The 54,796-nt window shown below is 53.5% G+C and carries 64 protein-coding genes, 1 tRNA gene and 1 other RNA gene (2 of these 66 cut by a window edge); 38 read left to right on the top strand and 28 right to left on the bottom strand.

From position 1 onward, the window contains the following. Positions 1-767: the 5' portion of a pirin family protein gene (locus AUC60_RS12000; protein ID WP_087267218.1), read on the bottom strand. 118 nt of this gene lie to the left of the window's left edge; only the first 767 of its 885 coding nucleotides appear in the window; the start codon lies at positions 765-767; the stop codon falls past the left edge of the window. 142 nt (positions 768-909) lie between these two features. Here AUC60_RS12000 and AUC60_RS11995 point away from each other — a divergent pair, with 142 nt between their 5' ends. Beyond that, complete coding sequence (locus AUC60_RS11995; protein WP_087267215.1) at positions 910-1,806, top strand: LysR family transcriptional regulator; 897 nt, start codon at positions 910-912, stop codon at positions 1,804-1,806. Between the two features lie 30 nt (positions 1,807-1,836). Here AUC60_RS11995 and AUC60_RS11990 read toward each other — a convergent pair whose 3' ends face one another. Further along, positions 1,837-2,766, bottom strand: coding sequence for an alpha/beta hydrolase (locus AUC60_RS11990; RefSeq protein WP_087267395.1), 930 nt, complete (start codon positions 2,764-2,766; stop codon positions 1,837-1,839). Between the two features lie 273 nt (positions 2,767-3,039). Further along, positions 3,040-3,966 carry a LysR family transcriptional regulator gene (locus tag AUC60_RS11985; RefSeq protein ID WP_087267212.1) on the bottom strand — a complete coding sequence of 309 codons (927 nt, stop codon included), beginning with the start codon at positions 3,964-3,966 and terminating at the stop codon, positions 3,040-3,042. Between the two features lie 129 nt (positions 3,967-4,095). Here AUC60_RS11985 and AUC60_RS11980 point away from each other — a divergent pair, with 129 nt between their 5' ends. Then, positions 4,096-4,359, top strand: a complete 264-nt coding sequence (locus tag AUC60_RS11980) for a DUF2798 domain-containing protein (RefSeq protein ID WP_087267209.1) — start codon at positions 4,096-4,098, stop codon at positions 4,357-4,359. 80 nt (positions 4,360-4,439) lie between these two features. Then, complete coding sequence (locus tag AUC60_RS11975) at positions 4,440-5,834, top strand: hypothetical protein (RefSeq protein ID WP_087267206.1); 1,395 nt, start codon at positions 4,440-4,442, stop codon at positions 5,832-5,834. Positions 5,835-5,984: 150 nt separating this feature from the next. Here AUC60_RS11975 and AUC60_RS11970 read toward each other — a convergent pair whose 3' ends face one another. Further along, on the bottom strand, positions 5,985-6,620 hold the full coding sequence (locus AUC60_RS11970; RefSeq protein WP_087267203.1) for a LysE family translocator: 636 nt from the start codon (positions 6,618-6,620) through the stop codon (positions 5,985-5,987). Positions 6,621-6,891: 271 nt separating this feature from the next. Between AUC60_RS11970 and AUC60_RS11965 the strand changes: the two genes are divergently transcribed. The 3 genes from AUC60_RS11965 to AUC60_RS11955 are packed head-to-tail and all read left to right on the top strand — an operon-like array spanning position 6,892 to position 8,204. Beyond that, complete coding sequence (locus AUC60_RS11965) at positions 6,892-7,197, top strand: NIPSNAP family protein (protein ID WP_087267200.1); 306 nt, start codon at positions 6,892-6,894, stop codon at positions 7,195-7,197. 38 nt (positions 7,198-7,235) lie between these two features. Beyond that, positions 7,236-7,754 (top strand): P-loop nucleotide/nucleoside kinase family protein, encoded by a 519-nt coding sequence (locus tag AUC60_RS11960; RefSeq protein ID WP_087267197.1) that lies wholly within the window; start codon positions 7,236-7,238, stop codon positions 7,752-7,754. 15 nt (positions 7,755-7,769) lie between these two features. Next, entirely contained in the window at positions 7,770-8,204 is a 435-nt protein-coding gene (locus AUC60_RS11955; RefSeq protein WP_087267194.1) for a GFA family protein, read from the top strand. Between the two features lie 4 nt (positions 8,205-8,208). Here AUC60_RS11955 and AUC60_RS27855 read toward each other — a convergent pair whose 3' ends face one another. Continuing rightward, complete coding sequence (locus tag AUC60_RS27855) at positions 8,209-8,679, bottom strand: GNAT family N-acetyltransferase (RefSeq protein ID WP_087267191.1); 471 nt, start codon at positions 8,677-8,679, stop codon at positions 8,209-8,211. Positions 8,680-8,890: 211 nt separating this feature from the next. Further along, positions 8,891-9,772 (bottom strand): alpha/beta fold hydrolase, encoded by an 882-nt coding sequence (locus AUC60_RS11945; protein ID WP_087267392.1) that lies wholly within the window; start codon positions 9,770-9,772, stop codon positions 8,891-8,893. 285 nt (positions 9,773-10,057) lie between these two features. Here AUC60_RS11945 and AUC60_RS11940 point away from each other — a divergent pair, with 285 nt between their 5' ends. Both AUC60_RS11940 and AUC60_RS11935 read left to right on the top strand, forming a co-directional pair. Next, positions 10,058-10,969, top strand: a complete 912-nt coding sequence (locus tag AUC60_RS11940) for a LysR family transcriptional regulator (protein ID WP_087267188.1) — start codon at positions 10,058-10,060, stop codon at positions 10,967-10,969. 140 nt (positions 10,970-11,109) lie between these two features. Beyond that, on the top strand, positions 11,110-11,700 hold the full coding sequence (locus AUC60_RS11935) for an NADPH-dependent FMN reductase (protein ID WP_087267185.1): 591 nt from the start codon (positions 11,110-11,112) through the stop codon (positions 11,698-11,700). A gap of 39 nt (positions 11,701-11,739) precedes the next feature. On the opposite strand, the gene AUC60_RS11930 is transcribed toward AUC60_RS11935, so the two are convergent. The 3 genes from AUC60_RS11930 to AUC60_RS11920 are packed head-to-tail and all read right to left on the bottom strand — an operon-like array spanning position 11,740 to position 12,635. Continuing rightward, positions 11,740-12,000 carry a hypothetical protein gene (locus AUC60_RS11930; protein WP_087267182.1) on the bottom strand — a complete coding sequence of 87 codons (261 nt, stop codon included), beginning with the start codon at positions 11,998-12,000 and terminating at the stop codon, positions 11,740-11,742. 31 nt (positions 12,001-12,031) lie between these two features. Beyond that, a complete protein-coding gene (locus AUC60_RS11925) occupies positions 12,032-12,376 on the bottom strand; it encodes a type II toxin-antitoxin system RelE/ParE family toxin (RefSeq protein ID WP_158099115.1) in 345 nt (114 codons plus the stop codon). After that, positions 12,363-12,635, bottom strand: a complete 273-nt coding sequence (locus AUC60_RS11920) for a type II toxin-antitoxin system Phd/YefM family antitoxin (protein ID WP_087267176.1) — start codon at positions 12,633-12,635, stop codon at positions 12,363-12,365. The genes AUC60_RS11925 and AUC60_RS11920 overlap by 14 nt, the downstream gene beginning before the upstream one ends. Before the next feature lie 317 nt (positions 12,636-12,952). Between AUC60_RS11920 and AUC60_RS11915 the strand changes: the two genes are divergently transcribed. From AUC60_RS11915 to AUC60_RS11905, 3 genes are all read left to right on the top strand, one after another. Continuing rightward, complete coding sequence (locus AUC60_RS11915; RefSeq protein ID WP_087267172.1) at positions 12,953-13,744, top strand: N-acetylmuramoyl-L-alanine amidase; 792 nt, start codon at positions 12,953-12,955, stop codon at positions 13,742-13,744. Between the two features lie 482 nt (positions 13,745-14,226). Further along, entirely contained in the window at positions 14,227-15,399 is a 1,173-nt protein-coding gene (locus AUC60_RS11910; RefSeq protein ID WP_158099114.1) for a dsDNA nuclease domain-containing protein, read from the top strand. Continuing rightward, positions 15,396-17,117: a hypothetical protein gene (locus tag AUC60_RS11905; RefSeq protein ID WP_087267165.1), complete on the top strand. Its 1,722-nt coding sequence runs from the start codon at positions 15,396-15,398 to the stop codon at positions 17,115-17,117. The genes AUC60_RS11910 and AUC60_RS11905 overlap by 4 nt, the downstream gene beginning before the upstream one ends. Before the next feature lie 396 nt (positions 17,118-17,513). On the opposite strand, the gene AUC60_RS11900 is transcribed toward AUC60_RS11905, so the two are convergent. The 4 genes from AUC60_RS11900 to ffs form a co-directional block, all read right to left on the bottom strand. Continuing rightward, positions 17,514-18,281: a hypothetical protein gene (locus AUC60_RS11900; RefSeq protein ID WP_087267161.1), complete on the bottom strand. Its 768-nt coding sequence runs from the start codon at positions 18,279-18,281 to the stop codon at positions 17,514-17,516. Positions 18,282-18,774: 493 nt separating this feature from the next. Then, on the bottom strand, positions 18,775-19,155 hold the full coding sequence (locus AUC60_RS28555) for a HEPN domain-containing protein (RefSeq protein ID WP_420800734.1): 381 nt from the start codon (positions 19,153-19,155) through the stop codon (positions 18,775-18,777). 24 nt (positions 19,156-19,179) lie between these two features. After that, positions 19,180-19,644 (bottom strand): hypothetical protein, encoded by a 465-nt coding sequence (locus AUC60_RS28015; RefSeq protein ID WP_193441857.1) that lies wholly within the window; start codon positions 19,642-19,644, stop codon positions 19,180-19,182. Between the two features lie 309 nt (positions 19,645-19,953). Beyond that, positions 19,954-20,050, bottom strand: an RNA gene (gene ffs, locus AUC60_RS11885) — signal recognition particle sRNA small type. 453 nt (positions 20,051-20,503) lie between these two features. On the opposite strand from ffs, the gene AUC60_RS11880 reads away from it, so the two are divergent. Continuing rightward, a complete protein-coding gene (locus AUC60_RS11880) occupies positions 20,504-20,779 on the top strand; it encodes a hypothetical protein (protein WP_087267156.1) in 276 nt (91 codons plus the stop codon). A gap of 52 nt (positions 20,780-20,831) precedes the next feature. Further along, a complete protein-coding gene (locus AUC60_RS11875) occupies positions 20,832-21,317 on the top strand; it encodes a GNAT family N-acetyltransferase (protein WP_087267389.1) in 486 nt (161 codons plus the stop codon). Between the two features lie 231 nt (positions 21,318-21,548). Here the strand turns inward: AUC60_RS11875 and pyrF are convergent, their stop codons facing one another. Beyond that, positions 21,549-22,250 carry an orotidine-5'-phosphate decarboxylase gene (gene pyrF, locus AUC60_RS11870; RefSeq protein ID WP_167384334.1) on the bottom strand — a complete coding sequence of 234 codons (702 nt, stop codon included), beginning with the start codon at positions 22,248-22,250 and terminating at the stop codon, positions 21,549-21,551. Positions 22,251-22,531: 281 nt separating this feature from the next. Between pyrF and eat the strand changes: the two genes are divergently transcribed. After that, positions 22,532-23,896: an ethanolamine permease gene (eat, locus tag AUC60_RS11865; protein ID WP_087267150.1), complete on the top strand. Its 1,365-nt coding sequence runs from the start codon at positions 22,532-22,534 to the stop codon at positions 23,894-23,896. 85 nt (positions 23,897-23,981) lie between these two features. Next, complete coding sequence (locus tag AUC60_RS11860) at positions 23,982-24,149, top strand: DUF2897 family protein (RefSeq protein WP_087267147.1); 168 nt, start codon at positions 23,982-23,984, stop codon at positions 24,147-24,149. Positions 24,150-24,188: 39 nt separating this feature from the next. Here the strand turns inward: AUC60_RS11860 and AUC60_RS11855 are convergent, their stop codons facing one another. Both AUC60_RS11855 and AUC60_RS11850 read right to left on the bottom strand, forming a co-directional pair. Then, entirely contained in the window at positions 24,189-25,013 is an 825-nt protein-coding gene (locus tag AUC60_RS11855) for a substrate-binding periplasmic protein (RefSeq protein ID WP_087267386.1), read from the bottom strand. A gap of 86 nt (positions 25,014-25,099) precedes the next feature. Continuing rightward, positions 25,100-25,723: a TetR/AcrR family transcriptional regulator gene (locus AUC60_RS11850; RefSeq protein ID WP_087267383.1), complete on the bottom strand. Its 624-nt coding sequence runs from the start codon at positions 25,721-25,723 to the stop codon at positions 25,100-25,102. Between the two features lie 233 nt (positions 25,724-25,956). On the opposite strand from AUC60_RS11850, the gene AUC60_RS28550 reads away from it, so the two are divergent. The 3 genes from AUC60_RS28550 (at position 25,957) to ppnP (ending at position 27,157) form a co-directional block, all read left to right on the top strand. Next, positions 25,957-26,193 carry a biotin/lipoyl-containing protein gene (locus tag AUC60_RS28550; protein ID WP_405622852.1) on the top strand — a complete coding sequence of 79 codons (237 nt, stop codon included), beginning with the start codon at positions 25,957-25,959 and terminating at the stop codon, positions 26,191-26,193. A gap of 51 nt (positions 26,194-26,244) precedes the next feature. Then, a complete protein-coding gene (locus tag AUC60_RS11840) occupies positions 26,245-26,787 on the top strand; it encodes a 3'-5' exonuclease (protein ID WP_087267142.1) in 543 nt (180 codons plus the stop codon). An 88-nt stretch (positions 26,788-26,875) separates the two neighbouring features. Next, complete coding sequence (ppnP, locus tag AUC60_RS11835) at positions 26,876-27,157, top strand: pyrimidine/purine nucleoside phosphorylase (protein WP_087267139.1); 282 nt, start codon at positions 26,876-26,878, stop codon at positions 27,155-27,157. 103 nt (positions 27,158-27,260) lie between these two features. On the opposite strand, the gene AUC60_RS11830 is transcribed toward ppnP, so the two are convergent. The 5 genes from AUC60_RS11830 to AUC60_RS11810 all read right to left on the bottom strand — a co-directional run bounded on the left by AUC60_RS11830 (position 27,261) and on the right by AUC60_RS11810 (position 32,527). Next, positions 27,261-28,271 carry a lysylphosphatidylglycerol synthase domain-containing protein gene (locus AUC60_RS11830; RefSeq protein WP_087267136.1) on the bottom strand — a complete coding sequence of 337 codons (1,011 nt, stop codon included), beginning with the start codon at positions 28,269-28,271 and terminating at the stop codon, positions 27,261-27,263. After that, positions 28,268-29,551, bottom strand: coding sequence for a cardiolipin synthase ClsB (clsB, locus tag AUC60_RS11825; protein ID WP_087267133.1), 1,284 nt, complete (start codon positions 29,549-29,551; stop codon positions 28,268-28,270). Before clsB ends, AUC60_RS11830 begins: the two co-directional genes overlap by 4 nt. Continuing rightward, positions 29,548-30,333, bottom strand: coding sequence for an endonuclease/exonuclease/phosphatase family protein (locus tag AUC60_RS11820; RefSeq protein ID WP_405622856.1), 786 nt, complete (start codon positions 30,331-30,333; stop codon positions 29,548-29,550). The genes clsB and AUC60_RS11820 overlap by 4 nt, the downstream gene beginning before the upstream one ends. After that, on the bottom strand, positions 30,330-31,247 hold the full coding sequence (locus tag AUC60_RS11815) for a DUF72 domain-containing protein (protein ID WP_087267128.1): 918 nt from the start codon (positions 31,245-31,247) through the stop codon (positions 30,330-30,332). The genes AUC60_RS11820 and AUC60_RS11815 overlap by 4 nt, the downstream gene beginning before the upstream one ends. Positions 31,248-31,396: 149 nt before the next feature. Then, positions 31,397-32,527: a hypothetical protein gene (locus AUC60_RS11810; protein WP_087267124.1), complete on the bottom strand. Its 1,131-nt coding sequence runs from the start codon at positions 32,525-32,527 to the stop codon at positions 31,397-31,399. 728 nt (positions 32,528-33,255) lie between these two features. On the opposite strand from AUC60_RS11810, the gene AUC60_RS11805 reads away from it, so the two are divergent. Then, on the top strand, positions 33,256-33,795 hold the full coding sequence (locus tag AUC60_RS11805; RefSeq protein WP_087267121.1) for a cytochrome b: 540 nt from the start codon (positions 33,256-33,258) through the stop codon (positions 33,793-33,795). 107 nt (positions 33,796-33,902) lie between these two features. Here AUC60_RS11805 and AUC60_RS11800 read toward each other — a convergent pair whose 3' ends face one another. Together AUC60_RS11800 and AUC60_RS11795 are read right to left on the bottom strand one after the other, a co-directional pair. Continuing rightward, positions 33,903-34,460 (bottom strand): cysteine hydrolase family protein, encoded by a 558-nt coding sequence (locus tag AUC60_RS11800; RefSeq protein ID WP_087267117.1) that lies wholly within the window; start codon positions 34,458-34,460, stop codon positions 33,903-33,905. 24 nt (positions 34,461-34,484) lie between these two features. Continuing rightward, complete coding sequence (locus AUC60_RS11795; RefSeq protein WP_087267114.1) at positions 34,485-35,408, bottom strand: LysR family transcriptional regulator; 924 nt, start codon at positions 35,406-35,408, stop codon at positions 34,485-34,487. A 119-nt stretch (positions 35,409-35,527) separates the two neighbouring features. On the opposite strand from AUC60_RS11795, the gene AUC60_RS11790 reads away from it, so the two are divergent. The 10 genes from AUC60_RS11790 (at position 35,528) to AUC60_RS11745 (ending at position 44,171) form a co-directional block, all read left to right on the top strand. Then, entirely contained in the window at positions 35,528-36,277 is a 750-nt protein-coding gene (locus AUC60_RS11790; RefSeq protein WP_087267111.1) for a 3-oxoacyl-ACP reductase family protein, read from the top strand. 222 nt (positions 36,278-36,499) lie between these two features. After that, positions 36,500-37,078: a DUF6538 domain-containing protein gene (locus tag AUC60_RS28335; protein ID WP_338014027.1), complete on the top strand. Its 579-nt coding sequence runs from the start codon at positions 36,500-36,502 to the stop codon at positions 37,076-37,078. Then, positions 36,961-37,959, top strand: coding sequence for a tyrosine-type recombinase/integrase (locus AUC60_RS11785; RefSeq protein ID WP_238599564.1), 999 nt, complete (start codon positions 36,961-36,963; stop codon positions 37,957-37,959). The genes AUC60_RS28335 and AUC60_RS11785 overlap by 118 nt, the downstream gene beginning before the upstream one ends. Before the next feature lie 514 nt (positions 37,960-38,473). Continuing rightward, positions 38,474-38,902 (top strand): hypothetical protein, encoded by a 429-nt coding sequence (locus AUC60_RS11780; RefSeq protein ID WP_087267106.1) that lies wholly within the window; start codon positions 38,474-38,476, stop codon positions 38,900-38,902. A 19-nt stretch (positions 38,903-38,921) separates the two neighbouring features. Continuing rightward, on the top strand, positions 38,922-39,434 hold the full coding sequence (locus tag AUC60_RS11775) for a hypothetical protein (RefSeq protein WP_087267103.1): 513 nt from the start codon (positions 38,922-38,924) through the stop codon (positions 39,432-39,434). Then, positions 39,431-39,655 carry a hypothetical protein gene (locus AUC60_RS11770; RefSeq protein ID WP_087267099.1) on the top strand — a complete coding sequence of 75 codons (225 nt, stop codon included), beginning with the start codon at positions 39,431-39,433 and terminating at the stop codon, positions 39,653-39,655. The genes AUC60_RS11775 and AUC60_RS11770 overlap by 4 nt, the downstream gene beginning before the upstream one ends. After that, positions 39,652-40,032 (top strand): hypothetical protein, encoded by a 381-nt coding sequence (locus tag AUC60_RS11765; RefSeq protein WP_087267095.1) that lies wholly within the window; start codon positions 39,652-39,654, stop codon positions 40,030-40,032. Before AUC60_RS11770 ends, AUC60_RS11765 begins: the two co-directional genes overlap by 4 nt. Further along, complete coding sequence (locus AUC60_RS11760; protein WP_087267091.1) at positions 40,032-42,206, top strand: tape measure protein; 2,175 nt, start codon at positions 40,032-40,034, stop codon at positions 42,204-42,206. The genes AUC60_RS11765 and AUC60_RS11760 overlap by 1 nt, the downstream gene beginning before the upstream one ends. Further along, positions 42,206-42,493, top strand: a complete 288-nt coding sequence (locus AUC60_RS11755) for a hypothetical protein (protein ID WP_087267088.1) — start codon at positions 42,206-42,208, stop codon at positions 42,491-42,493. Before AUC60_RS11760 ends, AUC60_RS11755 begins: the two co-directional genes overlap by 1 nt. Positions 42,494-42,941: 448 nt before the next feature. Then, on the top strand, positions 42,942-44,171 hold the full coding sequence (locus AUC60_RS11745) for a hypothetical protein (protein ID WP_144443253.1): 1,230 nt from the start codon (positions 42,942-42,944) through the stop codon (positions 44,169-44,171). 203 nt (positions 44,172-44,374) lie between these two features. Here AUC60_RS11745 and AUC60_RS11740 read toward each other — a convergent pair whose 3' ends face one another. Together AUC60_RS11740 and AUC60_RS11735 are read right to left on the bottom strand one after the other, a co-directional pair. Next, the gene (locus AUC60_RS11740) at positions 44,375-44,794 is read right to left on the bottom strand and encodes a hypothetical protein (protein ID WP_087267080.1); all 420 of its coding nucleotides are present in this window, start codon (positions 44,792-44,794) and stop codon (positions 44,375-44,377) included. A 61-nt stretch (positions 44,795-44,855) separates the two neighbouring features. Beyond that, entirely contained in the window at positions 44,856-45,722 is an 867-nt protein-coding gene (locus AUC60_RS11735) for an AbiJ-NTD4 domain-containing protein (protein ID WP_087267078.1), read from the bottom strand. A 345-nt stretch (positions 45,723-46,067) separates the two neighbouring features. Between AUC60_RS11735 and AUC60_RS11730 the strand changes: the two genes are divergently transcribed. The 3 genes from AUC60_RS11730 to AUC60_RS11720 all read left to right on the top strand — a co-directional run bounded on the left by AUC60_RS11730 (position 46,068) and on the right by AUC60_RS11720 (position 48,084). Further along, complete coding sequence (locus AUC60_RS11730) at positions 46,068-46,283, top strand: hypothetical protein (RefSeq protein WP_087267075.1); 216 nt, start codon at positions 46,068-46,070, stop codon at positions 46,281-46,283. A 143-nt stretch (positions 46,284-46,426) separates the two neighbouring features. Then, positions 46,427-47,047 (top strand): recombinase family protein, encoded by a 621-nt coding sequence (locus AUC60_RS11725; protein WP_087267071.1) that lies wholly within the window; start codon positions 46,427-46,429, stop codon positions 47,045-47,047. Positions 47,048-47,379: 332 nt separating this feature from the next. Further along, positions 47,380-48,084, top strand: a complete 705-nt coding sequence (locus AUC60_RS11720; protein WP_087267068.1) for a hypothetical protein — start codon at positions 47,380-47,382, stop codon at positions 48,082-48,084. Between the two features lie 163 nt (positions 48,085-48,247). Here the strand turns inward: AUC60_RS11720 and AUC60_RS11715 are convergent, their stop codons facing one another. Beyond that, complete coding sequence (locus AUC60_RS11715; RefSeq protein WP_144443252.1) at positions 48,248-48,583, bottom strand: hypothetical protein; 336 nt, start codon at positions 48,581-48,583, stop codon at positions 48,248-48,250. A gap of 218 nt (positions 48,584-48,801) precedes the next feature. Continuing rightward, positions 48,802-48,891, bottom strand: a tRNA-Ser gene (locus AUC60_RS11710). A 642-nt stretch (positions 48,892-49,533) separates the two neighbouring features. Between AUC60_RS11710 and AUC60_RS11700 the strand changes: the two genes are divergently transcribed. The 4 genes from AUC60_RS11700 to AUC60_RS11685 all read left to right on the top strand — a co-directional run bounded on the left by AUC60_RS11700 (position 49,534) and on the right by AUC60_RS11685 (position 52,389). Next, positions 49,534-49,827 (top strand): DUF6388 family protein, encoded by a 294-nt coding sequence (locus tag AUC60_RS11700; RefSeq protein ID WP_087267380.1) that lies wholly within the window; start codon positions 49,534-49,536, stop codon positions 49,825-49,827. A gap of 7 nt (positions 49,828-49,834) precedes the next feature. After that, positions 49,835-50,497 (top strand): class I SAM-dependent methyltransferase, encoded by a 663-nt coding sequence (locus AUC60_RS11695; RefSeq protein ID WP_087267059.1) that lies wholly within the window; start codon positions 49,835-49,837, stop codon positions 50,495-50,497. 109 nt (positions 50,498-50,606) lie between these two features. Further along, complete coding sequence (locus AUC60_RS11690) at positions 50,607-51,299, top strand: crotonase/enoyl-CoA hydratase family protein (protein WP_087267056.1); 693 nt, start codon at positions 50,607-50,609, stop codon at positions 51,297-51,299. Between the two features lie 118 nt (positions 51,300-51,417). Beyond that, entirely contained in the window at positions 51,418-52,389 is a 972-nt protein-coding gene (locus tag AUC60_RS11685; RefSeq protein ID WP_087267052.1) for a magnesium and cobalt transport protein CorA, read from the top strand. 120 nt (positions 52,390-52,509) lie between these two features. Here the strand turns inward: AUC60_RS11685 and AUC60_RS11680 are convergent, their stop codons facing one another. Beyond that, positions 52,510-53,229: an amidotransferase gene (locus AUC60_RS11680; RefSeq protein WP_087267048.1), complete on the bottom strand. Its 720-nt coding sequence runs from the start codon at positions 53,227-53,229 to the stop codon at positions 52,510-52,512. Positions 53,230-53,939: 710 nt separating this feature from the next. On the opposite strand from AUC60_RS11680, the gene AUC60_RS11675 reads away from it, so the two are divergent. Both AUC60_RS11675 and AUC60_RS11670 read left to right on the top strand, forming a co-directional pair. Further along, positions 53,940-54,311: a rhodanese-like domain-containing protein gene (locus AUC60_RS11675; RefSeq protein WP_087267044.1), complete on the top strand. Its 372-nt coding sequence runs from the start codon at positions 53,940-53,942 to the stop codon at positions 54,309-54,311. A gap of 13 nt (positions 54,312-54,324) precedes the next feature. Continuing rightward, on the top strand, positions 54,325-54,796 hold the 5' portion of the coding sequence (locus tag AUC60_RS11670) for a cytochrome c (protein ID WP_087267377.1). 335 nt of this gene lie beyond the right edge of the window; only the first 472 of its 807 coding nucleotides appear in the window; it begins with the start codon at positions 54,325-54,327; its stop codon lies off the right edge, out of view.

Raw genomic sequence — 54,796 nt, 5'->3', positions numbered from 1 at the left:
ACCGAGTAGTAGCCGAGTTTCAGGTCATAAGGATGAGGCGCGGCCGAACCGAGGACAAAGGTCGCACCTGCTTGCCCGGCCTCAAGCGTAACGACCTGGCTGCCTCGCTCGAAAATCACCATTTCGCCTGCCACGATTGGATCTGGCGAGCTGACCGAGCCGCGACTGAGGCTCATCCAGAGCGACTCATGTCCCTGCGGCGGCGTGTAGGTCCAGGACTCACCGGCAGGAATAGTCACCAGCAAATAGTTGATGCCTTCAGGCGCGCGAACCGGACTCTGCACGCCTTCGTACTGGCCCACAATCACCCGCGCCAGACCCGAAGTGGGCATTGCGTCGGCTTCCAGGTACTGGCTATCAACAGAACCGTTTTCAAGTTCCGGCCCCAACGCGAGCCAGAGCTGGAAGCCTTGAATCCGATCTGAAGTGCCTGCCGACATTTCTTTGCCGTGCCACACGCCGCCACCGGCACGCATCCATTCAACCCCACCGTAGGCAATCGTTCCGCGGCCTGCCTCAGGATCATCAAAATGCACATTGCCCTCAGTGATCACGGTGACCGTGGCAATACCGGAGTGCGGATGCATTGGCATGCTGCCGAGGAACGACTTCGGACCTTCAACCAAATCCAGAAAAACAAACGGCTTGATCAGTTGCCCATAGTCCGACGGGCTCATCAGCCGGACGATCGGACCATGGCCAGTACCCGTGGTGCGATGGCTGATCGGACGAGGAGTGACTGCGTTAACGACCGATGATGCATTCATGTAATTGACTCCTTGAATATGAGTGAACGTTGCTCCGCCCGGACAGGCAGCAACTGTTTGCGTGCGCTCATGGTAGGGAGTCGGCATCCCGCTGATTAGTCGCTACAATCGATTTGGACTCATCCATTTTTGGCTTAATACAATAATCGACCTGAACGATGTGGCAATTTTCATCCAAGTAGTCGATGCCGGGAGCATCGCTGGCGCAGCACGGCGTATCGGCGCACCGTCAAATACACTCAGCCGTCGCATCAAGCAGTTGGAGGAAAACCTGGGGGCCAGGCTGCTTCATCGATCAACCCGCAAATTGACACTGACCGATGCGGGCAAATCCTTGTATGAGCAAAGCGCCGCGCAGATCACCCAACTGATAGAGATCAGCAGCGAGCTGCTCAACGGCAGCCAGGAGCCTGCCGGTAGAGTCAGGGTCGCGGCACCCGCAGATTTTTTCGAATTGTTCGACATGAATTTCGTGGCGGATTTTCTGGCTCGATACCCCAGGGTCCAACTGGACTTCCTGCTGGGCGATCAACGCAATGACTTGATCGCTGAAGGCATCGATCTGGCGTTCAGGGCCGGCGCTATGCCTGACTCAAGCCTTGTTGCCCGAAAGGTCAAAACAGGTCGCCGCCTGCTCGCGGCAAGCCCCGCTTACCTCGCGGCTCGGGGAGTGCCGCAGGACATTCATGCACTGGGGCATCATGACTGCGTGTGCTTCCCTCACCCCTCCGGCCAGACATCATGGAATCTGGCCAGCGCAACCGGGCCAGCGCGAGTCGATATCGTGGGAAGACTCTGTGCGAGCACCGCACAAGCTCAGTTGAAAGCAACGCTCGCAGGCTTGGGTATCTGCTTTTTGCCCGAATCGGTCCTGCGCCAGAGTTTGAAAAGTGGCCGCCTGGTAGAAGTGCTACCGGACTACGGCCAGCAAAACAACGACCTGTTCATCGTCTTCCCCAGCCGCAAGCAAATCCCCCTCGCCGTCAGCACCTTCGTTGATGAAGCCGTGGCGCATTTACAGCAAGTCCTCTCAGCGTAAGGGCCTGCCAAGCCAGACGCGGGCAGGTACTCAGTTACCGGTCACCGCGCCGATCCGGTCCGTGATCCACTGATGGCTGCGCGCAAGAACACGTCCCGTCATCGCCGTCGGAAAATGAATAAACCCATGCGCACAAATCGGTGTCACGTGAACTTCAACATCCGCCGACTTCGCCCATCGATCAGCCATCTGCACGGTGTCGTCCAGAAGCGGATCCAGTTCACCGGCAAACATCAGCGCCGGCGGCATGTCCGTGAGGTCGCCGTACAGAGGCGATAGCGGTGGCTGACGGCGCTCCTCGTCGCTGATATCAGGCGTAAGCAGACGCAATGCATCGACCATTCCCGGGCCATCCAGCACCAGCGTTTCAGGGCCTGCGGCCCTCACACTCGCAGTGCCCGTCAGATCGTAAACGCCGTAATACAAAACTGCCCCGCTTACCCGCCGAAGCAAATCCGGCCAGGCTTTTAGCCGCAACAGCGTCGCCGCCGCCAGATGCCCGCCCGCCGACTCACCGATGATGATCACGGGTAAATCAGCAAATTCTTCATTGGCAGCACTCAATAGCCAGCGCGCGGCAGAAAGACAGTCATCCATCAAGCCTTCAACAGGCGTTGATACCGCAAGGCGGTAGTCCACCGAAACCACCGCGACATCGCACGCCTTCACCAGGGCGAGGTTAAGGTCGTCGTTCATTTGCGCGTTGCCGATAACCCAGCCACCACCATGGATATCAAACACCACGCCTTTTGCCTGGCCTTTGGGCCTTAAGATCCGCACGGGCACCGATACGCCGTCGACACCCACCGATCTTTTTTCAGCCTGCTGCCCATGCTTGGCCAGCTTGCTCGCGCCGCCGATTTGCCCCGCTCGCAAGAGTGTTTGAATTACACGAGGCATCAAGCGATTACGGATTCGAAAACGCGGTAACCAGCCGAGCTTTTTATTGAAGCGTCGCATTTCTGCGACTTCATGCTCGGTAAAAGCCTGAAGCTCGTGGTGATCCAATGTGTGGCCTCCTGTCGAACGATGCATAGTCTTCGGTTTGAAATACGTGACCTGTAGGGGTGAGCCTGCTCGCGATAGCATTACGTCAGTCGATAACTTATCAACAGAAAAAACCCGATCGCGAGCAAGCTCACTCCTACAGGTCACGTGTTTACCGCACGCCAAAACGCTTGGCGGGAAATGAGTAGAACGCCACATTTATTACGAGTTCTGATCACCCAACTTTCATTTACTCGTAGTCGAGCCACCTTGCAGCGCGCCCTCAAGAAACTCAATGAACGCACGTACCTTCGCATTCAATGCCGACCGTTCTGTGACACATGCATAAATATCCATCGGTTCAGACTCAGCCGCCGCAGCGCCGCGGCTTTCTGACTCGAACAGCGGCAGCAGTCGGCCGCTGGCGATATGCGGCTGCGCAATAAAGCTGGCCAGTCGCGCAATGCCGCCGCCATTCAGGGCGATCTGCGTGAGCATGTCGATGTCATCACAGACAAAACCCGGATTGACCTTCGCCTCGAAACGCTTGCCCCCGAGTATGAAATTCCACGGCAGAAAACGCCCGTCGGTGGGATAGCGAAACACCAGGCAGGCGTGTGCTTTCAAATCGTCAGGCGTGACAGGCACTCCGGCGCGATCAAGATAAGCGGGCGATGCACAGAAAACAAAAGGCAGCGAAGCAATATGGCGGGCAACCAGCTGATCACTGAGTTGCGCCTGGATTCGGATACTGACGTCCACACCTTCCAGCCGATGATCGACACGCCGGTCGGCACTGATCAACTCGACACTGATACGCGGATAGGCGGCCTTGAACGCGGGCATCAGCGGCGCCAGTACATGACGTCCAAACGCCGCCGTGGTTGCAATACACAGCCGCCCTTGAGGTTCGGTGGCAACGGCTGCGGCTTGCGACGCGAGTTCGATATCGCGCGGGATGTGCCGCACCTTTTCGTAGTAACGCGTACCGCTTTCGGTGAGTGCCATCCTGCGCGTGGTGCGCGACAGCAGTCGCGTGCCCAGATGTTTTTCCAGCCGGGTAATGCTCTGGCTCGCTGCGGCGGCGCTCATCCCCTGGGCACGTGCTGCCGCGGCGATGCTGCCCGCTTCCACCACGCGGATGAAGGTATTAATCAAACCCAGAATATCCATCGAATCTTTGGCGCCCTATTCGTTGACTTTACTTATGAGTGATTCAAGCGCCGCTTGGCTACCCGCATATTCCGCCGCTTGTTAGGTTAGCGGCTCCGGCTACCGCCAGACTATCCAAGAGGTTAACCGATGACAGCTCGAACGAGCCAAACCAGCCTGCGTCTTCGCTTTCCAAAACGCGCAACGCCTTACGTTTTTGCGCTCTACATGGCAACTATCATGGCGTTCCTGATGTGCCTGGTGATCACCCTGGCGGAGTTTGGATTCGACGAAGATTACCTGAGGAATGTGATGAATGCCTATCGAGTGGCAATGCCCGCAGCCTTCGTCTGCGTGCTGGTTGTAAGGCCGATGGTTGCCCGGCTGGTCGCATGGACCGTGCATGGACACTGAGCCTGACAGCGCTTATCACTTGAAGAATTGTGCTGCCCCATCGACACTGCAACATCCCGAATGGAATCTGAGAGATAGCCGTGCGTTTTATTGCTCAAGTCATGCTTGTCTGTGGCGTCGTCAGCCTGGCAGGTTGCGCCACCAACTCCCATAACGCCGAACGTGGGCTGCAAGCCACCATGGGTCAGCCGCTGATACAGAACAGCATCATGCGTGAAGGCGATGCGTTGACCTTTCAGGTTGCCGTGCCGCAGTCCATTAACACGGTGCCTGTTACCGGTATGTTCGAGGCAGCATGCTCGTCGCCCACGCTCTATTTTCTGTATGTGCATGGCACTCAACGCGCGTATCCGGCGGGGTCCGTCAACTACAGCGCAGCCAGACAGTTATCGCCGACGCTGTATCCTTCGCTCGCGGCCAACCCGACGTTCACGCAGGCCTGCGCACAGACACCCAAACCCGACTGGCGCGTGGTGAAAACCAACGACCGCGAAGACTGGACATTGCTTGACCGCAATAGCGTGAAAACAGTCAACGGCGAAGTGCGCTTTTGGGCCGCCTTCGATAGCCCCACCGTACTCACTGACGTGCCCTATGACGCCCCTTATGCGCAGAAGCGCGAGCAGTTTGCAGTGTCCTGCGCGGCGGGCACCTACAAAATGCTTGCGGGTTACGATCTGGACGCAAACAACCGGGTGACCGATGGGCGGGTGACTGCATCCCCCGCCGCCGAGCAGATCGTAGGCAGCAATGCTGACTATCAGGCGTTGTTCGCCCTGGCGTGTGGCAACGCGGAAAAAACCGCCGCGCTGGATACCTTCAAGCCGCGCCAGAAGGCTCCTTTGGTGATCAAGCTGGAAGCCGTGCAGCCATCCGTACTGAACGCGATCAAACAACTTGATCTTGGCCAACCCCGGCAAACGCTCAACTACGTGCGCACCCAAGGCACCACAAACTTCGAGGGCAAAAGCGGCACCGCCAGTGAAGAGCGCTTTATCAGCACCGATAAGTCGAGTGGTCAATTGAGCATCAACTCACGCGCTGAAGGCTATGACAACCAACAAGTCAGCTGGCGCGGTCTGCTCCCACTGGTGTCCAAAACAAACTTCACCGTTAATGGTGCAAGTGACAGCAGATCCACCAGCCAACTCAGCTTCAGCGGCAACTGGAAAACCCTGCCGGTCGGCGAAACCGTTAGCCACACCTCCACCCAGACAACGGTCAGCAGCCTGGTCGGGAAATACGGGGGCAAGCCTCAAACCACCCACTGCAAAGTCGAACGCGAACTGAATGCCAGCGAACTCAACGCCGCCCTTTCCGGTACAGCCAAAGCTTTGTCCTGCAGCACAGAAGGGGATCAGTACAAGCGGGTTAACCACGTTTACTACCTGAACGATTACGGGTATTTCTTCCAGGCCAGTACAGACAAGAACCGGTTTTATTACAGCGATTATCGGATTGAGTCGGTGAAGTAAGAACGCGGCAGGAGCTGTAGGAGCTGTAGGAGCTCACCGAGGGTACGAGGCCAGCGATAGCGGTGTGTCAGACAAACCGTCATCGCTGGCCTCGTACCTTCGGTGAGTTCCTACAGAACTGTATTCAGCTTTGAAGGCTGCGCGGCTACTTTACCGCCGCCCATCAATTAACATCCGCACGGCAAGGCCCATCAGTACCGTGCCCATCAACCAGCGCTGTACCACCTGCCAAAAAGGCCTGCCCACGAAAAACGCAGCGATTGAACCCGCCGTTATGGCAATCATTGCGTTGACGCTCACGCTAATAAATATCTGCGTAAAACCCAGCACTAAAGATTGCGTCAGCACACTGCCGTGATCAGTCGGGTCAATGAACTGGGGCAGCAACGACAAATACATGACCGCCACTTTGGGATTCAGAAGATTGGTGACGAAGCCCATCATGAACAACTTTCGTGGGCCGTCCATGGGCAAATCTTTGACCTGGAATGCAGAACGGCCACCCGGTTTGACCGCTTGCCAGGCCAGGTACAGCAGATACAACGCGCCGCCGATTCGCAGGGCGTCGTACGCATAAGGAACGGCCATAACCAACGCAGTAATGCCCAATGCCGCCAGGACCATATACACCACAAAACCCAACGCAACGCCGCCCAGGGAAATCAAACCGGCAACCGGTCCTTGACAGATCGATCGCGAAATCAGGTAGATCATGTTCGGACCGGGGGTCAACACCATGCCGAGCGAGATCAGGCCATAGGCAACTACAGTGGACAGTTCGGGCATCGTGTTGCTCCTTGAGAATATTCGGAGCAAGCGTAAGTCGCGAAAACGAAAAACGTTAGATACAGATACAACAACAAAACGGCATACACAGAGTGGGAACACTTGAACAAATCCAGGGCGTTAACCCTGCGCATACTCAGATATCAGGGGGCATGATGATGCAGGGAAACCGACAGCAAGCGACTTTGGCAGTGTTATTTTTCAAGCCGGATTCAGATCAAGACTCAATTATTGATAACCTCCCCTTTTTTAACGAACAAGGACAGCCCGTGTGATTACCTGCCATGTGAAGTACCTGATTGATCCGTATCAAATCCCTGCTTTCGAAAACTATTCACGCTTATGGATCAGTCTGGTGACGCGCATGGGCGGCTTGCACCATGGCTACTTCCTTCCGGCCGAAGGTGCCAACAACATCGCGTACTGCCTGTTCAGCTTTCCAAGTCTCTCGGACTACGAACGCTATCGCAAAGAAGCGGAAACCGATGCCGAATGCATTGACGCAGTGGCATTGGCAGTGGAGAAGAAATTCATCGTCAGCTATGAGCGAAGCTTTATGCGCCCCGTGCTCGATTGATACTTGGCGCGAATTATCACTTCACACCAGGACACCCAATGCTCATTGTCTTCAGCGGCCTTCCCGGAACGGGTAAAACGACTATTGCGCGTGAACTCGCCAGGCAAATACCTGCGGTGTACCTGCGCATTGATACGATCGAGCAAGCTATCCGTAACTCCGGCGAGCTTGCAAAGGATGTTGGTCGCAGCGGATACAGGGTTGCGAACGCACTTGCGCTGAGCAACCTTCAGCTTGGCAGTAAGGTGGTTGTTGATTGCGTTAACCCGGTAACGGAAAGCCGAAACGCCTGGAGTGAAGTAGCCGCACACACGGGTATTCAGCTAGTGAACATTCAAGTGGTTTGCTCTGATAAACAGGAACATCAGCGCCGGGTTGAAACCAGGCAAAGTGATATTTGCGGGTTGACTCCACCTGCCTGGCAGTCTGTATTGAGCCATGAATATGAAGCCTGGGATGAAGCTCCGTTTACGATCGACACAGCGGTAACGTCTGCGACCGAGGCAGTGGCAATAATCACCCGGCAATTTTTATCGAATGATCATCAGGCTCGTTGATAAGGGAATGTACAAATGCTGACAGGACAATGCCTTTGCGCAACCGTGGTTTTTTCCCTGAGAACAGAACCGCTTTCTTTCTATCGATGCCACTGCTCCCTCTGCCGAAAGCAAACGGGCACAGGTCATAACTGCGCGACAATCGTGCCTGAATCCAGTTTCCAATGGGAGGCCGGACAGTCTGAAATCAGCACATGGCTCAAACCCAGCGGCTACAGGAATGATTTCTGCAAACACTGCGGTTCGACAGTCCCCAATGCCTTGCGTGGCTCGCCGTATATGTGGATTCCTCTGGGTCTGCTGAATTCGCAAGTCCAAGCCATGAAATGCATTGGCGATTATTGCCTGAGCGACGCGATGCAATGGGATACGTTGCAGTCTGAAAACGCTTATGACGCCTCGCCTGAATCTTTGGAGTCGCTGCTCACTGCACTGGGAGCCAAGTGTTGATCGGTTAGCCAGGAGGGTTAAAGCGAACATAGTAATGATCGAACTCGCCACTTTCTAAAAACTGAAAGCCGTGACGGACATAAAACCGATTCGAATCGCTCTCTTTGAGTGCCCCGACTTTAATCGGCAGTGCAACAGCATCCGCCTCTTGGAATATCAGCGACAGCACCGCAGCGCCTACACCTGAACCTTGCGCGACCCGCTTCAGGTACAAGTGGTCAAGCAGCAATTCAGCGCCCTGTTGCTTGACCACAACGAAGCCAACGCGCTCACCGGCCACTTCGATGTAACGCGTATTACCCGCCTCAAAGCCACTGACAAAACGCTCGCGAGCACGCACCGGATCAAATCGCCCTACCCGCTCCAGACTTTCGCGCATGGCTTCAATCCGAATGGCGACCAGGTCGTCCAGATCGCTTTGTTGAGCAGGGGTCAAAGTAACGTCGGGACGATGATCAGTTGTGGCAAGCATCATTTGCGCGCTCCAGTCCTTTTGAATTCAAGTTGAAGCGCAGTGCCTTCCAGGTAATCAAGCACCATTAATAACTTCAGAACCCACTGCTGACTCCATGCGCCTATCCGCTTTAAATATCAGCAACAGGCGCAGCGTCAATACTGCATTAAACAGGCGTGCGTTTGAACACTTACACCCGGTGGACCGCACGCCTGCATAGCACCCAGGCCGCTTACCCCTTCAGCTTGCGCGAGAGAAATTCGCCGATGTACTCAGCAACTTCTGGCGCATGGGTTTCCAGCGCGAAGTGGCCGGCATCCAGCAGATGCACTTCCGCATCCGGAATATCTTTACGGTACGCCTCAGCCCCCGGCGGGATGAACGCCGGATCATGCTTGCCCCAAACAGCCAGTAGTGGCGGCTGATGTTTGCGCAGGTACGCCTGAAATGCAGGATAGGCCGCAACGTTAGTGCGGTAATCGAGAATAAGGTCCAGCTGGATTTCTTCTGCGCCGGGCCGTGCCATGTACAGGATGTCGAGGTTATAGCCGTCCGGGGAAAGCTTTTGCGGGTCTGCACCCGTGCCATATTGCCAGTCACGGATTGTCTGCGGTGATAACGATGGGCGGCAGGCCTCGCGATTGGCGGCGGACGGATCGCGCCAATAGGCTTGCCACGGGTCCCATTGATCGCTGAAGCCCTCCAGATAGGCGTTGCCATTCTGGCTGATAATCGCCGTCACCTTCTCTGGGTTTGCAGCGGCAAGACGCAAGCCGGTTGGCGCACCGTAGTCGAATATGTACAGCGCGTACTTCTTCAAGCCCAACGCCTCGGTGAAGCCCTCGATCACTTTGTAGAGATTCTCGAAGATGTACGCGAACTGCCCGCGTTGCGGCGCTTTGGTGTTACCGAAACCGGGCAAATCCGGTGCGATCAAACGGTACTGGCTAGCCAGCAACGGCATCAGATCACGGAACATGTGGCTCGCTGTCGGAAAGCCGTGCAGCAGCAAAAGCACCGGGGCGTCCTTGGGGCCGGCTTCACGGTAGAAGACCTCTACCTCACCCACTTGCTGCGTGTGATACGTGACGCGCAAAGCATCATCGAGTGCCATATCGTTTCCCTTGGTCGCAGGACCTTTGATGGATGAAGCGGCGCTCACAAAAGAAGCACCGATAGCAGAAGCGGCGCCTACCGCAGACGCCTGCAAAACCTTGCGCCGGCTGATGCCAGACGCTGGATCGGAATTGTTCATGACAAGAACCCACTCTGAATGAAGTGAGCTCAATGCTATTCATTGAGTAAGGTGTAGAGAATGACCAGCCAACTCAATTGACCATTTCCGTTTCTGCAATGCTGGTAGGATCTCTGGCAAGTCACATCACGCGGTGAGCGGTATATGGATCGGATTCAGGAGATGACGCTTTTTGCTGCTTTGGCCGAGCAAACCAGCTTTGCCGGGGTGGCTCGCCATGTCGGGCTGTCCACGGCCACGGTCACACGGGCCGTGGCCAGCCTCGAAAGCCGTCTGGGGGTGCTGCTGGTTGTGCGCAACACGCGCAACATGCGGCTCACCGAAGCGGGACAACGGTTCGCCATTGATTGCCGCCGTTTACTTGCCGACCTCAATGAGGCGGAAAACGCAGCGGGCGGGCTGCATGCGGTCCCGGGTGGACTACTGACGGTGACCGCGCCACAGATGTTCGGCGCGCTGCATGTCACTCCACTGATGACCCGGTTTCTCAGTCGACACCCGACCGTGGAGATTCGGGCCATTCTGGTTGACCGGGTCGTGTCCATGCTGGATGAAGGCGTTGACGTCGCCGTACGCATTGGCACGCTGCCCGACTCATCGTTGACAGCCATCCCCGTCGGCAGCGTGCGCCGCATGGTCTGCGCTTCCCCTGCTTATCTGGCCGAACATGGCACCCCGCAGCATCCGGATGACCTGCGGCAGCACGCGACCATCTCGACCTCCGCAGCAGAACGGCCCCCTCAATGGCAGTTTCGAATAGATGGGCACGACTACTCGGTGGACGTGGGCTCAAGGCTCAGCCTGACGTCATTTCAGGCTGCGATCAGAGCAACCGTTCAGGATTGGGGGCTGACCCAAGTGCCGCACTATCAGATACGCGAACACCTGCAGGACGGAAAGCTCGCATGCGTGCTGCAAGCATTTGAAATCGCACCGGAGCCGGTACATGTGGTGTACCTCGAAGGCCGCCGAGGCTCTTCGAAGGTGCGCTCATTCGTGGATTTTTGTGTTGAGGCGTTGCGGGAGGATCTACGTTTTGAGGCGGGTGCTGCGTGACGGTGGACTGAAACGATAAAAATATCGTGGCCTAAACGGCCTGTTTTTTAGCTACCCCGCTCCAGCGACTAGGCTGAACGAAACTCAAATGACCTTTTTTCCGAAGATCGTTTCGTAACGCTACCCTTGGAGCCCCGACCATGACCGACACCCAACCTCTGACCATCGCTGTATTGCTAGGCTCCGTGCGCAGTGACCGTCAAGGCATCAAAGCCGTACGCCTGCTTTTGAGCGCCCTTGAGCAGCGCGGCCACGAAGCCGTCCTGGTCGACCCCATGGTGACGCGCCTGCCTCTGCTGGACCGGATGTACAAGGAGTATCCAGCCGGGCAAGCGCCAGCAGAACTGGAACAACTCGCCACCCTTTATCGCCGCGCCGATGGATTTCTGCTGGTCAGCGCCGAATACAATCACGGCGTCCCGCCGGCACTGAAAAACCTGCTCGACCACTTCCTGGAGGAGTACTTCTGGCGCCCCTCGGCGATCACTTGTTACTCAGCAGGAGGTTTTGGCGGAGTACGGGCGGCGATGCAGTTGCGCATGATCGTGGGAGAACTGGGCATGCCGAGCATCCCCAGCCTGTTTTCCATCCCCCGCATCGGCGACGCCCTGGCGGATAACGGACAGCCTACAGAAGCGCGCACGCTGAAACAGATGAACCGGTTTCTGGACGAGTTCGAGTGGTATGCGCGGGCGTTGAGGGATCAGCGGGCGAAGGGGACGCCTTATTGAGGCGTGCACTTACGGGGAAATATCTCGAATACTCCATGCCTAGATATCGAGATTCAAACGGCGAACCTTGATGACTTCGCCGACTGGCACTTTACGGCGCGGCTTTATAGAGGCAATAACCTGTTGACCTTCGGCACAGGATGCAACGACGTTTGAGCCTTCAACCTTCAGTACGGTGTGACCTGCTGCAAGAGCCCGGACATAGGCTGCATGAGTCGCACCAGCGGCCAATTCGGGGATGAGGGCTTCAAGATACTCGATGGCTCTGTCAGATAGTAAGCTGTCTTCGACTTTGCTCATGACGACCTCAGGCGCTCTTGGCGGAAACGTTCTATCGGTCAAACATCAGGCAGTAGTTGATCAACTGGTCTTCGACGCTTTGCTTTTGCGCCAAGATCAGGCCCACCACGACAAGTTGCTCACTGTCGAAAAATTCGAAAAAAATGCGGTAACCCTCATGATTTAGCTCCCGATACTGGGTGATGCCGAAGAGGCTTGCTTGAGGGCTGATCGGATAAGCAAGTGGGTTTACTGACAGCAAAGCTTCAACCTCTACAATCAACCGCGACAGCTTCTGCTGTGCGCCAGCATTGCCGACGTAAGGCTGCAGGTGGGTGATCTGGGAATATAGGCTTTGCTCAGCAGTGGAAGCGTATTGGATCTTAAACTTCGCCATCATTTTCCTCTTGGTATTGATGGCAACGATGGGCCAGTCGACTCATCAGGGTATCGCCTGAGATGAGCTTGCCTTGCTCCTTGTCCCGAGACGCCAAAGCCATGAGCTTGATCAATGCGATGGCTTCATCTCGGCGCTTGCGCTCCGTGTACGATTCAACCACATAGGCTGGAATGCCATTTTGCGTTACTACCATAGGTTCAGATACGTCCAGTGTCGCTGCGTTTTTTTTCAAGTAGCTGATGGTTTCGATGCGCATGAATCAGTGCCTCCAGGAATACATACGTAAGCCGTGCCAGTCCTACCGCGAGGACTGGCCTGATGGTAGGCCAAATTTAGGCCATGGTAAACGTAGGGTTCCTAAGCGATTGACGCGCTTACAGGATACTCGGAAGCTCTTCGCCTCGACTATTCGACCTGCCGCATCCACCCCGTCGGTGAGCGTTCCTGACACCAGGCATCGAAGGGTGACTACTTTAAACACCAAAAAAACCAACATGTAGTACATACCTAAAGCCATCCAAAAATCGCTCGATGCTAGCGTGATTTCTCATTCACGCTCTGCAGGATTCACCGATGTACGCTATCGATTACAACAGCTACCGCGCCACCAAAAGCTTCAATCACCGCACCCGTTTTCTGGTCATGCACTACACGGCCTGTAACTTCCGACAATCAGTCGCCGCGCTCACCGGCCCTTCAGTCAGCACGCATTATCTCGTCCCGGACCCAAGCGATAAAACCTACACCGACGCGGGTTTCACCGATATGCGCATTTTCAACCTCGTCGATGAAGGCGAACGCGCATGGCATGCAGGCGTCAGCGGATGGGCGAAGCGTTACAACCTAAACGACACAGCCATCGGAGTAGAAATCGTTTATGTGGCCACCGAAGACAAAGGCGTTTTCACCTTCCCGCCCTATAACCCCACGCAAATAGAGGCAGTCAAGGAGTTGGCAAAGAACATCCTCCAGCGCTACCCCGATATAACCCCGGTTAACGTCGTCGGCCACAGCGATATCGCCATCGGCCGTAAAAGCGATCCCGGTGCTGCATTCCCCTGGAAAGCACTTCACGATGCCGGTATTGGCGCGTGGTATGACGAAGCAACCAAACAGAACTATCAGGCACAGTTCAGCACCGCCCTGCCCGCCAAAGCCGACATGATCGCGAAGCTAGGCCGTTACGGGTATGACCCAACCCCTGCGATGACTGACAGTGGATACAAAAACCTGATCCGGGCATTCCAGCTGCATTTCCGCCCGCAAAAATATGATGGCGTGGTGGACGCTGAAACGGCGGCGGCGCTGTATGCGTTGGTGGACAGGTATTTTCCAAAGAAGGTGACGAAGCAGATCTATGTCTAAAGCGATTGAGGGTGAAACGGATTCGCAGACGACGCGGCACGATATTCAGGAAACCCTGAACGCTGATCAAAAACCGGATTTTTTTACAGATACCCACTAGAGCTAGCGAGTTAAAAGATAGGTGGTGCCCCCACCAGCCACACCCCGGCACACAATGTTCCCGCTGTGGCTGCCTCCTTCCGGATCTGACCGGAATTCACCAAGCCCTGCGCAACCTGTGGAGCTAGCACATACTCGTCTTGGCGCTACCAGCGCCTTCCCGATTAATCTGGGCTCGCAGCACCAAACCCCTGAAGACACTGGTCCTCGAAAGGCTACTTGCAATATGAGGCCCAACAAGCAGTAAAATGAAGAACCAGATTGCCAGCACAAGCTAGCTGAACTCAGTTTTTCAAAGGAAGATTTTGCATGGATGCTCGATACTCTCGCAAAAAAGCACTCTCACCCAATTCAACTGCTTGTAGGTAGAAGAGAGTATCCTCGTGCGATCCAAGAAAAGTGACAGCTTAGATCTACTCCTTCACGACTCCTTTGAGGACGAAAAAAAAGGAGCCAACGCAACATTAGGATTTACCTTCCAGCAGTGGTGGGCAGCCCTCACTGTCGCAGAACTTCTTGAAACAGAAACAGATTTTGCAGTCGTGCTGGAATTCAAAGAGGATGTCGCCATCCTAGACTCCTCAACAGCCCCCACCCGAATAAAGCTATATCAGGTCAAGAAAAACGAACAAAAAGCTGACTGGACGATAAACTCGTTATATGCGAAGGGAAAGAAACTATCTTCAGGCCACGAACTATCAATACTCTCAAAAATGTACAGCCGAAGAGCAAGTTTTACTGGGCATCCAGTAAAACTATACTTCGTTTCCAACATAGGAGTCAAAACAAAGTCTGAGGAAGGCACATCTATATCTATTTCAAACGGAAAATTTGACTCTTTCCCCCAAAAAGATAAAGACGCTATAACCTCGGCCATTGCATCTGAACTTAAACTATTACCCGCTGCTGTAGGACTAGATAATATCTATATCAGTAAAACCAACCTACCACTGGCGCAGCAAGAATTATTTGTCGGCGGAAAGCTAAGCGACCTTGCAGCCAATTCAATTCTCCCGTTTACACTGCCCCACTCTACAGTAGCCGCCCGAGTTTTAGCGTCACATATTCAAAGCAAAGCTTCCAGCACCTCGCTAGCATCCTCATTTGAGGAGCTGAGGCCTCGCCTACTATCTAAAGAAGAAGCTCTAAAAATACTATCGCAGGCCGCTAACTCCAGACATCCAACCCAATCAATTTTTGATGAGGCCATTACTTCATTGACCTCCGAAAGATACCCTTTTTTTGCGATAAGGGAAATCAAGAAATTTCAAGTCGAAGTCTGTACTGACGCCGCTACACGCACCAACATCCAGTTTAAACTGGCAGCTAGCGCAATGCTTTCAGAGTTCAGCTTAATAATCAAAAATGCTTCAACACACTCACTTGGCGAACTAATGGATTTACTTGTAAAAAATACTCTGGAAGCGCATCCAGAGAAGATCGCCAACCTTAGCAAACCCTATTTAAGCGCCCTAGCGCTATTGGTGCTGAACGATGGAATCAACATCGACATACTCTCTACTTCGGCTGATAAGAAATCTGAGGGAACAGAATGAACCGGCAAGTGATCTTCGAAAGGCTCTGGCTCGTATCAGAGAAGGAGAGAAAAGGAAGAGCCTTGAAATTCGGCCCGAAGACGCTTCTGTTCGGCGGTAACGGAACTGGAAAGTCCAGAATAACAAAAGCCTTATTCTGGACTCTCGGCTGTAACCCTCCTAAATTCCAAGTCGGCGCTTGGGACCCGGACACTATCTCTGGCCTAGAGTTTACCTTCAACGATAAAAAATATTTAGTGATTAGAGACGGCAGAACCTTCGGTCTTTTTGATGAGTCGGAAAACATCATCATTGCGGCAGATACTATTCGTGCTTGGGAAAAGGAAATAAGCGAGTTCTTTGGCTTCCATCTTACACTCAAGCGGCCTCGTGGTGAGACTCTCTCACGAGCAGGAATGGATTACCTAACGATCCCCTTCTACATAGATCAAGACGGTAGCTGGGGACACGACTGGGATACTTTCGAAAATCTTTCCCAATTCTCTCAGTGGAAAAAGCCAACTTTTCAGCTTTTCCTAGGAATGCGCCCAAACTCTTACTTTGCAGCCACACAGAAACGTGACGCGGTAAGGCAGGAGATTAAAAGCAAGGCGAAAGAACTAGATGCCCAAAAATCCGCCTTCAAAAGAGTAGCAGAGCTGCTTCCCAGAGGACTTCCAAGCTTAAACATCTCTGTCTTTAGAAACGAGCTAAATGAATTAGGCCGACAGTCCAACAGCCTTCAAAAAAAACAGTCAGAAATAAAAGCCAAGCTAATACTACTTGTCAACGAGAGACAAAAAATAAGTTCAGAAGTCGCTCTGGTCACCAAGGCTCGACAGGAGTTATCCGCAGACTTAGGTTTCCTATCAGAGATTCCAAACAGCACACTTGAATGCCCTACCTGCGGCACCCAGCATCAAAATTCTTTTCACGCTAAACTAGAACTTTCAAACGACATCGAAACCATGAGCTCGCTAGAAGCAGAACTCCGTAAAAAACTAGCAGAAACACGACCAAGGGAAGCCAAGCTCCGCAGTGAACTGATTAGCGCATCAAAAACAACGAATAAAATTGAAATGCTTTTAAACACTAAAAGAGCTCGATTAAAGCTCGAAGATGTAATGGCCTCGTATAGCAAGAAGACGCTTGACTCAGCTTTTCACCAAGTAAGTAGGGAGCTGAGCGTTGCCAAAGACACCCTTGAAATACAAGAGAGCAAGCTTGACCGAGAGGTGAAAAAGTTTGATGACAAGAATCGACTGAAATCTGTCTCCGACTATTACTCTTCGCAACTCGAACACCTATCAATAGCTCTAAATATTCCGGCGACTGAGCAAGTGGACAATCCAACCCCAGGCGCCAGGTCGTCCTCAGGCGGCAGCTCAGCACCCCGCTCTATATTGGCAATCCATGTTGCAATGCTCGCATCAAACTTGAAGTGGGGGGACACGCCTCTATTTCCTTTTGTTGTCGATACACCGTCTCAGTCAGGCCAAGATGACAAAAATCTAGGAAAGATGATAGAAATCCTAGCTATGACCGCAGGCGGGAGCCATCAAATCATTCTTGCTGCTGAGCGACTTCCAGAAAACATTAATATTTCGGAGTACAGCATCATACGAAACGAAGAAAAAATGAGTGCTTTAAGCTCTGACTTCTTTGAAGAGGCGATGTCACGACTTAAACATCCTTATGGAAACCTCAAAAGTAAGCTTACTGAACTTAATAATTCGTAGTCCCCAAAAAATTTAAAGATTTACTCGCGGCCGCGCTCTAGGTAAACGATTTAGCAGGATGCAGGCTCGCGAGATTGGGTTTCAAAGGGCACTTACGAATCAAATGAAGCCTTGACGGGCGAACCCTAAATATTGACGGCCGCGTTATGGGTCGGCCGCATTGGTGACTATAGTTGATGAAAATTTCGAGCAGCCTCAAAAGATTTTAGGATGTTCTCACGCGCCTGCCGACGCAGCGGGCGAGTGAAATCAATCAGTTGCTGCCGCATAAGTGGCAACCGTTTTAATCACGCCAGGCGTGATGCCCGGACGCCTACCGACATCAGACTGAAAATTTTGGTGCGGGAATTGAAAGTCACCTAAAAACCGCTCCCACACTATAGCGAATAAATTACACTAACAGTTATCAATGTCCCCATGTTCTACATACTGTCTTGCACCAAAATATCTTCGATTTATAAGCTGGGGATCAACTTCATCTCTTATTTCATCCAGCTCGTCAAACTCATCCCGTTGCCAGCTCGCAAAGCGGTAAATCACGAAGGCGGAGGTTTTATCTATCGGTTGCTGCCTGCGATTCTCCATCCACCTGTCCCAGTCCATTACATAGAAGTATGTTGGTTGTATCGTGTCAGGGTTGTTGTCAGGGTTAAGCAATGTACTGAACCTTGATCGAAGCACCTTCTCCGCAGCTTCATAGGTTTCACGAACACTTTTGCTTGTGATCCGTGCTGACAAATTTTTTGCCGTAAGAATCAGCCTTGCTGATTCAAGCCAAGCCACTCTGTTTCTGTATAGACGCCCATCTGTAGGGTTTATAAGCTTGCTGAGTGCCTCGTTGAAACACTCCAGCGACTGTCTGCTATATACCTCGTCATCCCTCGCTTCCTTATCCTGCTCAATACTCTTCCATTGAGCCTTGAGGGCGGCCATTTGCATTTCCATCGCTTCTCTTTGTATCTTGATAGTTATAAGCAATGCCACAAACCCAAAAATGGACACTGGAATGGACAGCACTCCCCCAAAGTAATCTCCGAACACGCCCCAATCAGCAGGCGTAGTGCTTAAGGGGGCGTTGTGAAACGTGGCAACCCATGGCAATACAACTAGGGTCACGCTCATAGCGATGACGACAAAGATAATCAGCCCTAGCTTCCGGTGCATATCCTTTTTCCTTGTTTTCTTAAAGCTTGATACCGTACAAATCAAGGGCAGTCAGTAGTTGCGCTATCCGGTCGTCACATTCCTGTTTGGGAAGAAGTGTCTGTATGCTCAAGACACCTTCGGCGTCCCTAGAAATGACTGCGTAATCATCTTCGAACCTGCTCAGTACATCTGTATAGAACAAGCTGATACTCCGCTCCTGCTCGTCGTCTGTTAGCATTTCTCTGAGAGGATTGCTGGCTGACGGGCCATTGTATTGATAATAAGGTCTGTATTTATAGGTATTCATGGCAGCTCGCTATTTATGAGAAGTGCGGTTAGTGGCCGTCTATGCAAATAAGTCGTATCATAAATACCAACCATGCTAGCGTTTGAGTAGACGTCGCAACCCAACCTCCAAACAATTATCCGCTCATAAGGCAATCCGAATCATGATAGATAGTATGTTTTGACTCCGGAGGTGGGGTGATTTGAAACAGCATTTGGAATGTAATCATAACTGTGGACGCAGCACGCCTTCGCCTGCTTCCACCTGTCCAGATAGGTTTCTATCTGAAATCCTACGTACTGCCTCAGCCGCTACGAATTGAGCACGCATAGCCAGAGCTAGCAACTGAACTTTAGTCAGCCCGTGTGCAGAATAACGGCTGTTAACATAGTCGGGAAATTTCTCGCATACATCTAACAAACGAATGTCATTGACGTGTGGCCTTAGCTCCACCAGCTTTTCTGCGCTTTTCCGCAAGTTGTGACTGTAGCCCTTGACTATTTTGGCATCTACACCCAAATGTAGCAACACACCTTTTAACGCTAGCTCTGCGGCTAGACAGCAGGTTTGCACAGCTGAATCAGTATCTAAAGTTTGAGATAGAATGCTAGCAGTTGATGCTATAGCTGACTATGCATTCTTTAGCTGTTGCACCGCTGGCGTTTTATGGAGTCGAAGATCATCGACACCATAGGCAAAATCCCAAAGATCGCAGACCCCGTATAGTGCAGCCCATCCATGGTCTGGATAGTTTTTAAATACGCTCTCAAGTTCAGGCCTTGAGATATCGATCATATCAAGCGGCTGAATGCTGCTGACGCCATATCCAACATTAACTCTGACAGAGTAAACCCTATCTCTAATCGCAACTCCTGCTTGTAGGAGCGCGGGTATTGAAAAGTCACCGGTAGGGTATAGTTTGCGGTAGTCCTCCATGAGCGGTACCCAGATACGCTCATCCAGAAAATCTCCCTCCAGACCGTGCTGCGTCATCCACTCCACAACAATGCGGAATGGCCGCTGATGAAGGTACACATCCTCATCTATCAGCTTGTTATCCGTCGCACGAATAAACTCTTTGTCGATCCTTTCCATGTGCATCCCCCATGATCCGCAAGCCTGTCAAAATCAGCATCCCCCCCCCCAACAGTAAGGCTATTTCCTTCGGCTTATACCGAAAGAAAACGAGCACGATGATAGCTTATCGCCACAAAAAAAAAGAATGACAGTCGTACACCAGTTATGAACTGGAGGGTCTGCAAAGTCCAAGATTCAGAATTAAAAACCAACGGACAATAAAATGCTCTGCAGGGTATACCGCTTAGGTGTACCAAAACGCTGCCACACTTAGAGGATTTTTACTGCGAATCCTTGAAGACTCAAGGACTGAAAGATAGGTGGTAACCCCACCAGCCACACCCCGGCACACAATGTTCCCGCTGTGGCTGCTTCCTTCCGGATCTGACCAGGTTCACGGGTAATCGTTGCGGGGGGACCGATGGGGTCACCATAACGACACTCACCTGTCGGCGAGCCGCGCCATTGTACCGGTCTTGCGCGAAGTTACAACCCGTAATGCCGGATAAAAATTCGATAGGGCTCAAGCACTTGTGTGACGGGGGTTGGGTGGGTTGCAGCGCTCGGGATCGGGGCTTATAGTCGCGCCGTCGCTGCACATCAGCGATCGGGTGTGGAAGCCCGGCTGTTCAAAGAGTACAGAAGCTTTACCAATCATCGGGGCCTTCAGGTGTCCGATGGCTGTGTTATGGCGGCTGTGTGCTGGGGCACCTTCGGGTGCGCCGGGTTCTCTTTGACCGGTCTTCCACACCCGCGCACAGCTGCCACCCACTCATGTGGAAGTGAGTTTTTGGCAGCTCCACCTCACAAAGAGAATGCCATTAATGTTCAAGATCACTCCAAATCCCCCTGCCCCATCGGTTCCCGGAGGTGCAGCATGAGTCGCTTCCTTCCGCTCAAGAGCAACAACACAGACACACCGGTGATGCACATCGACAGCCATGCGCCGCTGGATTTTCTGTTTGCCAGTGCTGACCGGCGTATTCGCATGGCGCGCTATCTGCTGGAAACGCTGGACGGTGCCGATGAGTGCGATGTGCGTTGCATCGCTAATGCCGCGCTGATGTTGCTGAGCGATGGTTGCGATGCGCTGACGGTTGTCGAGAAGCAGATATTTAGCCCGCCCTCTCCATGCACTTCTGTAAGACACTGAGCCATACTGCGCACCGCCTACTTTTCTTGTCAGACGGTGCGATTTAGCAGTGATAAATACGCAAGTTGTGAGCTACGAAACCCTCAACGAAACACAGCGCCAACAGCTGGATGCTCTGGAGATTTTGCCGGAGCAACTGCCGTTTTCCGGGGATATCTACTGCGCGCTGAATACGTTGCTGGTCCGCCCCAGTCCGAATATTCAAGGTGTGGCGCTGTTGATGGATGACAAGCCGGTGGGTTTTTTATTGCTCAAGCGTGGGGAGTTTTTGCCGCACTGGGCGGTGGAAGGTTCAGCGACGCTGCATGCGCTGCAGATTGATCATCGGGTGCAGGGTAAAGGCTTGGGCAAAGTGTTTTTGCAGGGCTTGCCAGAGGTAGCGCGCGCGACATGGCCGGATATCGGGCAGTTGATGTTGTCAGTGGATGCGGACAATGTGGCGGCTCGGAGTTTGTATGTCGGCCAGGGCTGGGTGGATACAGGTGAGGCGTACAAGGGCCGTATCGGGTATGAGCGGCGGTTGGTGCTGGACCTGTAGACATAGGTCACCTATGGGAGATTCTATGTTCGCCCGCAAGCCGACGTGGGACCGGCTTTAGCCGGGAAGGCTGTATTTCTGACGATGAAGATGTACTGAATTTACAGGCCCCTTCCCGGCTAAAGCCGGTCCCACGTCATCAGTGATTCCACAGAGAACAGGTGTACAGCCAGTATCACTGCGCCGTCAGACCTATAGGATTTAAAAGAACCCTATAGGTCAATAAGGTTCTTAGAGCCCCAACTCAGCCACAACCGCTTCCAGCGCCTTGGCCGGGTCGGCCGCCTGGCTGATCGGGCGGCCGATGACGAGATAATCGGAGCCTGCGTCCAGCGCCTGACGCGGGGTCAGGATGCGGCGTTGGTCGTCCTGGGCGCTGCCGCTTGGGCGGATGCCGGGGGTGACCAGTTGCAGCGTCGGGTGGGCAGCTTTCAGCGCCTGAGCTTCCAGTGCGGAACACACCAGACCGTCCATGCCAGCCTTTTCAGCCAGGGCAGCCAGACGCAGCACTTGTACCTGCGGGTCAACGTCCAGACCAATACCGGCCAGGTCTTCGCGCTCCATGCTGGTCAGCACGGTCACGCCGATCAGCAGCGGTTGTGGGCCGGTGCGCTGGTCGAGCACTTCACGACAGGCCGCCATCATGCGCAGGCCACCCGAGCAATGCACGTTGACCATCCACACGCCCATCTCGGCCGCTGCTTTCACAGCCATGGCGGTGGTGTTGGGGATATCGTGGAATTTGAGGTCCAGGAATACTTCAAAACCCTTGTCGCGCAGGGTTTCGACGATGTCCGAAGCGCAGCTGGTGAACAGCTCTTTGCCGACTTTGACGCGGCACAGCTTGGGGTCCAGCTGGTCAGCCAGTTTCAAAGCGGCGTCACGGGTCGGGAAATCCAGGGCGACGATGACAGGAGTCTGGCAGGCGGACATGAGCGGGTTCTCTGGTAGGTCGAAATCGGCGCGCATTGTATCCGAACCTTACAGCAGACGGTAATCGAACCGCTGAACTGAATCGATTCTCCCCAATGAATACGCCCTAAAGCGGACATCACAACGCCCTGCCCGCACCAAAGCTGCCCCCACTTGCCCTGCGCAAACGAGAACCGTTCTGCGAACGACGCATTTTGGACCAATACGACTATGGTTCAGTGAGTGGCATGGCGACTGCAACAGGATGTTTCGATGATTCCACAGACTCCAGGGAGCTGCACATGAACACTCAACTCAAGCCCACGCTGGGCACACTCCATTTATGGGGGATCGCTGTAGGGCTGGTGATCTCCGGTGAGTACTTCGGCTGGAGTTATGGCTGGGGCGTTGCCGGAACATTAGGCTTCCTGGTCACATCGCTGATGGTTGCGCTGATGTACACCTGCTTCATCTTCAGTTTTACCGAACTGACTACTGCCATCCCACACGCGGGCGGACCATTTGCCTACAGCCGTCGAGCATTCGGGGAAAAAGGCGGGCTGATTGCCGGGCTGGCGACCTTGATCGAATTCGTGTTTGCGCCCCCAGCCATTGCGATGGCCATTGGTGCGTATCTGAACGTGCAGTTTCCGGCGCTCGATCCCAAGCACGCAGCCGTTGGCGCCTACATTGTGTTCATGACCCTGAACATCCTCGGCGTGAAGCTGGCTGCAACCTTCGAGTTGGTGGTGTGCATCCTGGCGGTGGCCGAACTGCTGGTGTTCATGGGTGTGGTTGCCCCGGCGTTCAGCTTCAGCAACTTCGCGCTTAACGGCTGGGCCGGTTCTGACACCTTTGGTGCGCCGGCAATTGCCGGTATGTTTGCCGCCATCCCGTTCGCAATCTGGTTCTTCCTGGCCATCGAAGGTGCGGCCATGGCGGCTGAAGAAGCCAAAGACCCAAAGCGCACCATTCCAAAGGCTTACGTCAGCGGCATTCTGACCCTGGTGGTGCTGGCCATGGGCGTAATGCTGTTCGCAGGTGGCGTGGGTGACTGGCGCACCCTGTCGAACATCAACGACCCGCTGCCACAGGCAATGAAAACCGTGGTCGGGGAAAACTCCGGCTGGTTGCACATGCTGGTCTGGATTGGCCTGTTCGGTCTGGTGGCTAGTTTCCACGGCATCATCATGGGCTACTCGCGACAGTTCTTTGCGCTGGCCCGGGCTGGTTATCTGCCCTCCTCGCTGGCCAAACTGTCGCGCTTCCAGACGCCACACCGCGCAATCATCGCGGGCGGCCTGATAGGTATTGCAGCGATCTACAGTGATGGTCTGATCAACCTCAACGGTCTGACCCTGACCGCAGCGATGATCACCATGGCGGTTTTCGGCGCCATTGTGATGTACATCATGAGCATGCTCAGCCTGTTCAAACTGCGTAAGACCGAACCAGGTCTGGAACGTACCTTCCGCGCGCCGGGCTACCCGATCGTGCCTGGCATCGCTTTGGCGCTCGCCGTGGTGTGCCTGATTGCGATGGCCTGGTTCAACGCTCTGATCGGCCTGATCTTCCTCGGTTTCATGGTGGTGGGCTTCGTCTACTTCAGCCTGACGGCGCAATCACGCGCCGATGCGCCGGCTGATGCGATGCTGACCGGGCTTTAAATAACCACGCACACAGGGCACAGGACTAGACTTGAACCATTGAGCGGCGCTGCTGCTCAAACGGTTACATAAAAAGGAGAGCCCTATGCCCTGGTATGCCTGGTTAATTCTGCTGGTTGCAATTGGTTCGATCGTGGGCGGTTTGATGGTCTTGCGCCAGTCTGCGCAAAAGCTGCCACTGACCGACGAGCAACTCAAACGCGTCCACGAGCGCAATGCCGAGATGGATGCCAAAGAGGCCAAAGATAGCTAGAACAGAAAAGACGGTGCCAACAAGCACCGTCTTTTTCGTTTAGCGTGTTGCGTGATTAGGCTCGGTTGCCACGGCCCGATTGCTGGTCAGTGGCAGTACGGCTATTCGATAAGGCTGGAAAATCTTCAGCATCTGCCCGTTATCGCGCAGTTGCTGCAGCAGGTCTTCGAATTGCGCGGCACTTATCGGCGATTTCGGACGTAGCAAGGCAAAATGCCGATACGTTTGATCGACCCGCTCCGACACCAGCAGCTGAGCAGCTTCGGTGCGGTTGCGCGCCATGAAATCACTGAGGTACGAGCGTGTAACCAGCGCAATATCGGCGCGGTCACGCATGACCATCAGCAGGTTGCTGTCATGTGAATAGGTCAGCGTGGTATCGAAGTGTTCGCTGAGGTACTTCGGGTCAGCATTGAACTGCGCAAACGCATAGTGATAGCCACTGAACAGCGCGAGACGCTTGCCCTGCAAGTCATTGAAATAACTCTGCCCCCGGCCCTCGACTTTGCGCGTGACGAAAATTTCCGCATCTTCGAGTTTCATGTCGACCGATTCGTGGGGAATCGTCTGCCAGTCCCACTCGGGATTCTCAAAGATCGCCATGTCGATGCGCCCTTGCTCGAAATCACGAAAGCGACGAGGAATCGACGTCGGCACCAGCACAAACTGATAGTTTTGCTGAGCAGCGTTCAGGGCAGCGACTAGTTCAGGCAGCAAACCGGTGTCTGCGCCTTTTTCCGGTCGGATGGTGTAGGGCGGGAAATGCGCCGCACCGATTTTTACTACTTGTGCAGCACTCACCGGAAATGCCAGCAGTGCTGCGGCGCTTACCAACAAGGCCCGCGAAACCGTTCGCCCAGACAAAAAATCCAAGACTGCGCACCCCTGAAATTGGTCAACCCTAGGTGTTTTTTGGTGTTAAGACTATCAGCAAATAGAGCAATGCAGCCTTAATTGTCCTTAAGTGCCATCATCAAGGCTTCATCGGCCAATTGATCCAGTGTCATGCTGCCTTGCGGTTTGAACCACGTAGTGGTCCAGGACAGCGCGCCCGTCAAAAAGCGCCGGGTGATGAACACATCGCCCTTGATGAAACCGGCTTCCTTAGCCTCGCCCAGTACCTGTAGCCACAACTGTTCGTAGAGATCACGCAACGCCAGAACCTGCGCCTGGCCCTGCGGCGACAATGAACGCCACTCGTAAACCAGCACCGCCATGGCTTCACCGCTCCCCCCCATGATCGACTGCAACTCGCAGCGGATCAGTGCCAGCAACCGCTCGCGCACGGTGTTCGCTTCAGTCAACGCAGCGCGCATCAAGGCGGTGTTGTAGACAATGGTTTCCTCCATCACCGCACGCAGGATCTCGTCCTTGCTTTTGAAGTGATGAAAGATGCTGCCCGACTGGATGCCCACCGCGCTAGCCAGATCGCGCACGGTTGTACGCTCATAACCTTTGTGGCGGAACAAGTGCGCCGATACCTGCAACAACTTGCCCCGGGCGCTTTGCGGGTCAGTGAGCTGGCCCGCGTCGACCAAATCGCGCATGACCTGTAAAGCTTGCTGCTCGTTCAAGTTCGCCTCCCCCAGCTCACACACGAAACGCCTGATCCCACTTCCATATCTTGCAGGAGCTCGCGCTGCTCGTAAGCGCCTACAAAATCCAACCGTGTTGAAATACCCTCCTGCAAGCCCCGCAATCTATGCTTGCCAGCGCAACCAAGCAAGCGCTAGGCCAATAAATAAATAGTGGAGTCGAAGATCAACGGTCGTCCGAAATCGTTTTCGCCACCTCAAAAACCAAGCACTTGCTCGGCAAGCTCGAACAAGCTGGTATCCGCGAGATGTTCAGCAACGCCCCGCTGCCCGCAATGACAGACCGGACGCATGACACCATCGCAAGTCCGAATATTGTCCTTTGCGGCACGATCAGGGCACCGATGGACGGATCGATTGTCGATGTATTAATCAGCGAGGGCGCAACCGTCAGCCAGGGCCAGTTACTGATGGTGCTCGAGGTCGCGCCGATAGACGTATCCGGCTGAATGTAGCTACGCTTGGTCCGAATGGATCAATGACTTGGACAGGAGCTTCAGATGCCGCACTGGTTGGTGATTGATCTGGAGGCCACGACCGAAGAAGGCGGCTGGCCTGTAGCGGAAATGGAGATCATCGAAATCGGGGCGACGCTCGTCAATCAGGACGGCCGTGAGCTGGATCATTTCGAACGCTTCGTGCGCCCGGTGCGTCGGCCTCTGCTGACGAGCTTTTGCAAGGAGCTGACTCATATCAGCCAAAGCAACATCGACAGCGCAGCGCCACTGACTACGGTGTGGCCGGCCTTTGAGCGCTGGATCAGCCATCATCAGGCGCGAGTGGTGGGCTGGGCAAGTTGGGGGGATTACGATCGCCAGCAGCTTGAGCAAGAATGGCGGCAGCACCAACTGACAAGCTTCCTGAGCAGTGTGCCCCACGTGAACCTTAAACAACGCTTCGCCAAAGAGCGCCACCTGCAACGCCCTTTAGGGCTGAACGGCGCGCTGCAACTGGCCGGCATGCAATTTCACGGTCAACAGCATCGCGCTCTGGTGGATGCTCGAAACACGGCACGCCTGCTGCCGCTGATTCTTCCCAACTGAATGGCACGCGCGTTCTAAAGCGGGTGACGAGGAGAATTCGCTTCGGCATACTGGCCGCCCAATTTTCAGCCCTTATCGAGGAATCGCCATGTTCAAAGTCAACGAGTACTTCGACGGCACTGTTAAATCCATTGCATTCACTCAACCTGAAGGGCAAGCCACAATTGGTGTCATGGCCGCGGGTGAATACGAGTTCGGTACTGCGCAACGGGAAATCATGCACGTCATTTCCGGCAGCCTGAGCGTGAAGCTGCCAGATAGCACTGATTGGGAAACCTTCGAGACCGGCAGTCTTTTCAACGTACCGGCCAATAGCAAGTTCCAGCTGAAAGTCGCTGTGGACACGGCTTATCTTTGTGAGTATCGCTAAGGCTGTTGCTCCACACGCCTGATTGCACGGCACCCGAGCCTGAACGGCAACGCTGAAAATGCGCCGGGTGCCTAGCGATCAAACACGCTCGACAAGCAGTTGATCATCCCTCCCCGGATTGCGCCTGATTCCTCTCCCCCATCTTCTTGCTGCGTTTCTCAAGCACCAGATAAACCACTACGGCAATCACCAGCGGCAGCAGGAAATAGATGGCGCGATAGCCAATCAACGCCGCCAATAACGTGCCTTTGGAAAACTGACCCTGCAGCAGGGTGATAAACACCGTTTCCAATACCCCGAGTCCCGCCGGAATATGGGTGATGACGCCCGCGATACTGCTGATCAACAGCACCCCGAGGATTGCAGGGTAAAACGCCTTGTCAGGCAACAGCGTGTAGATCACCAACGCCATCAGCGACCAGTTCAGCGCGCCAAGGCTCGCTTGCAGCAACGCCTGCTTCAGCGATGGCAAGTTAATTTCCTGTTTACGGATCGTCCAGGAGCGACGCTTGGAGAAGCGGCAGGCCAGCAAATAGGCACCGGACACCAGCAGCAGCGCTACACCGATCAGCCGCAGGGTTCCTGAACCTACCGCCCAGTCCTTGGGCAATTCCAGAAAGCCCATGGAGAAAACGCTACCCGCCAATATCATGTAGCCCAGCCAATTGGTAATCAGGCTCAGACTCAAAACGCGGGTGATGGTCGGCACATCCAGCCCAAGCCGGGAATACAGGCGATAGCGCAAAGCGATCCCGCCTACCCAGGAACTGAGGTTGAGGTTAAACGCGTAGCAAACAAAGGCCACCGGCACGATCTGCTTGATCGCCAGTTTGTGCCCGGTATAAAACCGCGCCAACACATCAAAGCAGCAATAGGTAAGGTAGCTGCACAGCGCAATGACCACGCCCAAGGCCAGGGTACTGAACTTGTAGGACTGCAGCGCCTGCTTTACCTCCTGCCAGTCGAGATTCTTGACCAGCAGAAACAGCAACACCGGCACGGCAATAAAGAAAAACAGATTGAAGGCACGCTTGGCCCACTTCCATTTGTTGCCATGCTTGTTCTGGACGTTATCCGCTGACGGGTCGGTCGCGGCCTCATAAGACTGGCTCATAACGACTTCTCCTGATCTGATCGCATGCCCGACTGCAGCGTTTGCGCAACACCGTTCTGCTCGTCCTGAATAACGCTGGCTTCGGGAATCACATCAGCGGTGCGCAGTGGTTTGAGGCGCATGCCGTGAGCCGGGAACAAACCGGCAATAGCCGGAAAGTGTCGCAAGAAGTGAAAGCACAAGAAGATCATCGGCGCGCGCCACCACTGACCGCGCGCGGCGCCCTTCAAGCTCATTTCCTTGCTATGGGCCGCCGCCAGTCCTGTCAGGTGCTCATGCAGATGCTGATTGAGCTGCTGATCGCGAATGAACAGGTTTACCTCAAGGTTCAGCGCAAGGCTTAACGGGTCAAGGTTGCTGGAGCCAACGGTGGACCATTCACGGTCGATCAGCGCGACTTTGCCGTGCAGCGCGCGCTGGGTGTATTCATGAATTTTCACCCCGTCACGCAACAAGTAGGTGTAGGTCAGTCGCGAACACACCCGCACGAACGGCATGTCCGGCTGACCTTGCAGAATCAGCGTGACCTTGACGCCGCGCCGCGCCGCATTGCGCAACTCGCGCAGAAAACGGTAGCTGGGGAAGAAGTAGGCATTGGCGATGGTGATCCGCTGGGTTGCATTACGAATCGCCAGTAAATACTGCTCTTCGATGTCCGTGGTGTGTTCTTCGTTGTCGCGTTCGCACAACAGCATTCGTGCACTGCCGGCATGTTGGGTCGCCACACGCAAGGCCGGAACCTTGGCTCGCACGCCCTCGCTGAGCAGACGCAAAGCAGAATGATGGATGTCAGCGACGATGGGACCCCGCACCATCACCGCGTAATCCTGCTTGGCGGTCAGCCCGGTGTCGCTCATATGATCGACGCTGTAGTTGATGCCGCCAATGAACGCCAGCTCGCCGTCGATGACCACGACTTTGCGGTGCAAACGCCTGAACAGATTAGTGCGCATGCCCATCAAGCGAGGCCGCGGGTCAAAAAGCTGGATATGCACGCCCGCAGCCAACATGCGGCTGACGAACGACTTGCTCAGGTCGGAGGTGCCATAGTCGTCGACCGTGACCACCACATACGCGCCGTTAGTTGCCGCCTGGATCAGCGCCTGTTGCAGCGCCTCGCCAATCCGGTCTTCAAAAATAATGAACGTCTCCAGCAGCACTTCCTTGCGTGCCGCGCGAATACACTCGAAAACCCGGCTGAAATAATCTTCACCGTTAATGAGCAACTCAACCGAATTGCCTTCCTGCCAGTGCCCGTGGTTATTCGCCTGATCACTCATAAGGTAACCTCCACTGCCAGCGGTGCATGATCTGAAAGATGGGACCACGGACGATTGGACAATACTTTGGGCCGATCGCTCGTGGCATTACGTATGTAAATGCGGTCCAGCCGAAGTAACGGCCAGCGCGCAGGAAAACTTTTCGCGGGAGCGCCGAAGTGCTCAACAAAAACTTCCTGTAACCCCGTGCCCTCCAAGGCTGCATCTGCGCGCTGACGCCAATCGTTGAAGTCACCGGCGACGATCACGGCGTCCCCTTCCGGCAACCGGGCCAGCAGCTCTGCGAGCAGCTTCAACTGCTGTAGACGATGATGTTCACGCAACCCCAGATGCACGCAGATCGCATGGACCTGACCGTGATGCGGCACCTCTAGGACGCAGTGCAATAACCCGCGCTCCTCTGTGCCGTGGATCGATATGTCGAGGTTCTCGTGATAACTGATCGGGTACTTGGACAGCAATGCGTTGCCGTGGTGTCCATGGGGGTAAACCGCGTTGCGACCGTAGGCAAAGTCGGTCCACATGCTGTCAGCCAGAAACTCGTACTGGGTAGTCGTGGGCCAGTCTTTGACACGCTGCGCATGGTTCTGATGCTCACCATGCACTTCCTGCAAAAACACCACATCGGCAGACACTGTGCGTACCGCGTCGCGTAGTTCGGGCAAAATAAATCGCCGGTTGAGGAAGCCGAATCCCATGTGCATGTTCATGGTCAACACATTTAGGGAAGTACTCGCAGGCGTGGCTGTTCGCACGCCGACTGGCGATGTGGCACTGGTCAAAACTTAACTCCTTGCAGGTCGCCCGGGGACACTTCAAGCCCTTTGACGAGATTGAAGCGCTCCAACAATTGGCGAGCGTCGTACGGCGCACGAACTTTTATGTCGTTATCGAAGTAGCAATAGATGTCTCGGGTCTTGCGTTTCGGACCGTTCGCGGCGCTGACCAACTGCGCATCGTCGGGTTGCGAGCCGTTGCGCCACGCGTCTATACGCGTCTGCCAATGTTTGATGGCCTTGTCGCTATAGCCGCTGGCATAGAGTTTCTTGTCGCCATGCAAACGCAAATACACATAGTCGCTGGTCAGGTCTTCGATATACGGCCACTTGCCTGCGGTGTCCGCTATCACCAACGCAATGTTGTATTTGCGTAATAAGGTAATGAACTCCGGGACCTTGAAGCTTGCGTGGCGGATTTCCACCGCGTGACGCACCCGGCCGGTCTTGGGGATTTCCAGGTATCCGGGCTTGTGCATTTTTTCGTCACAGCCCGAGGCGCAGTGCTTGGCCTGCTTCATGTCATGGGGCAGCAACGTCAGAAAGTGTTCGAACTTGTCGGCATCAAACTTGAAGCTAGGCGGAAACTGCCAGAGGATCGGGCCGAGCTTGTTCTTGAGCTGAAAAATACCCGATGCAAAGAAGTTTGCGATGGCGTTCTCTACTTCATTCAAGCGCCGCACGTGAGTGATAAAGCGCGGCGCTTTGACGCTGAAGACAAAGTCATCAGGCGTATCGGCATACCAGCCTGCATAACGCTCAGGCGTCTGCAGAGCATAGAACGAGCCATTGATTTCAATGCTGTTGACAGCCCGGGAAGCAAACTTGAGTTCGTTCTTCTGCGTCAGTCCGGGCGGGTAAAAGTCACCCCGCCATGGGACGTAACGCCATCCGGAGATGCCTATGCGGATATCGCTCATGATCGAGGTCCAGTGCTATGCGCGTAGCCTGAGTGCGCGGTATCTCTGGCACGCTCCGGGCCGAGATCCACATCTGCTCTCAGGCATGAATGTTCAGTCATATGAAGCCTGGCACTGGCACAGGTTCCCTATCGATTTACGGCTGAGGCCTAACTGAGCGAGTTCACAAAGCTTTTATACTTGCGCCCCAGTTCTGCAGCACATTGGTGAACGTCCTGAAGCTTGAGGTTCGAGACAGTGAAGCCAATCAGGGACTCCATGACCGCCATGTTCTCGGATTCGAAGCTAACGCTGCCATCGGCACGTATGGCGCTAATCCCGTCCTGCCGTTGGCCTTGTTGATTGACATCGATCGCCTCGCTGCGCGATACCCCATAGGGAAGCGCCAGCAAAATTTGCCCCATTCCTACCCTGACCGGATAGCCACCCGGCAGCCCGTTTGGGCCCGGCGCATGGGTGATGATTTCATGCGCGGCATACAGATTTTCAAGCATGGAAACCGCTGATATCGCATTGAAGAAATTGATATCAACCCCGCCCAGGCTACGAAAGTGGGTGAACGCAGCATTGAAAATCGCCTCGTCGTCGAACTCACCCGTGTATTCCCGGTTATCGACCCAGTAAATGAGTCGATAATGAGCAATTTTGGGTAAGCCAATCTGAGCGACCTGATGGCAGAAGTGTTGCTGCGCCACCAGTCGGACCTGCACACAATCGGGGGGACGCATCGCCAGACGTGCTATCGATAACCGAACAACAGGCACGAGATTGGCCAAACCGCCTATACCCGCGTCTGGGGCCATGCCTACTTTATCAAGCACAACATTAACGGCGTCAGGAAATGCCGCATTAATCACTAAAACTTTTAACCCGCAACTTTTTATCGCACGCATCAGTTCATAGGCAGGCGCTAACTGCATAGGTAGCCAGGGTCCAAACCCGGCTTTATCCAGCGCCTGATAATGCGCAGCCGGCAGATGACCGATCAATCGCCACGGCTGCAAAGAGGCACTATTAAAAATGATATCAGGGCGAATTCGATAAATAATTCGAGCATTCTCCTCGACATGACCTTCCGCCAGGTCCATGACCACTGGATAAATAGTGCATACCCCGCCCATCTGCAGGCATCCCAAACGCAATAAGTTACAACTCCGGATTATTTTTTCCAGATCACGACCCGCGACATAAAAGATAAATGCATCTCTGGGGACCAAAATCTTGAGAATCTGCAGGCACAAATCTCCACCGCCCACCAACATCAATTTTTTCTTTTCCATTGCTCTTTTCCCTGACACGTATTTGGATGCTCCTTGTTTCAGCGCGGGCATAAAGATACGCCGCGCCGTATCCGGCGTGATCTCATAGCGTTGTTTTATTTCACCCTATAAAAGCCAGCCAACAGGCTTAGCTACCCCATACGAGCGGCGACCGCCCAAATGAAGCACTGTCTACAACTCACTAAATAAAATAGTTTTCCTTGAAGCACAAAACCTGGGCACTTACAGCACGACACTCAAAACTTGTACAACGCCCCCGCGCCAACAAAAAACATCGAATACCGAGTAAATTCCGCTCAAGTATCAGGCACTCCAACCTCAGATAAAAATAACGAAAATCATGACCTTCAAGATGAATCCAATTCAAATAACTGTCAAACATGAAGACAACATTTAACAGCACAATTAGATATAACTACCGATATTTTAAATCCGAAGTCTTTTTCGCCCCCCCCTAAGGCGCCAGTGTCGCTATGATCATTCACCCTCAGCAAGGATGCATGCAGCGTCGTTCAGGCATGGGTATTGCTGTAACAATTTGAGCGCTCAGGGGTCAAGAAAACGTCACTTCCACAGCCACTTAACGACCTGCCCGCGCTAACAAACTGGTCTGACCGAAGGTCATAAGGAAGCTGGGCCAACTTATCAATCCTGGATCAACCCGAGCCAGGCAGCCCAAAAACAAAACAATGCCGCACATAAAAAACCTGGCATGAAGGGAAAACACCGTGAAGACACTTTCATCAGCACGCTACAGCTACAAAGCCCGCTGGCTTCACTGGATCATGGCCATCCTGATCGTCCTGGCCTACGCTTTGATCCTGAGTCGCACACAGTTTGCCCGCGGTTCTGAACTACGTATGTTCGCCGTACAAAGCCACTTCTGGGTCGGCATTCTGGTGCTGGCGCTGGCATTCTTTCGTGTTGCCGAGCGTCGTCGTCATGCACCGCCTGACATCACGCCTCCACTCGAAGGTTTTCTGCGGCTCGCCGCAACGCTCTCTCACTACCTGCTTTATGCGTTTTTGTTTGCGCAACCGCTGCTGGGGTTGTTCACAGTTCTGATCGAAAAAGGCGCGCTGCCTGTTCCATTGACAGAAATATTGATCCCCTCCCCGTTCCCGATTTCGGAACGCTTTGCAGAATCTCTGGAGGATCTGCATAAGCTGCTGGGTTCAATTTTCTACTATGTCGTTGGCCTGCATGTGATTGCGGCGATCTGGCACCACTTCGTGCGCAAAGACAACACGCTCAAGAGAATGGTCTAAAGACGAACAGCGGGACCTTGCAGGCGACAGGCAATGGCTTGCTCCGGCCGCCTTGCAAGACAATCCACGATTCAAAGGTTCTGTAGTGTTTCTGCAGCCTCCCCTGATCAGAGATGCTGCAATATGTCTTCGCTGGCGACAACCGTGGCGTATTCCCCGTGCAGATTCGCGAGCGACATGGCGTGTACGTCTTCGGCGCTGCGCGGGGTGCCGAAGAAATCTGTGGTGTCGAAAGTAAAGCATCCGTCATGAGGCACCATGACCTCAAACCCCAGGTTGCCGCCTGTGCGAGCAGTGGATTCCACTGAGTTATTGGTGACAACGCCAACGATGACGAGCTGGGTGATGGCATCGTCTTTCAACCACTGTGCGAGTGACGAATTGCAAAATGCATCCGGCACCTGTTTGCGTAGCTCTCGCTCCCCGTCTACAGGCGAAAACTGCGGCTGATACTCCACGCCGGATTGCTCAGGCCAGAACACCGATTGAGGCTCGCGGGAAAAATGCCGGATATGAATCACCGGTCGATGGGTCGTACGCCACGCCCGCAACAGCTTGAGCATTCGCTCTTCGGCTTGCAAATTGTTGCGCCTTCCCAGTTTTGGATGCTGGATACCTTGTTGCATATCGATGATCAACAGCGCGGCATTGCCGTGAATATTCATTTTCAACTGACTCTATCGAAGGTTTTAAACGGCGCTAAAGGCTGATGCCAGACCCTGCCGGGCAAACTGTTCAAGGATAAAATCGACGAATGCCCGGGTCTTGCCTGGCAGTAATTTATGCTCACTGTAATAGAGAGAGATATTGCCGTCATCGACGTACCAGTCGGGCAACACCCGGTGGAGCTGGCCGCTGCGCAGATACGGCACGGCAAACGGCATGCTGACTAACGCAACCCCCAGGCCCTGCTCGGCTGCAGAACAAGCCGCTTCCGAGTCGCTCATAGTCATGCGCGGCTTCAAATTCAACGGGCTGTGCTCGTGTTCGCGACTGGTCAGCGACCAAGAGCGGATTCGGCCCGTCTGTGGCGAACGGATAAGAATCCCCGGATGTATCTGTAGATCATCCGGATGCACGATACCCGGCTGCCCGGTCAAGTAGCCCGGCGAAGCAACCAATATTCGATGCGCGGGCGCGAGTTTACGTGCGACCACACCCTGCGGCAGATCGAAGCCGCCGCCAATGGCCGCGTCAAAGCCCTGACCCACAAGATCGACCTGTCGATTATCAAAATGCCAGTCCGGAGTTATCGCCGGGTAACGACGCAGGAACTCCGCCAACAGCGGCACGATGTAAAGACGACCGAATATCGTCCCCATGCTGACTTTAAGCGTGCCCGCTGGCTGACCTTGCGCACTGGCCAGGTTCGCGACGGCATTTTGAATGGTGGCAAAGCTGGCACTCACTTCGACCAGAAAACTTTGCCCTGCCTCCGTCAGCGTCAGGCTGCGAGTACTACGCTGGAACAGGCGCACGCCCAGTCGTGCCTCCAGCTTGGCGACACTTTTGCCCACCGCCGCTGGCGTCAGACTCAGACGCCGTGCTGCTTCGGCAAAGCTCCCCACCTCGGCACTGCGGACAAAGCATTCGATGCTGCTGAAGTTTTCCATGAGCAGGATTCTAAACTTTTGGTTTACACAGACTAGCCCAATTACCGTCTACACAGGATGCAATCTGCGCCGGATACTGAGCCCCATCAACTTCCACCCCAACTGTTCAGGAGAATCACATGACTCAGCACACACCTCTCAGCGGTAAAGTAGCTCTGGTTCAAGGCGGCTCACGCGGTATCGGCGCGGCCATCGTCAAACGTCTGGTCGAAGAAGGCGCCGCCGTGGCCTTCACCTACGTCAGCTCCGAAGCCAAGGCTCAGGAACTGCAGGACAGCATCACCAGCAAAGGCGGCAAGGCGCTGGCGATCAAGGCCGACAGCGCAGACGCGGAAGCCATTCGCAGCGCCGTCACCCGCACCGTTGAAAGCTTTGGTGGCGTCGACATTCTGGTCAACAACGCAGGCGTGCTCGCAATAGGTCCGCTCGAAGAGTTCAGCCTGGAAGACTTCGACCGTACGCTGGATATCAACGTACGCAGCGTATTCGTTGCCTCCCAGGCCGCAGCGAAACATATGGGTGATGGCGGTCGCATCATCAACATCGGCAGCACCAACGCCGACCGCATGCCCTTCGCCGGTGGCGGTGTGTACGCCATGAGCAAATCAGCGCTGGTCGGCCTGACTAAAGGCCTGGCCCGGGACCTCGGCCCACGGGGCATCACCATCAACAACGTACAACCTGGCCCGGTAGACACTGACATGAACCCGGCAAGTGGTGATTTCGCGGAATCGCTGATCCCGCTGATGGCCGTCGGTCGCTACGGCCATGCAGAAGAGATCGCCAGCTTCGTCGCCTACCTCGCAGGCCCTGAAGCGGGCTACATCACCGGCGCGAGCTTGACGATTGATGGTGGTTTTGGGGCTTGATGGACAGCAGCGCTATTGATTGACACTGCGCAGCAGGAAAGCCAGAAACGAAAAACCCCTGAACTCTCAAGGAGTTCAGGGGTTTCGTTTGTAGCGAATTTGGCGGTGAAGGAGAGATTCGATTTCTACCACTCCCCAGCCCTTATAGCTCCGTATTTACTGGTCTAAACCAAAATTTTACGTACAATCTTTACGTACACTAGACATGCTACGGCGGGCGTAATGGCAGACAATTTGGAGCTTCAGGGAGGTACGTGGCATGCGCGCCTCGCCATTCCCAAGGATGTGCAAAAAGCGTTCGGGGGGAGGAAGATTTTCTCCCAGTCACTGAAGACTGGTTCACGCCGTGAGGCAATGACTCGTCGTCTATCGATAATCGACGGATGGAAGACTCTCATTGCTAAGACACGGGCCGGAACGCCCCTCCCAGCGGATTGGCAAGACAGCCTAATCGGTACGTTGGAAACAGCAGATCGAATTATCCGTGCCTCGAAGCTGGCGACTATTGGGGAAGTGCCAAGCTTCCCTGTCCCTGAAGTCGACCCGGCTATTGTGGCAAAGTACATGGAGGACAACCCGGCAACGCTGAGTATGCTTGAAGAGATGGTAGCCAAAGCGCATCAGACGCCTATGGGGTTGATCAAGCTGATGAGGAGCTTGGAGCGTCGTTCCGTAGAGCGATGGTGCGCCGCTATGAGACGGCGTACACGCCGACGCCACAACAGCAGGAGGAAATACGCGCGATTACCGATGATCCTGCGTCCCGCAAACCTCGCTCGCCAATCAGCCCTGCAAGGATAAACGCATATCGGGAGTTTCGTGAAAGCCGTCCCGGTTCCTCTAAACACATTGAGCAACAAGTTGGGAAAATGGAGCGTCTGTCGGCATTTCTCAAAGAGTCCGGCCTGTCGCTCAACTTTGACTCTATAGACTTGTGGCTCAAGTCCTTGAACCGCGCCCCCAAGACACTTAGTCAGTACATCATGGCAGGTACAGCGTATTGGGAATGGGCTATGAGATATGACGCTGGCTGGCGTGAAGCCTTCAAGGAGCAAGCCAACCCGTTTAAAGGCCATGTGCTACCCAGTGGTGGTGGCAGAGACTCTGCGGGTGAAAAGCGTAAAGTGTATACAACCAGAGACCTTGAGAAGTTACACGGGGGCGCTTTAGATGCTGGCAATGGCCCGTTGGCGGACCTGATTTTGTTGGGGGCATATACTGGCTCAAGGATTGAACAGCTATGCCAACTCAGAGTTGAACACGTCATCGAACAAGATGGTATTCAAAGCTTTGACTTCATCGGCGGCAAGAACGAAAACGCCGAACGAGTTGTACCTGTGCACGATGCTATTAAGGTGACAGTGGACCGTTTGATCAACGACTCCAAAGATGGGTACTTGATCCCTACCACGACACAGAACAAACACGGCAAACGTTCACACGCACTTTCAAAGGCATTCGGTCTGCTTCGCACAAAGATGGGGTTCGGGCCATTGCATGTGTTTCACTCTATGCGGAATACAGTCGTCACCGCACTTGCACGCGCCGATGTTCCCGGCCCATTGATTGCTGAGCTTGTCGGCCATGACACTGGCACCGTAACGTTTGATGTCTATGCCCGTGGTGCTTCCGCAATACAAAAGTACAATGCAGTAATGAAACTGCCTAAGCTTAGCATCTGACAAAGAACTGTTTCGCATTTTAGGCGGTAATGCTTGGATATCTAACTGGGGGGCTACATCTCAGGCAGCGTAGAGGAAGTGCAAGTATTTTTTCAAATGAGAACGATAATCACTTGACAAAACGCACTTGTCGTGCGATAATTAGTATGTAGATCAGAAACTAATTTAGTGCCTTCTTTCTGCTCGTATCCCCTCCGTAATATGAAAATTCAAACTCGAACCGACTCCTGCTTCTTCTCAGGATGGTTGTGTTCGAGTTGATAGACCGCGTGCACTCCAACACGTCCTCTCCTGTCTAGCAGTGCAGGTAGGTCGAGTACTGTTAGAAGGTCGGAAGCCTTCGCCAGCGTTGCCCAGCGCTGTAAGCCTTTGTTGAGGCATGGGTACATTTTTTCTCTGGTGCCTCCACCAACTTAAACCAGACCTCGGGTCTGGTTTCTTTTGTCTGGGCGTAACCCAGTCCCCAAACTATGCGACGAACCCAATCACCATACTTCAATGGAGGTAATCCCCTATGGCCAAAAAGAATTGTGCCTATTGCAACAAAGAGTTTCACACACGCCCGCAAGGACAGCATGCAAAGTTCTGCTCGGACGCCTGCCGCAAGGCGAGCCACAAGGCAGAGAAGCAAAATGAAACAACGCTCACTCTGCAGTTCGGTAAAGTCACGTTGAAAATTGTTGATCTTGACCCAACCATCGACAAGGAGAGTTTACGGCGAACGATCATCGATACGCTCGGGCCAGAACTCATAACTCATGTGTCAGCACTTGAGCCGTCACGACAAGTTACTCCAGATCACGGAAAACTCTTTCCGTCGGTCATTTTGTTTGAAGACGGCTGGACTCAACAAGCCAACCTCACCCTGCAACAAATCATCAGCCTTCCCGGCACCCAACGCCTTGTTGGCGAAAATCTTCGCACCGTTAAAGAAGTTAGATAACTCATCAGGAGAAATAAAAATGACCGTATTGAAAATATTCGACAAAAAAGAACTCGCTGAGCGTAAGGCTAAAGCTGAACTTGAATTCCAAGGCCGCATTAATGGGGTCAATGCCGCAGCAGCGGATGAACTTCGTTATTACCGCAGTGGAGTTGCATCGTCCAAAGGAGCGATTGAGGCCGTAATGTGCAACAGCGTTTACGCAATCCTCCCAAACTTCGTGGAGAAGATAGCGCAAGGCTACACACTGCATGAAACTCTCGGCTTGGCACCAATCAGTCCGATTGCATTCGAATTCTACATGGTTCGCCCTGAAGCTGATATCAAGAAAGACCTAGCCGTACTCTTCAAAGAGATTGAAGCAACCTATGTTTCTGAGTTGGATGCATACAACGCAAGCATTCTACAGCGGGAAGTCGATGCCCAAGTACAACGTGAAATTCGTCAAGAGCAGAAGCAACTTGCTGAAGCCGAACAGGCCCGCCGTGATCGTATTACAGAAGAAGTTCGCCAAGCATTTGGGGCAAAATGATCGACGCCCTTACTCGTGCATTACTTCTGAAGTACGACCCTGATAACAAACTACTACAGGAAGCTCCACAAGCCTCTGTAGAAACCGCAATTACAAAAGCAGCACATGATCTGCCTCTCAACACCCGAATCGCCATAGCGAAGCTACAGGGGTTCCCTGAGTTGATTGTTGCAGCACTCGAAAGACAACTTAAAACCCACCAAACCAAGGAGACCGAATGATTGATAAATACTTGCCAAGACTACTTGCCGCAGGACCTTACTTCGAAACTGTATTGCTGAAAGACACCACGAGCGCCAGAACTCTGCTCGGAGCTTTTCGCACAAGATTAAAAGCGCTCGATGTAACACAATACCCCTTTAAAGAATTCTGGTTCAAAACTGCTGACGGCATTGTGTTGTCTGTCAGCGGGCCTATGTTGATTGTTCAGCTTTTCACTATGTTTCTAACTGAATTTGATGGGCATTACTTCCGAGGGTTTGAGACGATTCACTCAAGTCATGGGCCAGTGAAGTTCGAGAGAGCCTTGCGTGAATCGTTTCTGAGTTACACGCCGCCGAACGGCGATAATAGCCGCTGCCATGGAGGGTCCTACTGATGTCAGGAATTAATACTGAGGTCATCGCTAAGCTAGTAGGCCAACTAAATTTTCATGTCGATCTAAGCGGCCTTGACCGTTTCCAGAGGGGACTTGAACAAGCACGTCAGCGAATGTTGGCGATGAGCAAACAAGCTGACCAGCTTTCACAGAAGCTCGGGCAAACGATGGGTATCAAAGTTGACAGCAAGGCTCGCGAGAAACTCGAAAAGCAAATTAGAACATCGCTTGATCGTGAGTTACGAGGCGAGGTTCTGCTACAGAAAGCACGGCGGGCAACGTTCAACGCTGAGCTAGCTGGGCAGAAGCTCCAATTTGCCGGACAGCGTGAGTCAGCGTTTCTCACTACGCAGGGTTTGAAGGATCGCCAGCAAATGGCCGTCCTTGCTGCCAAAGAGCAACGTGCTGAGCAAGCTAAACTTAAGACTCTGAACCTGGCTTTCAAGAACGAAGATGCTCTAGCACAGGCTAAGGCCAGACAGGCCCGTATAGAGGCTCTGCACGCTCAACAAGTACAACGCACGCTGAACCTTCAGGCCCAGCAGCAACGCACCCTGACAGCGACACAGAAGCTTGAACAGTCTATGCAGCAAGCTCGTGAGCGTGGTCAACGTCAGGCTCAGAAGTTTGTCGAGTCTCAACAGGCCGCAAAGGTACGTGCCCAACGTCAGGACGTAGTACATCAGCAACGTCAGGAGCGCTTCCAGTGGGCCAGCTCAAGACAAGCCCAGTGGGAGGCCAACCGTAACAAGCCTGAGCCATCTACAGGCTTTTTGGGGCTTGGTACAGGCGCTCTCGCGGTTGGTGGTGCTGCTGCGGGTGTCGCCGCTGTAGTAGCCGCTATTCAAGCCCTCGGGCAACGTCTCGACCAACGTCAGGCGGGGGCAAGCGAAAGCCAGACCTACAGCAATATTTTTGCCCAGATAGGCGGTAAGAACCCTGCCAATGGTAAACGGGCTCGCGATTCATTCGCCGAAATGACAGAACGTTTCGGTATGGCAAACAATGTCGAAACTGCTTCGGACTTTCGTACATTCATGCTTAGCCAACAGGCTCGCGGCATTGCCATGCAAAAGTCGCTGGATACGTACGGCACTCAGCTTGCGGCCATGCGCGCCTCGGGCATGAGCAAGACCGAACAGCAACGGGCAGTTATACAGCTTCAGCAGGTGCGCAGCATTGGGAGAGCCGATACCGAGGACGTCAAGACCTTTGCCGAGGCCGCCCCGCTGATCAAGCAAGCCATCGTTCAAGCATGGGGGCAACGTACAGGCTACAAGGGCGATAACCTAGACGGTGCATTTATGAAGGCCATCCCGAAAGGTTCGGTCCTGTCTAAAGATTTCGAAGCTGGGTTCGCACTATTCGTATCCCAGCAGCAAGAAGCCCTTGCCCGTCAGATGGTCTCGATTGACGCGCAACAGCAACGCTCCGACAACGCCAGTTACCTACAACAGCAGAACATTAACGCCAGTCCTGAGCTGGTGGACGCCATTAGTAAACGGATTGCCGCAGAGCAGGAGCTGACACAGTCACTCGAACCTTTGCGACAAGCAAGTGCAGAACTAGACGCAGCGTTCATGGGCCTCACCGCCCGGTTCCTCCGCTGGACTATGGGCAAGGACGCCACACCACAAGACGCAGCCGCGAAAGTGGATTCATTATCGCCAGACAAGCCAGCAATTGATCCAAACGCGCTGACAGGCGCTATAGTTGATTCGAAACGTACAGGCATTGAAGACCCAATCGATAGGATAGTTCGCCGTATCTTTGGCATTGAAGATTATTCCAAAGGCTCAGCGAGTAAGATGGAATATCCCGAGTACACATTTAACGGGGCATTCGAAATGCCTGAAGTTGGTTTCCCTAAACCACCAGAGGCTGACGGTAAGTTTAATCGAGTCTTACGTATGCCGCCCGTACTGGGCATGAAGGATTTGGCTTCTCGTGCTACACGCGATCAAACAGGTAAGTCTGCAACTGCAACCCCGGCTGCTGTTAATACAACCAACAACACAACCAACGTGCAACCAGCGAACGTCAGCTTGAACTTAACGATTAATACGCCCGCAGCGCTTGATGCTCCAGAGTCTGAAAAGGTAATTCGCAAGGTGTTTGAAGACGCACTTCGCCAGAGCTATCAGAGTCTTGAGCTGCCGCAGGATTCAGAGTAATGGCTAAGTGGCTAAAAGCGCTAGTCTTCTGCTCCGCCCTTCAGGTTTTGGCAAGTCTCGGTGCTATAAGTTATCTCGAAGTTCACAGCAGTGACATGGCTCGTGATTACGCATTGCTCGCTGAGCAGAACGCCCGAGCTTTCACCAGTGCGAGCGTTCTCGATATGTATAACCAGATTCAGCGAGAAATGCAGTACGACCGAATACAGACGACAAGCGAAATCACACGTGCCATTGAACTCAACAATGCACGTCGTGATTCACCCCTTCTAATGGAAGAGAAGTAACGGCACTACTGCTATTATCTTTGATAATGGTGCCCCTTCGCTGTAGCCCTTGCTGCATAAGGGTTTCAAGCTATTTATGCGTTACAAATGTATGCCCAGCATACAACATCACCTTACTTATACAGGAGAAACCATTATGGCTACGCCATACGAATTCACATCCCAAAGGGCGGCGATGTCAGCCGCTATGACTCTCATCGGCAACAGCCGTAGGAAATTCATCGTTAAAGAAGTGATCAACATTAACGGCCTTCGCCGTTGGGTAGTCGCACATCCTGACGGTAATCCTGCTATTCCATTCGAGAGGTTCGCAGCATGAAATTTTGCACATGTAAAAATTGTGGTCACGTCTACGCCTCAAAACGTATTCGCCCATTCTGTAGTAATTCATGCCGTACGGCATTTATGACCATCTATCCCATTCCCGCTATCCTGATTGGAGCAATCAATGAAACAAGCAACACCCGTAACAACCACCAAGGCTAAGAAACGCTATAGCCGCAGATGCACTAAATGTTCGAAAGTGTTTACTACTCTCACTGCCACTAAGAAATATTGTTCAGTGCAATGCTCTCGCAAGACAGACAACAGCAAACGTCCCAAGGTTGACCGTATCGAAAAGGCTCGCCATTCAGCACCGTTTTATCGTCTTGTGCAGGAATGCAAGCGTGCTGGAACTCTGGAAGTTCTCAAACACCACACAGCACAATCCCTACTCGAAGTAATCCAGCTTCAAGCTCTTGCCTTCAAGTGCAACCAATACGGCACGGCCCGTTTGTTCGAGCTTAGCCATATTGCTCCTGCTCAAGGACAAAGCCAAATCGGAATGTACTACGCCGACAATCTTGTGCTCAGCCCTCAGAAACCGAACAAGGCTCACGGAACAACCTACTATGGGCATGGCCGCTGTATCCCTCGCTCAGCCTGTCACCCTCGCCATGCCGTGCATGAGAACGAACGCGACAGCGATGTGCTGGAGCGCCTAGTTGATTACCTAGGCAGGCCATTGATTGACGAAGTTGTGAAGCTGGGGAAGATAAAGCCCACACGGCGTAACGCGCTTCTACGCTGGCTCCGTGAATTCCTGAATCCGTCAGACACAGTGCATGCCCGTCACTTGAAAGACCTGGAGCAGATGACAACCGTAGCGCTGAGCACGCTCCAATCGGAACTCAAGGGGAAGGACGCTAAAGGATGGTCCCCAAAGACTGTAAGGTATTCACGTGTCGCCGTTCTGGTAATGGAACTGGAGCGCCACGCTCAATATCGCCCGGAGCTGTCACAAGTGCTCGAAGACATGCCCCACCTTGAGTACATCCGCCGTGCTTCAACGGATAAAGCCGAAGACCAAGACTTCGAACAGGCACTGTTCAATCTACTCCATGGCAAGGCCGTAGAAGATGTGCAACACGTTATCGATGCCTATGTGCAACGAAACACCAAGGTGATCGACTACGCCAGTCTTGAGGACGGGTTCGGTACTACGTTTGACAGGCCAGCCCATAAGGAACGCATTCCAGCGTACAAGCCGATTCGGCTCCCTGTGCTACTCGCCAGAATCGAATCACCAGCGTTCGCTATGGCTTTCGCTGACACGCTGGACGGCCAACAAGCCGACATCGTTCCTGCCTTGTTCAACCTTGAGCCTGAAACCAGTTATGAGCATCTTCCATGGTGATAATGATCAAGCCTCTGCCAGCAATGGTGGGGGCTTTTCTTTGTCACGGAGAAAGTAGCAAGGTCGCTGCTATACTCTTTGAGTAGGGCACCCACCAGTTTAAAATACGCTACAGACCTTATTCTAAGTGGCCTGCAGCCAATTCATACCCCGGTAAAAAGTTACATTCCATAGCGGAGCTATCTCTATGAAGGCGATAGCTCCTATAATACATCTCCTATATCGTCGAGAGAGACAGACATCTTATCGTTTTGCCACCCAATCGTGATCCCACTTTTCTTACACAAAGCTATTCCTTTAATAGAAATCGCTTTGATGTCGGGATTTTTCCCGGCGTTATATTGTGATGTCACGTAACTAACAATGATTTGTGAATTAGTATTCGCAGTATCACGAAGCGTCGCGAAAATCATCATCGGATAATCATCTTTCTGCGAAACAGCTTTCATCCTTACTCCAATGATGTCCAATGAACTGTTAACCGCATTAGGGCTAAGTTCTTTTACCGCCCAGAGATAACCAGCACATTTCGTCAGGTTGGACTGTTCCTCTGTAAGAGTATTCGCGCTTACGTTTGAAGCGGTCCCCATCAAAATAAATGCGAGAGCCGATTGTTTGAACATTCGCATCACCATTAATTGAGACTTAGTTAATTAGGCATTACTCTACCCGTTTCATTTTCATTTAATCCTTAGTGGTATCAATAGCGAAGTTGATGAAAGCGGAGCACGAGATCAACATCCAGCGGGCATCGGCGTGTGAGAGATTCGAAACGTCCATTAGAGCATGTCGAATTCCATCGGCGTTGGACGTCCATCCATACAGGGATGAAAATGCGCTTTTCAACGCAGGATGAAGAGCGTGATGCCGCTCAAGCTCGCTCAATGCTGGAGCGAGCGTCGTTTGAGGGTTACCGGTGATTTGCTTCGCCAGTGATTCCACGGCGCTGATACTTTCTTTTATGGAGTTTCGAAAGTCCGGATTCTGTCGATCCGTAAGCATTGCGAGTGCAGTCTGGAGATGCGTCTTGACGCCAGCGTAGCCACTTGCGGAGGCTATTGCCGTATCGATTTCAGCGATTTCTTGGGGATCAGTAATACGTGTAACTAGTCCATTTACAATCCGATAGGCTGAGCTTTCGGCTTGAAGTACGTCGTTACACTCCTTGATAAACAATTCAGTAGAAGTGAATTCCTCATAAGCGCTATTGTAGTTCGGGGCGAGCTTAATGACGAATTCAATGAAGCTGTATACTCTATGCCATTCACCCTTTTGATAAATGGAACCGAGTGACTCAACAAATGATGTAAAATCAATAGGCAACTGGTCCAGTCGTAATTTTAAGAAACGACTCTGGATGTGAGACGCAAGCTCCTCCATATTAGTGTTTGCAATCAAACCGCTCCCGGGATAATAAGGGATAAACTGGTTCCAATAGTGCGTATAGGCTGCGTTCCACAGGCCTGTCCTGAGGTCGCGATCCATATCCTCTATCTGAATACTTTTTGACGCGGGACGGAGCCCCATTCGCTGTGAAAAGTCGCCTTCCATGTGCCGCCTCGTTCGTGTGCAGTGATGGCAGTCTAACTCTTCAGTAACCCCGCGAATACTCCTATAAACCCCCCGTTTATTCCCATGCAAACCACTACGCCTGATGTGCTCACCACGCTACGGCCCAGTATCTTCAAGGCTTGTGGTCGAGTATGGATAAGCCGGGGCCTGTCAAAAGAGTTAATTAGCAAGCTAACGATATAAATAGTGGCTGAATTTCAAAAAATCCATTCCACTCAGCACAACGCCTCATCAGGGCCTGCCAACCCGCCTAACTCTCCCCCCAGAAAACAGTCTTCACAAAAGGCTGTACGATGAAATCTCCAAACAAGAGGGGAACGTCGTATGGAATTGCTATCGGTCGAAATCAAGCTTCTGCTCGCCATCCATGCAGGACAGTCCGTGGTGAAAGGTGATGATGTCCACACGCTTCGCCAGTTGATCAGTAAGGGATATGCAGTTGGTAAGAATGCATCCAACGAAGACAGCGATGAGTACATGGATGTCCGTCTCTCTCCAGCAGGACGCGAGATCGTGAGCGACCTCCACACAGATGAATAGAACGGGATTCCCACTATCTTTTAGGTCTACTTAATTGGTAGTGGGATAACCTCTCGTCGGTTGCTATCAAATAACTTTAGGAGATAGCTATATGATCGTATTATCATTTGTCTATCTAATTTAAACCTAAAGGATAGAAAGCAATGAACGCCCATTTGTACCTCAGAGCATCGACCAAGGATCAACATGCCGACCGTGCTCAGATTTCACTTGAGGCGTTCGCAGCTGAAAAGGGACTGACCATCGTTGGCATCTACAGCGAGAACATCAGCGGCACCAAGCTAAATCGTCCTGAATTGCTCCGCTTGCTGGAGTTAGCTCAGCCGGGGGATGTTCTTCTGGTCGAGTCTGTAGACAGGCTCTCCCGCCTATCCCAAGCTGATTGGCGAGTGCTGCGTAATACCATCGACACAAAGGGTCTTCGCCTTGTTGTGCATGATTTGCCAACCAGTCACATGATGGTCGAAGACAAGGGCATCACAGGCCAGATCATGAAAGTGATCAACGATATGTTGATTGACCTAATGGCTACCATGGCGAGACTGGACCAAGAAAAGCGTGTAGAGCGTATCAACCAAGGCTTGGCGAACAAGCGTGCTAACGAAGACTGGACGCCCCCCGGTAAGGCTAAGAACGCTGAGCTTTGGAATGACATTACTAAGCTGCTGAAAGAGCACCCAACCATGAGTACAGATCACGTAGCCAAGCTCGCCGGATGTGGTGTTGCAACTGTCTACCGTGTCAAACGTAACCTGAAAGCCTGATTGTTATACGTGTCACCACAGCCCGCCTTGAGCGGGCTTTGTCGTCTCTAGGACCTGGCCCAACGAGTGACATCAGTCTCGCTACAGAGAGCATCCCAGCGCGCCCACAGCCAGCCTCAAGAAGGTTATTTTGAGAAAGCTCAGGCTTCCATTTGCCCCCTCTGCACAGCGTTAAGAGGCTCTGGAAATAACCCACCAATAGCTATTATTTTCCAGCCAGTAAAGGTAATCGCCGTCGAATTTGAGAATCTTCTCCGGGCGGCGGAAATAAGCTGAGAGGCTTAATTTGTAATACGATGAATGCTCAAACAATCCATCCGCAAGGAGCCCCGATGCAAATTCCTGCCGCGATATTACAAACTGTTCGAGAGAACCCCGTTGAAGGCACCATCGCTGTCTGTAAGTACGCACTGGGGGTGTCCCAAGCATGTGAAGACTGGGACGAGCCAACCCACGAAGTCCTTCTGGAGGCTTGCGCAGTTATTCTCAGCTTGGCCGAGCATGAGTTGATTGCTCACCTTAATAGCCCGCCTAGCCTAGAAGGGCATATGGGATCAGTTTGTAACAACATGCAGCAGTTCCTGAGCGATACCCAAGCGGAGATGGTCGGCCAGACTTCAGCAAAGAAAATGGAAGCGCTTAAGAAAGGGTTTGCGGTGAGTCTCGCGAACGGGTTTGGCTATGAGTTCACCGATGGCGATCTCTCCCGTTTACAGACCCTTATCAACGAGCTACGTGGACTGCTTCAGGCAGATACCAAACTGGATGACGGCCACAAGCGGCGTTTATTCAAGCGCTTGGAGGCTTTGCAGAGGGAGTTGAATAATAAAGTCTCCGAGGTGGACAACTTTTACGCTCTTCTCGGCGACGCGGGTGTCGCCATGGGGAAACTCGGCAAGGATGCCAAGCCTTTCGTTGACAGAATTCGAGAGATTGCCCAGATTGGCTGGAAGGCACAGGCTCGTGCGGAACAGCTACCGGGCTCTGCCGATAATCCACTGCTTGGCAGTGACACAGAACCGCCAGCGTTGAGTTGAGTTCCAAGAAGGCGGGTCTGCACTTAGTGAGGCCCGTGCCTAAGTCTGGCACTACTCCAATGCAGTGCATAATGTGCAGGCTGATCACTATTTTCGCAGCCAGGTTCGGTATCTTTGCCTTCTTGAGGTTCGTGTATCGCCACCTACAGCGCCCCCCTCTGATTCAACGTGTACTGTCATTGCTCTGCGTCGAATAGCCAATGGTATGTGCAGACCCGTAAGCATTGAGGCGCTGAGCTTCCCGGATACTACCTAGCCTCAGGTGCTCGCTCATATCCCGCTTCGTTTTAGCAAGTTCCAGCATGAAAGCATCACGCTCTTTGCAAGCCTCCGAGTGCATCAGCACGAGCTTGTGAATGCTACGCCTCGCACTGGACAAATCCCGTTGCAGGTCGCCAATCTCCGCCGCCAGTAAGTGAGCCTGTTGCTTCCAGCACTCCAGAGCAGATGGCACGCCAAGCTCCTCAAATTCAGTACAGTCCATCAGATCATCATTCACAGTAATCAACTCCAAAGAGTACAAATGTTCTCTGCGGAGGGTAAGCAAACATACTGTATGGATCAACAGTAACCTGATGAAGGGAGTCGTATCAAAATGGAAAGCAGATCAGCGGAGAAAGAAGAGCAGAAGCGAGGCAAGATTTACGTACAATTACTACGTACAGCCCAGAATGCAAAACGCCCGTAACTCTTTGAAGTTACAGGCGTTTTTTAATTTGGCGGTGAAGGAGAGATTCGAACTCTCGATACAATTTCTTGTATACACACTTTCCAGGCGTGCTCCTTAAGCCACTCGGACACTTCACCGTATCTCGTCACACCGTTGGTCTGTCGAGGCGCGCTAATGTAGTCGAAAGCTTTTACGAACGCAAAGGTTTTTTCAGAATTTTCATGTGCTTAAGCAAAACACTCGCCTGCACTCTGATCGCCACGACGTCTTCGCCATTGGGCGATGCAGTTTGCCGGGGTGATTTCCGGTCGGTCATTGCTCTATATTCGAGTCCTGCTCGGCGGAGATAGAAAGCAATGGCACATTCACCCCGGTATCAAGTATCAGAATCCGTACGCAGCATCGAAACAGAGATCGGAAAGCTGCTGGATCTGGTCCTCATGCTAAAGGACGCTGGCGACGAAGGATTATCAGCGAGCGTGGCGCTTCAAGCGCATAAATTGCTGGAGGCTGCGGTAGCACTGAGGATGGCGATAGCGGATTGACTGCCGGTATGGGCCCGGTGCCTTGCTCAAGTCAAAAACTGCATTAAGGGTCACACCCGACTTGCAACGAATATCGTGCAGCACTCGATGCATCTCATCTTCGCGGGGGCGACCCTAAAGGCTCGGCGGCACTGGCAGCTCACCCGTCAATAACGCACAATCGCGCCTCCCCGACACTTTGGCGTCTTTGCGCCGGAGATGGTCGACTTGGCTGCACACCTGCCGGAGAACCCGATGAATCTGCTCGAATGGAACGACGTTACTCAAGCCAAATACCTTGAGACCAACCCTCTCCTGCGTGATGAAATCAAGAGTTTGAGCGCCAAAGACCAGGAAGATCAGATCAAGTGGGCCTTCGAAGACGAGGCTGAAGCTCAGGGTATTGAACCGTGGGAGTTGGCCGCGCAACTGATTGCTGAAACCCCGGAGCAACTCAAAGAAATTCGCCGCAACACCCATCAACAGGTTGCCGAGGCTTTGGGCATGGACTGGGCTGAATACTGCGAGCTGAACGACATTCAGGAGTGAGACGTACATGAGCGCATCGTCTGAAGCAGGAGCCGCAGTTTATTCGCCCCTGACGCTGAAGCTGTATGACGCATGGGTGCTTGGTATTTCCAACCGTTTCGCCTGGCACTGCCCCACGCGGCAAGTGTTGCAACCGTTCTTCGACCGTCACATCGGAGCGAACCACCTGGATGTGGGCGTCGGCACCGGCTATTACCTGGCTAACGCCCATCTGCCAGACACCACGCATGTCACCTTGCTGGACCTGAACCCCAGCAGCCTTCAGGCAGCCAAGGAGCGCTTCGGTCGCGCTGACACGCAAGTCCTGCAGCACGATGTGTTCAAGCCGCTGGATGCTTCGCAGCACGGTCGCTACGACTCGATCTCTCTGTTCTATCTGCTGCATTGCCTGCCAGGCAGCATGGCCGACAAGGCTCAGGTGTTTGCCAGCCTCAAGCCCTGCCTGAAAGGCAACGGTGTGCTGTTCGGCGCAACCATCCTCGGCGATGCGGCCGAGCACAATGGCTTTGGCCGCAAGCTGATGGACATCTATAACAAGAAAGGGATTTTCGGTAATCGCGGCGATACTGTGCAAGGCCTGCGCACTGCTCTGGAGCAACACTTTGCTCAAGTGAGCATTGAAGTGGTAGGCAAAGTCGCGCTATTCAGTGGCAGATCACCGATTCTGTAAGTGCCGTTGACGCAGGACGAGCAAAGAAAAACTGACTCGGTAGTCATTGCTTTACCTGCCCGTTGCGGGTGGGTAACGTCTGCTCACGTCAATAACAAGGAACACTGCCATGAGTGATTTGATCTCTTACCAACTGGAAGATGGTATTGCCACCCTGACCCTGAGCAACGGTAAGGTCAACGCCATTTCGCCTGCGGTAGTCGCGGCTTTCAACAGCGCGCTCGATCAAGCCCAGAAAGACCGCGCCGTGGTTATCATCACCGGCCAGCCCGGGATTTTGTCCGGTGGCTACGACCTGAAAGTCATGACGTCGAGCGCCGAAGCAGCCATCAGCCTAGTCAAGGAAGGTTCGACACTGGCCCGACGCATGCTCGCTCACCCCTTTCCTATCGTAGTCGCCTGCCCCGGTCACGCGGTGGCCAAAGGCGCTTTCCTGCTGCTGTCGGCTGACTATCGAATCGGCGTCGAAGGGCCATTCAGCATCGGCTTGAATGAAGTGCAGATCGGCATGACCATGCACCATGTAGGCATCGAACTGGCCCGGGACCGCTTACGCAAATCGGCTTTCCACCGCTCGGTCATCAACGGCGAAATGTTTGACCCCAAAGGCGCCATGGACGCGGGATTCCTCGACAAAGTCGTCAGCGTCGAAGAGCTGTCGGAAGCTGCACGCACAGCGGCGCTGCAATTGAAAAAAATCAACATGAACGCCCACAAGCACACCAAGCTGAAGGTGCGTAAAGCGTTACTTGAAACGCTGGACGCGGCTATCGAGGCTGATCAGCAGCACTCGCTTGGCTGATATCAAGCGTCTGTCGAAGCGGACTTGACGTAGCCCGCGAACTCGGCGGGCTTTGCCGACTCTTATTCGTTAGCCCGCTGCCCGGGCATCCCCGCCACTTTCAGGATGCGAAATCAAAATGGGTCGAGTCGTTGCCGCCGCGGTTTACAGTGCGGGCAAAAAAGTCACCAATATAAGCCTCGAAGAAGGCGCAGCCTGGGCTGCAAAACCTGGCCACTTTGTCTGGATTGGTCTGGAGCAACCGAGTGCCGCCGAGCTGGCCAGCCTCAAGGAGCAGTTCAACCTGCATGAACTGGCTCTGGAGGATGCCCTCGAGGTACACAGCCGTCCCAAGCTGGAAACCTTCGGTGATGCGCTGTTTATCGTCACCTACGCGCCGGTCAGGGCGAACGGCAAGCTGGAGTTCATCGAAACCCACATCTTCGCGGGCAAGGGTTACATCATCACTTCGCGCAATGGCCACTCCAAGTCTTATGGCCTGGTGCGCCAACGCTGCGAAGCCCGGCCATTGCTGCTGGAGCACGGCGAGGACTTTGTGCTCTACGCCTTGCTCGACTTTGTCACTGAAAACTATCAACCCGTCACTGAAGCCATCCATTGCGAACTGGAAGAGCTGGAACACAACGTGCTCAACGGTGCGCTGAAAGAGAGTGACATCCAGCGTATCCACAGCCTGCGTCGCGATCTGCTACGCCTGTGGCGTTACGTGGCGCCAATGGTGGAAGTCGGTGAGGAGTTACAGAAACTCAATTTCCCCTTCATCGACAAAAACATGCGGCCGTACTTTCGCGACGTGGAAATTCACGTCAAACGGCAGATGGAAGATTTGGGTAATCTGCGTGACATCGCCAGCCAGACCATCGAGATCGGCCTGCTGCTGGAGTCCTCACGGCAGAGCATCGTGCAACGCAAGTTTGCCGCGTACGCGGCGATCCTCGCCGTACCGACCGCCATCGCGGGCATTTACGGGATGAACTTCGAAAACATGCCGGAGCTGACGTGGCACTACGGTTATTACGTGGTGCTCGGCACGATAGCTACCGTGTGCGGCGGATTGTTTGCGAGCTTCAAGCGCTCGGGATGGCTTTGAAGAGAGTGCCTTTTTGGCGCTGACTTGTCGGCGAGGCGGAAATCCTGATTACGCAGGCCCAATGTCTCGCCAACAAGCTGGCTCCTACCGGTTATTAACGGTCAGCACTAAAGCGTGGCCTCAAACCGCTGCTTTGTGCTGCACGAAGCGCATCATCCATTCGGCTACTGTCTGGCCGTGATGGTCATGGTCGAGGCTGGCGATGCCGGTCTGGTAAATCGTTTCGCCCAGGCACTCCTGGCGGATATCCAGCAAAGTCCGTGAGTAATTGTGAATGAACTCCGGATGCCCCTGGAAGCACAGCACCTGATCGTTGATGTGATACGCCGCAAACGGACAGAACTCGCTGGAAGCAATGACGGTGGCGTTCTCCGGTAGCGCAGTGACCTGGTCCTGATGGCTGATCAGCAACGTCAGTTTTTCCATCGTAGGTGTCATCCACGGCGTGGCGGGCGCCAGCGTGTAGTGATGAATGCCGACGCCCCAGCCTTTGCTTGCCCGCTCACTTTTGCCGCCCAGCAGCAATGCGAGCAACTGATGGCCAAAACAGATACCGAGCAGCTTGTCACCGCGCTTGTACAGCTCCAGCAAATAGACTTTCAGGGTTTGAATCCACGGATCTGTGCCGAACGAATCCGCCTTGCTGCCCGTGACGAGGTACGCGTCGAAACGCTCGCCTTCGGGTGGGTAAACACCCTGCATCACGTTGTAGACCTCGAACTCGGCGGCAATCGGTTGCCGCGCGAAAAGCCGTTCGAACATCCGTCCGTACCCCTGATATTGATCCACTAACTCAGGACGCAGGACGTCGGTTTCCAGAATGCAGATGCGTAGCGGCATAGAAAGTACCTGAAGCGGTAAAGGCGATAGTGCACCGCTCAAGCCTGCCTTGAACAGGCATGCCAAGGCAAGCGCCGGTTGCAGGGTCTGTGCGTCATTACCTGAACCCTGGCTGTACCGTCAGCAATCAGAACTGCTCGCCTTTTGTAAGGCTGATACAACAGCAATCACGGCCGTAGGAATATTCCGACACCGACGAACGGCAGCGAGATGCAAAAAGGTTGAAAAATTGCCCGAGCTGTCTAGCAAGGGAGCATCCGCCCGGCAACGGCGACTTCTATAACTCAATAGTCATATTAATTAGCTGTAGATACGAAATGGTTCTAAACAACAGTATCCGTGGACTCTAAGGTTAACTTTGTAGCAACAGTAGCGCGATAAAAATTATATGTGGCGCTCGGGTTGTCGGCGGCTTTGTCGGACCGGTTGCTCAATGAATCACCTTTGCCAGCTGCCCGAACATTCATCAACGAATTCGGTGAGCTTTTGTCGCTCAGGAATAACAAAAAAAGGCAGACAGCCATGTTCAAGCACTCCAAAGTACGTCAAGCGGGACTCATTGTGTTCGCCACTACCCTGCTGCTGATCTTGCCGAACATGACACGCCTGTTCGGTTGAAAAGCTTCGCCAATGCAACCGATCATGCAGCGCCCTACCCGGTGAAGACTATCTGTGCCAATCTTTCCTCATCACGGAAGGAGGCATTGGCGATGAATAAATGGTTAGCATTGGGGCTGGCAGTATTTGCCAGCAGTGCCACTGCAGGCGATGTCGAACAGGCTGTCGCGGTAGCTGCTTTAAAGGAAGGCAAGCTGGCAGTGGACGTGCGCAGTCAGACTGACTATGACGCAGGCACCGTACTCAACGCAGTACGCGTTGAAGAAGGACGTCTGGTCAACCAGATGAAGCAAGTACTCAACGATCGCAACGTGGTGTTTGTGGTGTTCAGCAGCAGCAATGAAAAAGCCAGCAAGGCTCAGGACAAGCTGAACAAAGCCGGGTATTACAGCGTGATCAACGGCGGCAATTATGAAGAGCTGCATAACGCTCTTTACGACACCAGCGATGACCCTGCGGAGTAATGTTTTGCGCTTTATGCTTTCCCTCGCTGCGCTGACGCTGGTGCCTCAACTTTCCCTGCAAGCTGCACAACTGAAAATAGAACGAGCAGATGGCGTCAAAACCTGGGAGACCAGTCAACTGCTTGCACACCCGCTGATTCAGACCATCAAGGTCAGCGAGGATGTTGCCTACAAACGCGCCATGAGCTATCGAGCCATCCCGCTTGCGGCGCTGCTGGAGGGTGTTACAGCACAGGATCACCTGCAGGCTGTCGCCACTGACGGCTTTGCAGCCGAAATATCTGCAGCACCTGTGGTTCAACCCAAAGGCTCCAAGGCCTGGCTCGCCATCGAAGACCCGTCCCATCCCTGGCCAGCGCTCAACAACGGCACGCATAGCGCTGGCCCGTTCTACCTGGTGTGGACAAAGCCCTTGGCTGACGACATTGGCCGCGAAGAGTGGCCGTATGCGATGAGCAGTCTGCGAGTGCTGGCGTCGGTCAGCG

The organism is Pseudomonas caspiana (genome assembly GCF_002158995.1).
In the GTDB taxonomy this organism is placed as follows: domain Bacteria; phylum Pseudomonadota; class Gammaproteobacteria; order Pseudomonadales; family Pseudomonadaceae; genus Aquipseudomonas; species Aquipseudomonas caspiana.
The sequence above is the reverse complement of the archived record's forward strand: the minus strand, read 5'-3'. Positions and strand labels throughout refer to the sequence as shown.

Bases quoted from the DNA above. Each gene is read 5' to 3' on its own strand.
- AUC60_RS11990 (WP_087267395.1), bottom strand. From the start codon at position 2,766: ATGCGACGCTTCAATAAAAAGCTCGGCTGGTTACCGCGTTTTCGAATC.
- AUC60_RS11985 (WP_087267212.1), bottom strand. From the start codon at position 3,966: ATGGATATTCTGGGTTTGATTAATACCTTCATCCGCGTGGTGGAAGCG.
- AUC60_RS11980 (WP_087267209.1), top strand. From the start codon at position 4,096: ATGACAGCTCGAACGAGCCAAACCAGCCTGCGTCTTCGCTTTCCAAAA.
- AUC60_RS11970 (WP_087267203.1), bottom strand. From the start codon at position 6,620: ATGCCCGAACTGTCCACTGTAGTTGCCTATGGCCTGATCTCGCTCGGC.
- AUC60_RS11960 (WP_087267197.1), top strand. From the start codon at position 7,236: ATGCTCATTGTCTTCAGCGGCCTTCCCGGAACGGGTAAAACGACTATT.
- AUC60_RS11955 (WP_087267194.1), top strand. From the start codon at position 7,770: ATGCTGACAGGACAATGCCTTTGCGCAACCGTGGTTTTTTCCCTGAGA.
- AUC60_RS27855 (WP_087267191.1), bottom strand. From the start codon at position 8,679: ATGATGCTTGCCACAACTGATCATCGTCCCGACGTTACTTTGACCCCT.
- AUC60_RS11945 (WP_087267392.1), bottom strand. From the start codon at position 9,772: ATGGCACTCGATGATGCTTTGCGCGTCACGTATCACACGCAGCAAGTG.
- AUC60_RS11940 (WP_087267188.1), top strand. From the start codon at position 10,058: ATGGATCGGATTCAGGAGATGACGCTTTTTGCTGCTTTGGCCGAGCAA.
- AUC60_RS11935 (WP_087267185.1), top strand. From the start codon at position 11,110: ATGACCGACACCCAACCTCTGACCATCGCTGTATTGCTAGGCTCCGTG.
- AUC60_RS11930 (WP_087267182.1), bottom strand. From the start codon at position 12,000: ATGAGCAAAGTCGAAGACAGCTTACTATCTGACAGAGCCATCGAGTAT.
- AUC60_RS11925 (WP_158099115.1), bottom strand. From the start codon at position 12,376: ATGGCGAAGTTTAAGATCCAATACGCTTCCACTGCTGAGCAAAGCCTA.
- AUC60_RS11920 (WP_087267176.1), bottom strand. From the start codon at position 12,635: ATGCGCATCGAAACCATCAGCTACTTGAAAAAAAACGCAGCGACACTG.
- AUC60_RS11915 (WP_087267172.1), top strand. From the start codon at position 12,953: ATGTACGCTATCGATTACAACAGCTACCGCGCCACCAAAAGCTTCAAT.
- AUC60_RS11905 (WP_087267165.1), top strand. From the start codon at position 15,396: ATGAACCGGCAAGTGATCTTCGAAAGGCTCTGGCTCGTATCAGAGAAG.
- AUC60_RS11900 (WP_087267161.1), bottom strand. From the start codon at position 18,281: ATGCACCGGAAGCTAGGGCTGATTATCTTTGTCGTCATCGCTATGAGC.
- AUC60_RS28015 (WP_193441857.1), bottom strand. From the start codon at position 19,644: ATGGAAAGGATCGACAAAGAGTTTATTCGTGCGACGGATAACAAGCTG.
- AUC60_RS11880 (WP_087267156.1), top strand. From the start codon at position 20,504: ATGAGTCGCTTCCTTCCGCTCAAGAGCAACAACACAGACACACCGGTG.
- pyrF (WP_167384334.1), bottom strand. From the start codon at position 22,250: ATGTCCGCCTGCCAGACTCCTGTCATCGTCGCCCTGGATTTCCCGACC.
- eat (WP_087267150.1), top strand. From the start codon at position 22,532: ATGAACACTCAACTCAAGCCCACGCTGGGCACACTCCATTTATGGGGG.
- AUC60_RS11860 (WP_087267147.1), top strand. From the start codon at position 23,982: ATGCCCTGGTATGCCTGGTTAATTCTGCTGGTTGCAATTGGTTCGATC.
- AUC60_RS11840 (WP_087267142.1), top strand. From the start codon at position 26,245: ATGCCGCACTGGTTGGTGATTGATCTGGAGGCCACGACCGAAGAAGGC.
- ppnP (WP_087267139.1), top strand. From the start codon at position 26,876: ATGTTCAAAGTCAACGAGTACTTCGACGGCACTGTTAAATCCATTGCA.
- AUC60_RS11830 (WP_087267136.1), bottom strand. From the start codon at position 28,271: ATGAGCCAGTCTTATGAGGCCGCGACCGACCCGTCAGCGGATAACGTC.
- clsB (WP_087267133.1), bottom strand. From the start codon at position 29,551: ATGAGTGATCAGGCGAATAACCACGGGCACTGGCAGGAAGGCAATTCG.
- AUC60_RS11815 (WP_087267128.1), bottom strand. From the start codon at position 31,247: ATGAGCGATATCCGCATAGGCATCTCCGGATGGCGTTACGTCCCATGG.
- AUC60_RS11810 (WP_087267124.1), bottom strand. From the start codon at position 32,527: ATGGAAAAGAAAAAATTGATGTTGGTGGGCGGTGGAGATTTGTGCCTG.
- AUC60_RS11800 (WP_087267117.1), bottom strand. From the start codon at position 34,460: ATGAATATTCACGGCAATGCCGCGCTGTTGATCATCGATATGCAACAA.
- AUC60_RS11795 (WP_087267114.1), bottom strand. From the start codon at position 35,408: ATGGAAAACTTCAGCAGCATCGAATGCTTTGTCCGCAGTGCCGAGGTG.
- AUC60_RS11790 (WP_087267111.1), top strand. From the start codon at position 35,528: ATGACTCAGCACACACCTCTCAGCGGTAAAGTAGCTCTGGTTCAAGGC.
- AUC60_RS28335 (WP_338014027.1), top strand. From the start codon at position 36,500: ATGGCAGACAATTTGGAGCTTCAGGGAGGTACGTGGCATGCGCGCCTC.
- AUC60_RS11780 (WP_087267106.1), top strand. From the start codon at position 38,474: ATGGCCAAAAAGAATTGTGCCTATTGCAACAAAGAGTTTCACACACGC.
- AUC60_RS11775 (WP_087267103.1), top strand. From the start codon at position 38,922: ATGACCGTATTGAAAATATTCGACAAAAAAGAACTCGCTGAGCGTAAG.
- AUC60_RS11770 (WP_087267099.1), top strand. From the start codon at position 39,431: ATGATCGACGCCCTTACTCGTGCATTACTTCTGAAGTACGACCCTGAT.
- AUC60_RS11765 (WP_087267095.1), top strand. From the start codon at position 39,652: ATGATTGATAAATACTTGCCAAGACTACTTGCCGCAGGACCTTACTTC.
- AUC60_RS11760 (WP_087267091.1), top strand. From the start codon at position 40,032: ATGTCAGGAATTAATACTGAGGTCATCGCTAAGCTAGTAGGCCAACTA.
- AUC60_RS11755 (WP_087267088.1), top strand. From the start codon at position 42,206: ATGGCTAAGTGGCTAAAAGCGCTAGTCTTCTGCTCCGCCCTTCAGGTT.
- AUC60_RS11745 (WP_144443253.1), top strand. From the start codon at position 42,942: ATGAAACAAGCAACACCCGTAACAACCACCAAGGCTAAGAAACGCTAT.
- AUC60_RS11740 (WP_087267080.1), bottom strand. From the start codon at position 44,794: ATGTTCAAACAATCGGCTCTCGCATTTATTTTGATGGGGACCGCTTCA.
- AUC60_RS11735 (WP_087267078.1), bottom strand. From the start codon at position 45,722: ATGGAAGGCGACTTTTCACAGCGAATGGGGCTCCGTCCCGCGTCAAAA.
- AUC60_RS11730 (WP_087267075.1), top strand. From the start codon at position 46,068: ATGGAATTGCTATCGGTCGAAATCAAGCTTCTGCTCGCCATCCATGCA.
- AUC60_RS11725 (WP_087267071.1), top strand. From the start codon at position 46,427: ATGAACGCCCATTTGTACCTCAGAGCATCGACCAAGGATCAACATGCC.
- AUC60_RS11720 (WP_087267068.1), top strand. From the start codon at position 47,380: ATGCAAATTCCTGCCGCGATATTACAAACTGTTCGAGAGAACCCCGTT.
- AUC60_RS11700 (WP_087267380.1), top strand. From the start codon at position 49,534: ATGAATCTGCTCGAATGGAACGACGTTACTCAAGCCAAATACCTTGAG.
- AUC60_RS11695 (WP_087267059.1), top strand. From the start codon at position 49,835: ATGAGCGCATCGTCTGAAGCAGGAGCCGCAGTTTATTCGCCCCTGACG.
- AUC60_RS11690 (WP_087267056.1), top strand. From the start codon at position 50,607: ATGAGTGATTTGATCTCTTACCAACTGGAAGATGGTATTGCCACCCTG.
- AUC60_RS11685 (WP_087267052.1), top strand. From the start codon at position 51,418: ATGGGTCGAGTCGTTGCCGCCGCGGTTTACAGTGCGGGCAAAAAAGTC.
- AUC60_RS11680 (WP_087267048.1), bottom strand. From the start codon at position 53,229: ATGCCGCTACGCATCTGCATTCTGGAAACCGACGTCCTGCGTCCTGAG.
- AUC60_RS11675 (WP_087267044.1), top strand. From the start codon at position 53,940: ATGAATAAATGGTTAGCATTGGGGCTGGCAGTATTTGCCAGCAGTGCC.